We start from the raw sequence: 54,013 nt of genomic DNA, 5'->3' as shown, positions 1-54,013 counted from the left end.
ATCCGGCTGAGCAGGCTCGCGGAGAAGGCCCAGATGACCCCGCAGGCGATGGGGGCGCTGGTCGACGACCTGGAGGAGATGGGCCACCTGCGCCGGGTGCCCGACCCGGCCGACCGCCGGGCCAAGCTCATCGTGTTCACCGAGCGCGGCGACGAGGCGCTGAAGGCGGGCTACGACGCGATCGACGGCGTCGAGCGCCGCCTGGCGGCCCTGCTCGGCGAGGACGGTCTCGCCGAGCTGAACGCCACATTGAGCCGCGTCATCACCGACTTCTAGGAAGGCGCCTTGGCCATCGTCTCCCGCTCCTCCCGGGTCGCGATGAGCCCGGCGGGGGCGAGGATCTTCGACTCCTCGAACGGCGCCTCCGTGGTCGGCAGCGCCTCCCGCGTCCTGACGGCCTTCACCCAGACGCGCACCGCGTCGAGGATCACGATGATGATCAGGGCCGCGAAGAGCGCCGCCAGGATGCCGTCCACGGTGGAGTTGACCACGATCTGCTCCATCGCGCCCTGGGTCTTGGCCGGCGCGAGCAGCTTCCCCTGGTCCAGCGCCGCCTGATAGCGGTCACGCTGGGCGAAGAAGCCGAGCGTGGGGTCGGGGGAGAACACCTTCTGGTAGCTGGCCGTCAGCGTGACGGCGGCGTCCCAGGCCAGCGGCACCCCCGTCACCCAGGCCCATTTCAGCCGCCCGCTCTTGATCAGCAGCGTCGTGGCCACGGTGAGCGCCACCGCGGCGAGCAGCTGGTTGGCGATGCCGAACAGCGGGAAGAGCTGGTTGATGCCGCCCAGCGGGTCGTTGACGCCCACGTAGAGGAAGTAGCCCCAGGCCGCCACCACGACGGCGCTGGCCGCCACCAGCCCCGGCCACCAGCTCACCTTGGCGATCGGCTTCCACAGGTTGCCCAGCGTGTCCTGCAGCATGAACCGCCCCACCCGCGTCCCCGCGTCGACCGTGGTGAGGATGAACAGCGCCTCGAACATGATCGCGAAGTGGTACCAGAACGCCTGCAGCCCCGCTCCCCCGATGAACCCGGAGAAGATCTGCGAGATGCCCACCGCGAGCGTGGGCGCGCCGCCGGTGCGGGCGATCAGGGTCTGCTCCTGTACGGCCGCCGCCGCGGCCTGGAGCTGCTCGGGCGTGATCACGAACCCCATGTTCGCGACCGCCTGCGAGGCGCTCTGCACGGTGGCCCCGACGACCGCGGCCGGGGAGTTCATCGCCAAGTAGAGCCCGGGGGTCAGGACGCAGGCCGCGGTGATGGCCATGACGGCCACGAACGACTCCATGAGCATGGAGCCGTACCCGATCATCCGGACCTGGGTCTCCTTCTGGATCATCTTGGGGGTCGTGCCGGACGAGATCAGCGCGTGGAAGCCCGACAGCGCCCCGCAGGCGATGATGATGAACACGAACGGGAACAGCGAACCCGCGAACACCGGCCCCTTGCCGTTGAACGCGAAGTCCGTGAACGCCGTGGTCTTCAGCGACGGCATCGTGATGGCGATGCCGATCGCGATCAGCACGATGGTGCCGATCTTCATGAACGTCGAAAGGTAGTCGCGCGGCGCCAGCAGCATCCACACGGGCAGCACCGCGGCGACGAACCCGTACGCGATGAGCCAGAGCGCCAGCGCGGACGGGCTCAGCGTGAAGAACGGCGCCCAGCTCGACTCCTGCACCCAGCCGCCGGCCACGATCGACAGCAGCAGGAGCGCGACCCCGATCACGGTGGTCTCGACGACCTTCCCCGGGCGGAGCACCCGCAGGTAGAAGCCCATGAACAGGGCGATCGGGATGGTCATGGCGATGGAGAAGACGCCCCACGGCGACTTGGCCAGGGCGTTGACCACGACCAGCGCCAGCACGGCCAGCAGGATGATCATGATGGCGAAGACCGCGATGAGCGCCGCGGCCCCGCCGATAGGCCCGATCTCCTCACGGGCCATCTGGCCGAGGCTCCTGCCGTTGCGCCGCATGGAGAAGAACAGGATCACCATGTCCTGCACCGCCCCGGCGAAGATCACCCCGGCGACGATCCAGATGGTGCCGGGAAGGTAGCCCATCTGGGCCGCCAGCACGGGCCCGACCAGCGGACCCGCCCCGGCGATGGCGGCGAAGTGGTGACCGAACAGGATGCGCCGGTCGGTCGGCTGGTAGTCGATGCCGTTGTCGAGCCGCTCGGCCGGGGTGGCCCTGCGGTCGTCCGCGCCCAACACCTTGCGGACGATGAAACGGGCGTAGAAACGGTAGGCGATGGCGTACGAACCGAGTGCGGCGGCCAGCAGCCAGACCGCGTTGACGTTCTCTCCTCTGGACAGGGCGAGCACCGCCCACCCCGCGGCCCCGACGACGGCGACCACCGTCCAGATGATGATGGAACGCAGCTTCACCCGTTACCTCCCAGGAATGGGGCGGCCCAGGCAACAACGCAGCCCGGCGTCCGGCGGCAGATCGGTGGTGAAGTGCCGCCAGCGCCAGAGCGGACGGCAGTCGATCGTCACGGGAAGCTCGGCGAGATGCACCCAGGCGGCGGGATGGGCGTACACCAGATCGGTCCCGAGGCTGCGGGCCTGCCGGGGAAGACGGGAGCGACGCAGCGGCCTGACGGAGAACTCTCCCGCGTCCGCGCAGCAGAGGCCGGTCACGTGCCAGTCGAAGAACACCACTTCTTCGTCGCGCAGCGCTTCACGGGCGGCAGGCGTCAACGTGATTCGGGACATCTGGGGCTCCTGAGTATCAGGCAGCTCAGAAATCTACGTCGGCCTTACCCGCTGTAGTCGTTTTCGAAACGTTTGCCCGACGCAAGCTGGGCCTGCCGTCGCGCAAGGAGCTCCGGACCCTGGCCTCGGATGATCAGACCGACAAGTAGGAGTCACCGATTCTGACAGGGCTTCACCGGCGACCGGCCAGGCGGCAAACTGGTGCCTGCGGCCATCGCCCTGCTCTCCTTCGAACGTGAACCGTGGCTCTTCGGAGGGGCGCCACGCGGTGGCCGTCACCATGTGCGCCACGGCAGGAGCGCCGGCTGGAAAAATCCGCACCTGCTTCGGCGATCGATCGCCCCTGATCATGAACCGCTTGCCATCATGTCCACACGAAGTGGGGCCCCGGCCATCGCGCGACGGGGATCCCATCCGGCTATGGCGAAGGTAGAAGTGCGTGAACGTAGAGGCAGAGATCCTCGACCTGAAACGCCGAGTGGAAGCTCTCGAAACCATCCTGCGCTCCGGCAGCGACCCCGGCCGCTCTGACCTCGTCCCGGCACAGACCGGCCCGTACATGCCTGACTCGGAGACGTCCATCGGCCTCGCCGAACTGAAGGCCGAGATCGCGGACGTCCGCACGGAGACGAGCCAGGACTTCGAGGCTCTCATCGTGGAGATCGCCGGCTTCCGCGCGCAAACGAACGAGCACTTCAAATCCACTCAGTCCGAGATCATGGAGAAGTTCGACTCCCTCCGGTGCGAAATGATCGACCTCGCTCTCAGACTTGATCGCCTGCTGGAGATAAACGGCGCGTGAGGCGCTGACCTCCTGACCTGGCCGCCTGCCCTGGACCGGGAACGGCGGGCTACCCCTCGGCCCTGACAAGGCGCAGTGACCTGTCTGGGCTTAATGTCTAGCTTGTGATTGAGATGTCCCAGACGCAATCATCGGCGCATGAACGCTGACGTCATCGTCGTCGGGGCGGGCCTGGCAGGCCTGGTGGCGACCTGTGAACTCACGGCCAGGGGCAAGAAGGTCGCCGTGGTCGACCAGGAGAGCGCGGCCAACCTGGGCGGCCAGGCATTCTGGTCCTTCGGCGGCCTGTTCCTGGTCGACTCGCCGCAGCAGCGGCGGATGGGCGTGAAGGACTCCTTCGAGCTGGCCTGGAACGACTGGCAGGGCAGCGCCCAGTTCGACCGCCTGGAGGACGAGGACTCCTGGGCCGTACGGTGGGCGCGCGCCTACGTCGAGTTCGCGGCCGGGGAGAAGCGCGCCTGGCTCGACCGGCTCGGCATCAAGCTGCTGCCCACCGTCGGCTGGGCCGAGCGCGGCGACCTGCGCGCGGACGGACACGGCAACTCCGTACCGCGATTCCACGTCACCTGGGGCACGGGTCCGGGCGTGCTGAGGCCGTTCGTCGGCGGGGTCCGGCAGGCTGCCGAACGCGGGCTGGTCACCTTCTACCACCGCCACCGGGTCGACGAGCTGGTCATGAGCGGCGGCGCCGTACAAGGAGTGCGTGGCACGCTGCTCGCCGAGGACGACTCGCCGCGCGGGGTCGCCTCCAACCGCGACGAGGTCGGCGAGTTCGAGCTCGCCGCACCCGCAGTGATCATCACGAGCGGCGGCATCGGCGCCAACCACGACCTGGTGCGCCGCTACTGGCCCGAGCGGATGGGCAGCGCCCCGGAGAGCATGGTGACCGGCGTGCCCGCTTACGTCGACGGCCGGATGCTCGACATCAGTGCCGAGGCCGGAGTGCGCCTGGTCAACCGCGACCGCATGTGGCACTACACCGAGGGCCTGCGCAACTGGGACCCGATCTGGCCGGGCCACGGCATCCGGATCCTGCCCGGGCCCTCCTCGATGTGGTTCGACGCGCTGGGCCGGCGACTGCCGGACCCCTGCCTGCCCGGCTACGACACGCTGGGCACACTGCGCCACCTGCGCGGGACCGGCCACGACCACTCGTGGTTCGTGCTGACCCAGAAGATCATCGAGAAGGAGTTCGCGCTGTCGGGCTCCGAGCAGAACCCCGACATCACGAGCAACGACCGCAAGGCCTTCCTCCGTGAACGCCTGCTCGGCAAGGGCGCCCCCGCTCCGGTGGAGGCCTTCAAGCGCAACGGCGCGGACTTCGTCGTCGCCTCCACCTTGGAGGAGCTGGTTGGCAAGATGAACCAGCTCACGATCGAGCCGCTGCTCGACGCCGAGCTCGTGCGCCGCCAGGTCGAGGCCCGCGACCTGCAGCTCGCCAACCCGTACAGCAAGGACTCCCAGATCCAGGGCATCCGCAACGCCCGCCGCTACCTCGGCGACCGGCTGGGCCGCACCGCCACGCCGCACCGGATCCTCGATCCGGCCGCCGGGCCCCTGATCGGGGTCATGCTGCACGTACTCACCCGGAAGACGCTCGGCGGCATCCAGACCGACCTCGACTCGCGCGCCATCGGCCTGGACGGGCAGCCCATCGACGGGCTGTTCGCGGCCGGAGAGATCGCCGGGTTCGGCGGTGGCGGGGTTCACGGGTACAACGCTCTCGAGGGCACCTTCCTGGGCGGCTGCCTCTTCTCCGGCCGCCAAGCCGGCCGCGCCGCCGCCGGCTGATCTGACCCTGGGACGGGTTCGACAGCGACGGCACGCATCTCGTCCGCCTCCACCGTCGCATCTCAGCAGCCGCTTACGCCGAGCTTCGCATCCCATTAGCCGCTTACGCCGAGCCTGGCATCCACCCAGCCGCTTACCGCCCAGCGTCGCGACAATGATTCGCGGCGCCCCCGGCCTGCGTGCATGGGCCCTCCGGCGGCTGCAGCGCAGGGGCCATCGATGCTCTGGTCGCGTACCTGGAGTGGCGGCACGACGAGGTCGTCGCCGCGGTGGCGGGATTTCAGCCCTTGGAGTCCTACGCTTCCCTCAGCAGCCGGACCTCCAACTCGGGGTCGAGGCCGACGCTGGGGCGGTCCGGGCGCATCGGGGGCCGGCCGCCGATGCTCTCCAGCCACCTCCAAGTGTCCCTCACCGTCTCCTCCACCGGGCAGCATCGCAGACCCGCCGCCACCGCCTTGGACACGTCGGCCCCGTGGAGAAAGTCGTAGTCCTCGCCCACCAGCCAGATCGGCAGGTCGGTCCATGGTGACACGCCCGCCGCCAGGATCCGCTCGGCCTCCACCCACCGCAGCTCGGCGTCGGATCCGGTCACCTTCACGCAGGTCTCCAGGAGCTGCCCCATCGTCACGAACCCCGACGGGCTCACGACGTCGTACGCCCCGCCGAGCCCGAGCCGAGCCGCCTCCAAGCACCAGATGGCCAGGTCGCGGGCGTCAATGTACTGCAGAGCCAGGTCCGCCGGCGCCGGGGCGAGCACCGGGCCGCCGCGGGCGATCCTGGCCAGCCACCACGGCAGGCGTCCGATGTTCTCGTACGGGCCGAGGATGAGGCCCGCGCGTGCCAGCAGCGCCCGGTCCCCGAACGCCGCGACCGCCCCCAGCTCGGCTCCCGCCTTGTTCCTGGCGTAGTCGCCGTCTTCGTCATCCATGGACGCCGCCACGATCGGGGCACTCTCGTCCGCGCCGAACGGCACCGGCGGCGCGTAGACCGAGCGGCTGGAGACGTAGACGTAATGGCCTGCCCGGCCGGCCAGGAGCGACGCGGTGTCCCTGACCGCGACCGGCGCCCACGACCAGGTGTCGACCACCACGTCCCACTCTCCGCGCTCCAGCGCCGCCGACCCGCCGGGCACTGTCCGGTCGCCCCGCAACGCCGTCACACCCGCCGGCGGCTCATGGCTGCCGCGGTTGAACGTCGTCACCTCCCAGCCCAGCGCCAACGCCTCCTCGACGACCGCCCGACCCACGAACTCCGTGCCACCCAGGACCAACAGCCTCATGGCATCCACCTTGGCCCTCCGGCTTCCTACGCGGTAGGTGCGCACGCCATCAGCGGAATCGCCACGAGCGAAAGCCGGGATTGGCTGATCGCGCGCGTCGCACGACCGTTGGTGAGCACATGACGTGGCCGATGGCGCCGCGTGGCGGGGCCTATCGTGGGCGCGTCACATGGCAGGTGGTGGCCGCATCGCGTGGCCGATCGTGGCGGCGTCACATGGCAGGTGGTGGCCGCATCGCGTGGCCGATCGTGGCGCGTCGAGGTCACCTTGGCGCGGCCCAGTCCTGCCCACCAGCCTGCGCCGCCCGAGTTCGTGGGCCGCCGCCACCACATCGGCGCACATGTCATCGACGTCGGCTGCTTACCGTCGCTTGGACTCGCCGGACTGCCGGGTGGACGACGGCGGAGCGCCCAGGTTGTCGACCCCCACTGCGCCCGACGGCGCGGCGCCGTGCCGGGGCGGCACCGTGCCAGGGCGGGCCACCGGTGATGGCCGCTGTTCTCCGGGAGACCCGTCCGGGCCGCGTGACCTCCCATGGCGTCACACAAGGCCATATTGCGATCGCTGTCCGCCGGGTAAAAGTCACAGACAGTCACGCAGAGGGGGGATGGGATGGGATGGCGAGACGGCTCTTTCCGCGCTCGATCCGGGCACGCCTGACCGCGGTCGCGACCTTGATAGCGGCACTGGTCTTCACCGCCACGACCGCCATCACACTCACCACCGTGCCGGACAACCTCCGAGGCGTCGTACACGCCAGAGTCGAGGTGGCCGTGCGACGGGTCGCGAGCGAGGCACGTACGGGACAGCTGCCCCCGGTGCTGAGCACGCCGGCGCGCGGCCACCTGCTGCAGGTGGTCTCGGCGGACGGAAAGGTGATCGCGAAAAGCCCAGGCATCCCCGAGGGCCTGCGCTTGACGAGCGTCCGTCCGCCCAAGCCCGAGACCGTCTACACCGTCGAGCGCACTGTGTACCGGAGCCCGGACGAGCCCGAGGCCCACTACCTGATCATGGCACTCACGGCGCAGACACCCCACGGCCCCGTCACTGTGTGGGGGGCGGCCTCACTAACCGACGTCGACCGTGCCCTCATATGGATATATCTCCTGGTATTTCTCGGCACTCCGCTCGTCCTGGTGAGCGTCGCGGGCATCACCTGGGTCACCGTCGGGTCCGCCCTGCGTCCCGTCGAACGCATCCGCGCAGAGATGGCCGAGATCACCGGCCAGGACCTCAGCAGGCGCGTGCCCGTGCCCGACACCGGCGACGAGATCACCGACCTGGCCCGCACCACGAACGACACCCTCGACCGCCTCGAACGTTCGGCCGAGACCCAGCGCCGCTTCGTCGCCGACGCCTCGCACGAGCTGCGCAGCCCCATCTCCGCTCTGCGCGCCCAGCTGGAAGTGGCCAACGCCTACCCGGAGGAAACGGACTGGAAGCTCACGGGTGAGCGGGCGCTGGCCGCCGCCGACCGTCTCACCAGCATCATCAACGAGCTGCTCATGCTGGCCAGGCTGGACGCGGGTGCCGTCACGGAACGGCGCGTGGTGGACATGGCCCAGGTGGCGCAGGAGCAGATCCGCCGCCGCGAAGGCTCCAGGGCGCCCATCATCCCCGACCTGTCCGCCGCAGCCCCGGTCTTCGGCTCCCCCGTGCAGCTCGACCGCCTGCTCACGAACCTTCTCGACAACGCCACCAGGCACGCCGCCGCCAGGATCGACCTGATGGTGGCGGTGGAGGGCGTCAAGGTGGTCGTGACGGTGACCGACGACGGGGAGGGCATTCCGCCGCAGGACCGGGAGCGGGTCTTCGAACGCTTCACCCGCCTGGAGAGCGCCCGGGCCAAGGACAAGGGCGGCAGCGGCCTGGGCCTGCCGCTGTCCAGGGAGATCGCCGCCGCCCACGGCGGCAGCCTCACCATCGCCGACCACTTCCCCGGCGCCCGCTTCGTGGTCATCCTCCCGCTCTACGGACCCCCGTGACCGGCCCACGAGGCGCTCCTACACTCGCTGGCATGGATCTACGCCAGCTCGCCACCGAGATCGAATCCATTTCCAGCCAGTACGCGGAACGGCTCGGGATCGAGCGCGACGACACCTGGTTCCTGCTCAAGCTCCAGGAGGAGCTCGGTGAGCTGACGCAGGCGTTCCTCATGCGCACGGGCCGGGCCAGGACCAAGGGACGCACGCCGGAGGAGCTCGAGATCGACTTCCGCGCGGAGCTGGCCGACGTGCTGTGCCACGTGATCCTCATGGCCCACCACCACGGGGTGGACCTGGAGACGGAGGTCGCACGGAAGTGGCTGGCCTGGAAACCGAAGGACGCGGTGACCGAACAGGAAGGGCTCGGCTCGACAAGATAAGGCTCCGGGCCGCCGACCGGTGAACGTTTCGCCATTACGACGGAAGGTAAGGCGTCGGGCCGCCAGCCGGTGAACGTTTCGCCGTTGCGGCGGCCCGCCCCGTGCGGGTCAGCGAGCGTCACCCTGGAGGCCCTCAGCCACGTGCGGCGGTAGGCGCCACGTTGGCTTTGCCGTACAAGATGAAAACCCGAAGGAAGCCGAAGCGGCCGCAGGGCCCGACCGGGGAAAGAGGGCCGGACGGGCCCGGGAAAGCCGCGAGAAAGAATCAGTCAGTCGCGGTGATGCGGTTGGTGGCGGGCGGGGCGATGGGGTTGTTCTTGCCGAGGTGGTCGACGAAGGCGTCGATGTCCAGCGGCCCGCTCCACAGGTCGGTGCCGTCCTTGAACGCGAGGAACGCGTCGCCGCCGCCCACCAGGAAGTTGTTCGCCGCGACCCGGATCGACTGCGTGTCCGTCACCGGCACCCCGTCGATCTTCATGTCGGACACCTTGGAACCCCAGGCGGCGCTCCGGCTGTAGGTGTAGGTGAAGTTCGCCGAGGGCTGCAGGATCTTGGTGAACGCCTGGTTGTTGGGGCCGCCGGTGAACTGCTGCTCGAGCACCGTCTTGAGCTGGGCGCCCGTCAGCGTGACGACCTGCATGAGGTTGTTGAACGGCTGCACCTTGAAGGCCTCGCCGTACGTGACCACGCCGTCGCCCTCGTTGGCGGAGGACGAAGCGTACGTCAGGGAATCACGCACGCCGCCCGGGTTCATCAGGGCGATCTGGGCGTTACCGCCGGTCTTGGTGGCGGCGAGCTGGCCGTCGGCGATGAGGTCGCCGAGCGCGGACTCGCCGGAGGGCGCGGCCGCGTTCTTGATGTCGGTGGTGATCGTGCCGACGGGCTTGTTGGCGACGGGCGCGACGCGGTCATTCCACGTCTTGACGAACGCGGAAATTTCGGGATCCGGGGCCACGGTCCGAGTCACGATGTGGTTGTCCGCCACGACCGAAGCGCGGTCGATGTCGCGCGTCTTGACGTTCACGTTCAGGTCCACCTGCGTGATGACCCGGCCGAACGAGCCGCCCTGCGAGTAGACGCGGTCGTTGCCCGCCGGGTCCTTGACCTTGCACAGGTACGCCTGGTGCGAGTGCCCGCTGAGCACGATGTCGATCTCCGGGTCCACCTGCGTGGCGATGCGGTTGCCGGCACCGGGGATGGCGCTGCAGGCGTCGGGCGACTGGTTCGCGTTCACCTGGTCACCCTCGTGCACGAGCACGACCTGGGCCTTCACCCCGACCAGCTTCAGCAGCTTGGAGGCGACGTTCGCGGCCTTGACCTCGTCGACGAACTTGAGATCCTTGATCCCCTCGCTCGTGACGATGCTCGGCGTGGTCTGCGTGACCAGGCCGATGAAGCCGATCGGCACGCCGTTCATCCACTTGATGCTGACCGGCGGCAGCGCGGGCACGCCCCAGTCCGAGAGCACCTGCTTGACCTGTGCCGAATTCGAGCCGCCGAGCGCGGCGAGCGCGTCGGTCTTCTCGTTGGGGTTCTTGAACAGGACGTTCGCGCCGACGTAGTCGAACGCCGCACCCTTCCAGGGGCCGGCGGGCGAGCAGCCGTCCACCGGGTGGCAGCCGCCCTTCATGATCCGCCGCAGCTCGGTGTAGCCCTCGTCGAACTCGTGGTTGCCCACCGCGGCCACCTTGAGCCCCAGCTTGCCCATGAACTCGACCGACGGCTCGTCGTGGTAGGCCGCCGAGATCAGCGGCGACGCCCCGATGAGGTCGCCCTGGGCCACGGCGATGGTGTTCTTGTCGGCCAGGGCCTTCATGTGCGTGGCTATGTACGCGGCGCCACCGGCGTCGACGGTCTGGCCGTTCTCGTCCACCATGCGGCCGGAGGACCCGGTGGGAGGTTCGAGGTTGCCGTGGAAGTCGTTGAGCGCGAGCAGCCGGACGGGGACCGTCTTGGGGGCCTTGCTCGCGTCCGCCGGGAGGGTGGAGAGCATCACCGCACCCGAGGCGACGGCTCCGGCCAGCGCCAGCCGGAGGAATGAACGAGACGTCATGGACCAAGACGTTACGGCGCGAACCTATGCTGCCGATGTCGCAAAGGTAACGATTTCCCAGGTTGTCACATGGCGTTATTTGCCAGTGATACGCCTAGAGTTCCTTGTGTGAGTGCACACGTGAAGGTCAGGGAACGGCTCGATGACACCGAGATCGACGAGGTGCTCGGCCTGGTCGAGGCGGCGACGGAGACCGACGGCGTGCGCCCGCTCAACGAGCACGTGATGCTCCACCTCCGCTACGGCGGCGATCCGCAGGCCCGGTCCCTGCTACTTGAGGCCGGCGGCACGTTGGCGGGCTACGCCCACATCGATCCCACGGACGAGGTCGAGGGCCCGAGCGTGGAACTCGTCGTCCACCCCGAGCACCGCCGCCAGGGGCACGGCACGCGGCTGCTGCGCTCCGTCATGGAACTGACGGACGGCAGGCCGCGCCTGTGGGCGCACGGCGACCACGCGGGGGCCGGGGCGCTGGCGGCCAAGTTCGGCTTCGAGCGGGTGCGCTCACTCTGGCAGATGCGCCGTTCCCTCTTCGCCCCCATCGCGGCTTTCGCCCTGCCCGATGGGGTACGGCTGCGCACGTTCGTCCCCGGCCAGGACGAGGAGGCCTGGCTCAAGGTGAACTCCGCGGCCTTCGCCCACCACCCCGAGCAGGGCGCCTGGACGATGGACGACCTGCTCCGCCGCGAGCAGGAGCCGTGGTTCGACCCGGAGGGGTTCTTCCTGGCCTTCCGCGGCGACCGGCTCGCCGGCTTCCACTGGACGAAGATCCACGGCTCCTCCTCCCACGGCCACGAGCCCCTCGGCGAGGTGTACGTCGTGGGCATCGATCCCACGCAACAGGGCACGGGCCTGGGCAAGGTGCTCACCCTTGCCGGGCTGAGCCACCTGCGCTCGCGCGGCCTCGCCCAGGCGATGCTGTACGTGGACGAGGCCAACACGGCGGCGATCAGGCTTTATGAGTCCCTCGGCTTCAACCGCTGGGACGTGGACGTGATGTACGCCCCTACTCCACTATCCAGTGCAGGATGAAGTAGGAGAGAGCGGCCACCAGGGCGGCGGCCGGAATGGTCAGGATCCACGCGGTCACGATGTTCCCGGCGACCCCCCACCGCACGGCGCTGAGCCGCTTGGTGGCTCCCACCCCCATGATCGCCGAGGTGATCGTGTGCGTGGTGGAGATCGGCGCCCCGAACCCGATGGCGGCCGCGTACAGGACGGACGCCGCCGCCGTCTCCGCGGCGAAGCCCTGCGGCGGGTCCAGCGCGATGATGCGCCGCCCCAGCGTACGCATGATGCGCCAGCCACCCGCGTACGTACCGAGGGAAATCGCCCCGGCGGCGGACAGGATGACCCACTGCGGGATCGGATCGGACGGAGTGGCGAAGCCGCCGACGGTGAGCGCCAGGAAGATGACACCCATGGTCTTCTGCGCGTCCTGCAGCCCGTGCCCGAGCGCCATGGCGGCCGCCGAGACGGTCTGCGCGTAACGGAAGCCCCGGTTGGTCTTGCCGGGCTGGCTGTTGCGGAAGATCCAGTAGATTGCGATCATGACCAGGGCCGCCAGCGCGAACCCGATCAAGGGTGAAAGCACCATCGGGATGACGACCTTCTCGACGACGCCGTTCCAGTGCACCACGCTGGCCGAGGCCAGGGCGGAGCCCACCAGGCCGCCGATGAGCGCGTGGCTGGAGGAGGACGGCAGCCCGAAGTACCAGGTGATGAGGTTCCAGGCGATCGCTCCGATGAGCGACGAGGCCACGATGACCAGCCCGTGGGGGCCGTTGGGAGCATCGATGATCCCCTTGCCGACCGTCTGAGCGACCTGGGTTCCCAGATGGGCGCCGATGAAGTTCATGGCCGCGGCCATGAACAGCGCGGCCCTGGGGGTCAGAGCCCGGGTCGAGACGGAGGTAGCGATGGCGTTCGCCGCGTCATGGAACCCGTTGGTGTAGTCGAAGAGCAGTGAGATTGCGACCACGCCGATGACGAGGGCGAGCGTGAGGTCCACTGGGCCTGGCCTAGCTTTCCTTGACCGCGATCGACTCGACGGTGTTGGCCACGTGCTCGAAGGCGTCGGCCGCCTCTTCCAGGGCGTCGACGACCTCCTTCATCTTCATGACGGTGAGCGCGTCGTACTCCCCGCTGAACAGCTTGGCCAGCAGCCTGCGATAAACCTGGTCGCCCTGGTTCTCGAGGCGGTTGACCTCGATCCAGTACTCGTTGAGGTTCTTCATGGACCGCAGCCGCGGCATGGCCTCGGCCGTCAGCTCGGCGGCCCGCTCGAGCACCTCGACCTGCCTGACGACGTCCTTCGGCAGGTGGTCGAGCTGATACAGAACGATGAGGTCGGAAGCGGCCTCCATGGCGTCCATCACGTCGTCGAGGTTGGACGCGAGGCGGTAGATGTCCTCGCGGTCGAACGGAGTGATGAAGCTCTCGTTGAGCCGGTTCATGATCGCGTGGGTGCGCTCATCACCGGCGTGCTCACAAGCACGCATCTTCTCGGCCAGGGCCTCCCTGTCCGATCCCTCGCTAATGATCTCCACCAGCAAGCGTGATGCGGTGACCAGATTGTTCGCGGAGTCTGCGAACAGGTCGTAGTAGCTGTCCTCACGTGGCGTGAGACGCAGGCGCACGTCGTTCTCCAGATGTGCGGGGATGGTCCGTGTAGAGGGTACGGGCTACCAGGCGAAATGCGAACTTCATGTCCCCTTCTCCTCCTGGCTACCCCGCGTATGTTGTGCAACACCGGGACAGAGGCTACCTTTAGATCTTTTCTTCCTTCGCCAGGGGGAGCCCAATCAGACCTTGGTCCGGTGAAAGTCCTTGAACGACCGGGACGGCGTGGGCCCACGCTGCCCTTGGTACCGCGACCCGTACTTGGCCGACCCGTAGGGATGCTCCGCGGGCGAGCTGAGCCGGAACACGCACAACTGCCCGATCTTCATCCCCGGCCAGAGCTTGATCGGCAACGTGGCCACGTTCGACAACTCCAACGTGACATGCCCGCTGAACCCAGGATCGATGAACCCCGCCGTCGAATGCGTCAGCAACCCCAGCCGCCCGAGCGAGCTCTTCCCCTCCAACCTCGACGCGAGATCGTCCGGCAACGTGACGACCTCATAGGTGGAGGCCAGCACGAACTCACCCGGATGCAGGATGAACGGCTCGTCCCCATCAGGCTCGACCATCCGCGTAAGATCCGGCTGCTCCACGGACGGGTCGATGTGGGGGTAGCGATGGTTCTCGAACACCCGGAAGAACCGGTCAAGCCGTACGTCGATGCTGGAGGGCTGGATCATCTCCCGTTCGAAGGGATCGAGCGCAAGCCGCCCGGCGTCGAGCTCAGCAAGGATGTCACGGTCAGATAGCAGCACGGTGAGCAACCTACCGCCCGACCGGAAACTCTGTGGGGTCGGGATTGCTGTTGCACGCCAAGTTTCCGCTACAGTGGGGGACGCGACTTCGGGAGTCGAGGTCGTACGCGGGTGTAGTTCAATGGCAGAACATCAGCTTCCCAAGCTGACAGCGCGGGTTCGATTCCCGTCACCCGCTCTCATCGTGAAGGCCCAGGTAGGGACATGAATCCCGACCCGGGCCTTGATTGTTTCCGGACTGATTCGATCTTCGCGGGCCATTAACGGGCCATTAGCTCTTGATCACCCTGTGGAGACCAGTGCGCCCGCCGTGCCCTTGTCGTCATCGTCGCGCGTTTGGAGTTGCCGATCGATGGCGTTGGTGATCGCCTCATCGGCTCCCCTGACCGCGTGCTGGTAGATCATGGCCGCTCGGACGTTGTCGTGTCCCATGCGGGCCATGAGGTCCTTGAGCCCCGCGCCGGACTCCGCGGCCAGCATGTTGCCCGTGTGCCTCAGATCGTGGAAATGGAGCCCAGGCAGGCCCATCTCCGTGACGACATCCACCCAACGAGTGCGGGTGTTGAAGCCGCTACGGCGCATCGGGCCGCCCTTGGCCGCTGGGAACATGAGGGCGCCCGGCTCGTCCTGGACGTAGGTGTCCATGTGCTCCCGGAGGATGGGGACGATGCTCTGCGGGATGCCCACCGTGCGGCGTCCGGCCTTGGACTTGGGAGGCCCCAGCACCAGCCCACCCGCAGAGCGCTCGACGAAGGCGACCCGGACGCGGACCGTGCGCACCTCGAGATCGACATCCATCCGGCGTAGCGCGCTGACCTCACCCCAACGCAGGCTCGCGAACGTGGCCAGGAGCACCATCGCGCGGAACCGCCGGTCCTGGGTGGCGTCGGCCTTTCCCTCCATGGCCATCTTCCACAGCGCCCGCTCGGCCGCCGCTCGTGTGAGGAAGATCTCCGGATGGGTGCGCATCGCGCCGTGCCGCTGGAAGCGCAGCCGGTACGCACCATCCTTGATCTTGCGGACATTGCCGATAGGACGTAGCCCGACTCGGTCGGCCAGCTCGAACACCTGGGCGACAGTGAGCACGGGACGCTCTTGCGCGTGCTCGTCGCCGGCCCCTCGGATCCGGCACGGGTTCTGCGGGATGACGCGGTCGTCGGCGGCGGCCGTCAGTACGGCTCTTAGCAGCCGGTAAGCCTTGGCCGCCATGCTCACCGATACGCCGTTGCCGAGCAGATCGGCCCGCCACTGCGGAACAGTCGATGTGCTGATTTTGGCGATCTGGACATTGCCGAGATGCGGCGCGATGTGCTTCTTGAGCAGCCAGCGATAGAGATCGACAGTTCGAGGCCGTAGGCCGGGCCGTTGGGCGACCCAGATCTCGGCGTAGTCCCGTAGCTTGACCTTGCCACGTTCTGGATCGTTCCATTCACCCTTGATGATCTGTGCCTCGATGAGGGACAGCGCTCGCTCAGCGTCGGACTTGCGTTCGTAGGTCTCGGTGCCCGTGCGCATCCGGCCATCCGGTGCGGGATAGCGAATCTGGTAACGCCCGGACTCTCGCTTGCGGATGCTGCCGAAACGGCGGTGGTTGTCCTTGTTCGCCATCAGGCGGCCCTCCCGGTTGCGTCGAAGGTCGTCATGGGCGCGACTGTCCCGGCGACGACGAAGGCGATCAGTGCGGACTCTCGGATGCGGACGTGCCGCCCGACCTTCACGAACTCGATCCGGCGTTCGGCGATCAGTCGGCGGACGAAGCGAACCAAGGTGCTGAGCAGTTCGGCCGCTTCCGGAACGGTGAACAGTTGGTCCAAGATCTCCTCCTCTCAGGCTGCCTTTGGAGTTGCCGAAAGTTCTTCGAGCCGTCTCAGGTGAGCGCGCCATCGCTGGCGTTCGGCGATGGATCGAAGGAGCCGGACGCCGATAGGAGAGACATCGGGATCGCCCGGTCTGACCGGCTGCCAGACGTAGCGATGCGGATCGGTGGGCTCGTCGGCCTGGCCGAGCGCTTCCAGGACCCAGGTACGGCGGTCCTGCTTGTGTTCGGCGAGCGTCTTGTTGCTCCACTTGCGGGAGACGAGGACCCGGCGACCGGCGTAGCCGAGGTGTTCGGGCTTGTGGGCCTTGGACCTGCACTGGCCGGGGACCATGCCCGGCTTGGCGTTCTTGGGCTGCACGCCGTATCGCAGCCAGTTCGGGCAGGTCGGCGCGCACGGCTCGTAGCGCAGGGCGTCGACGAAGCGGGCCGCGTGCTCCCGCTGCGCCTGGCCGTCCAAGGTCTCGCCGAGGCTCTTCGTCAGGTACTTGGACAGGTACCGGATGCAGTGGTCAGCGTCCGGCGACCCGGCAAGCACGCCCTTGACGTCCACCTGATCGCCGAAGCGGATCACATGCATGGGCTCGTCACCGAGCTGGTCGAGAGCTTCGTCCCAGGTGGGCAGCACCTCGCCTGTGTCAGGGTCCACGTAGCCGACGCCGTCGTTCCAGACGGGCAGGTGGTCACCCTCGAAACGCGCTTCCTCGGCCTGGGGCCACCAGACCTGGTGATAGGTGGCCGCCGCGATCTGCTTCATCTCGGCGCGCGGCAAGGTGCCCCGTATGGCCATGTGCAGGTGCGGGGCGAGCCGCTTCTGAGACTCTACGGTCGCGAAGTACTGCACGTCATAGCCAGCCACCCTCCGTAGGTTCTGCACGAACCGGTCCACGAGTTTGGAGAAGTGCAGCGCGTCACGAGCTGCCCGCACTGCCGACCCATCTAGCGAACGTCGGCTTGTCGAGGACCGCCCATGCGCCCAGACCAGCGAGAGTAGGAGCGACGAGCAGGAGCGCGACGCTCCAGCCGTACACGAAACAGAGCGCGCCCGGAACGACGATCGCGGCCAGTGCCACGGGATGCCGCCATATGAGACGGAAAAGGCCGGCGACGAAGCGAGCGGCGAAGATGACCGGTGATGATGGCCGGGGTTCGCACCACGGCCGGTTTGAAGACCACCGCCGTGTCGGGGGTGGTGGAGACGATGCGGTGCGGCTCGTCGCCGGGCATCCTCTTGAACATTAGGGTGAAGTCCTTCCATGCATGTCGCGTATGTGAGGAAGACCGAGGGGCCGCCGGAAGTTGCCGCTTCCTGCGGCCCCGCTGAGCATCAGGCCACCTCGCCAGCAGTGGCCTTGGTGTACGGGCTGAGAGTCATCGACCCGCCACCCCCAAGCCGTTCGGGAGTCCGTGGAACATGCGCTCCACCGCACCCGCGAACATGGCGGCCTCGCACGCCAGGCTCTGAGCGAATTCGACGTCGTCGAGGGTGACATGATCGTTCGCAGATGTGGTGACGAGGACCTGAGTGCCGCCGAAGACCAGCCCCAGGACCGGCGACCTCTGCGGATACGGATGGGTACGCACATCAGCGCCCTGGCCGACCTTGAGATTGATCGTGCTGGCCGGGTAACTCTTGCGCCGCCTCATCACGCCGCGTCCTTAGCGGTCGCCTTGGCAGCGGGACGAGGAGCGCGCATCTCGCGAACCTTGATCGAGTACGCCAACCTTCCTGCCTGGTTGACGTACGGCGTGACGGTCATGTGGTCGAACTCGACCGGCGTGAACGGCAGTCCAGCCATGGGCGCCGGGGGAACCGGCTGAACCGGGTTGAGGATCTTCACGGACACGGTCTTCTGAGCGGCCTTGAGCGACGGATCGGCGTCCATGACGCTGACCTGCCAGACGAGCTCTCCGCTCTGCTTGTCGCGGGTCTGGACGAAGCGCCCGTTGGTCGAGGCATCGAAGTCCTTGACCGGCTCGACCTCGCCCACGATGTAGCAGCCGTGCGGGAAGACCATGTCGAACGTGACGGGGATGGGACCTTGCAGTGCCATGAGGCTTGCACCTAGATAGTCGTCTTGTCGCTAACTCGTCTTGTCGAGTTGCCATGAAGGCACCCCAGTTTCGAGCACTCGACAACACGAGTTAGCGAATCAATTTGAGAGCGTCAGCCGTTCGAGAAGGGCAAAACCGGAGATTGTCGTACAAGGTGACTACGGTTCGGGGCGTGACGTACCCCGAGGTCATCCCGATTTCATATGAGCCCGACTATCACACCGACCGCATCGGCCAGTGGCGCGACGGTCAGTTCCTTGGCGGGGTCGTAGCCGCCTTCCGGGAGGACTACTCAATGACCGAGGATTGGTTGTCCCATAAGCGGTGGTATGCCGTGCTTCACCGCTTCAGCCCTGATGGCAGCTACCTTGACTCGCGCATCGAGTGCACCGGAGCCGACGACAGGCACAGAGAGTCGGTAGATGCCGCGGCCCAGCGACTGAGCGAATGGCTCGCCGAACTCCCCGACGTCGAGTTCGGCGACATCGCCATTCGTCCATTTCGACAGGAGTTCGACGGCGTAGTGTTCGGCCTCGTCCTGGAAAATTACGAAGGCGACGAGTACGCAGAGCTCTATCCCGATAACATCGGCTTCTATCCACCCTGGGACGGCTCCTACGACACCTGAGCGTCCTACAGCGAGTACGAATCCTCAAGCTCGTGAAGATCGCCCGGCATCACCAGATCAACAACCATTACAGGTCGTCCGCCACCGTTGAACACGCTCGCCAACACCCCGAGAACCGGAGCGGTCTTGCGTAGCTCAAGGAGCTTGGCCTCATCAGCCGAAGGATGCCGGGCACTCAACCGCTCGACGACATGCTGGAGCTTGAGGCCCTTCCTCGCCCGGAGATGCTGCCTGAGGCCGGAAGTGAGCGGTGCCGCCTCGCCGAGCTGCGTGTCGTCGGCCTGATGGGCTGGACACCAGAGAGTGACCAGGTCAGTTGGCCGCTCAGCATCCCGGAACAGGACTCGCCGGCGAACCACGGGGGATCCCTTGGGCACATCGAGCAGCTTCGCCACAACCGCATCGGCAGCGAAAGGTCCCGCATCGACGACGGACCCGTTCTCATCGGCCTCCACCCGATCCAGGACGGCCCTTCCGGGTCGGGTGTTCTCTTCCGGTGATCCAGGCGGAGTCGCCTTCACGAAGGAGCCCTTGCCGTGCTCTCTCTCGATGACGCCACGAAGCTGGAGCACTTGGAGCGCCCGCACGACGGTCGGACGGCTTACCCGAAACTCACGGACAAGTTGCGTCTCCGAAGGCAGCAGGGAGCCGGGAGGATAGGTCCCGTCCGCGATCTTCTGCCTGATCGCCTGCACGATCTGGGCATACTTCGGCGGGGCGAACTCTTCAGACGACATGACGACCATCCAACAACTCGACTTGTCGTAAAGACAAGTTCGAGTCGGGCTGTCTGTCTCCCCTTCGGGGAGAGGAAGCGTGGCGGACTGGTGGGGGACTACCTGACTGCGCCACAGAAGCCCCCCACCGCCCCAAGGCGCGATGGCATGAATACCCGGTTGATCACACCGCCACGCCCGGCCTATCGGGCCTGCCCGCCCAGGAGTGCGCCCCAGACGCTGTACGCCTCCCCCAATCGCCACCGATACGTCTCGCGGAGCTCTGTCGCTCCGTTGATGAGCCGCCTCCTGCGGATATAGGCAAGACCGGCCGCGTGACGCAGCTCGTACACGGTGTCCTGGCACTCGCACGTCCAGGCGAACACGCGGACTCGCTCCTCACCCTTATAGGGCTCCCGCCAGACCAGACGCATGTGATCCGGCTGCGCGGGAGCGACATGAGGACTCAGGCAGCCTGTACGCACGATCATGACTGCGCTCCCACCGTGCCGGTCCCGTCGCACCGCCAGCAAGCGTCCTTACGTCGCTCGCCCGAGTCGGCGTCACGAGATGTCTGAGCCGCCACCATGGCCCGGCGGAGGCTCACGTACTTCCAGCCCCGCCCTGAGCAGGAGTCGCATTCCGCAGTCATGAAGCGAGGATTGCCCGGGGACCTGTCACGTCTCGATCGCCCGCCAGTACCGTCTGTGATCTTCTCGTTTCGCTTCGTCTCGTCTTTGTCTCGTCCGGGCTCGTCTCTGTCGCTAACCTGGGCTCATATGGCCCTCCAGCCCAAGGCACGGATCATGACTGACCAGCAGATCCTGTTGAAGAAGCTCCTCACGCAACGCCACTGGCAGACATACAGCACGTTCTGCAAGGAGTACGACAAGGCGGCCAAGAAGGTGGACCCTTCACTACAGGGCGGATGGCCGAGCCGCGCGCAGCTCCACCGTTGGCTGACCGGCGAACTCAAAGGCCTGCCCTATTCGGGCCACTGCCGCGTCTTGGAAGCGATGTTCCCCGGCCTGTCAGTTCAAGAGCTGTTCTCTACCGCAAACGCCGTCGAGGAGCACGAGCCAAAAACACAGCCAGCGCCAGCCAGAAGCGCCGGCCCCACAACCCAGATCAGCGCCCTGTCGCACATGGCGGATGTGACCGCCGTCTTCAGCAGCCGCTCCGCCTTCTCCTCGGCCTATCCCGCATCAGCCCTGCTCGACAGGGCCAAGGGGATCAATGCCGCGGGCCTGTCACTCAACATGCTCTGCCAGAACTACCCCGATTACCAGCTCAGGCGTCTACTCGAGTCGGGCACCCGAATCCGCTGCCTCTTCCTCGATCCGAACGGCCAAGCGATCCGTGCCCGCGAAGCAGAAGAGGGCCATATAGAGAACACGCTGACGACTCTTACCGCGCTCAACATCAGCGTGCTGACCAGACTGCGCGACCGGCTCGACCCTGCATCAGCCCAGCGCCTCGAACTCCACGTCTACGACGAGACGATCCGGTTCAACATCCTGATCGTGGACCGAGCGCTCTGCGTCGTGCAGCCTTACCTCCCGCAGGCCCGGGGAGTCGACTCCCCCACGCTCGTGATCAGAGACAACACCGCCGCAGAAGGCTTGTTCCCCGTCTTCGACCAGGTCTTCAGCGAGATGTGGGAGCGGAGCAAGCCCGTATGACCATTGAAGCCCGAACCCTCCTCCCCATCGCCGAACAAGCCGTCTCCATTGCCCGCGACATCATTCGCACGCAGGTCCCCGGTGCGATCACCGCCAAGGGCGACCGCGACATGGCCACCGAGGTGGATTACGCCGTTGAACACGCCGTACGCGAGTTCCTGACCCAAGAAACCCCCGAAATCGGATTCCTCGGCGAAGAGGAGGGCATCAGCCGTACCGGCGACGGCCTGATGTGGGCACTCGACCCGTTGGACGGGACGGCCAACTTCCTGCACGGCATCCCTCTCTGCGCCGTATCGCTAGGTCTGGTCAGCAACGACATGCCCACACTCGGAGTCATCGACCTACCATTCCTCGACATCCGCTACACAGCGGCCGAAGGAATCGGCGCCCAAGCCAACAGGTCCCCTATTCAGGTGAGCGACGCACGCGACCTGGAAACAACCATCGTGGCCATCGGCGACTACGCCGTGGGCGAGCACGCCCAAGAGCGCAACCGCCCCCGCCTCACCATCACCCAAGAGCTAGCCGCGCGTGTTCAGCGGATACGCATGTTCGGCTCAGCCGCGATCGACCTAGCCTGGGTAGCACAAGGCAGGATTGATGCCACCATCATGCTCAGCAACAACCCCTGGGACACCGCCGCTGGCGTCACCATCGCCCGCGAGGCCGGAGCCAGCGTGATCGACATCGACGGCAGCCCCCACAGCATGGCCGCCCAAGCAACCATTGCCGCAAGTCCCAAGCTCGTTGCCCCTCTGATCGAACTCATCGCCGAGGCCCACAAAGTCGCGAGACATAGCCCGAGCACTGCCGAATAGTTCTTGTAGGTATCAAGCGGCGGCGCTGCGCGCCGCCGACGGCCCTCCGCCGCCCGCCGCCCGGGCGTGCGGCCTGGGGGCCGGTCCCGGGCGGCAGCGGCCCGGGCCGTCGCTTAGGAGCCCCGCGCGTGGACGGCCGAATAACACGTGGGCCATACCCGCAAGCAGGTGCAGACTGGGCCGCATGCCTCCAGCCAACCTCAGCGAGACGGAGTACCTGCGTCACATCGAACTGCTCGCCCGCGATGTCGTACACGCCGCAAATGAAGAAGGATGGCTGACCCACGACCGTGTCGCGACACCCGCCACCGCACTCCACCGAGCCGTGAACGAACTGGCCCGCCAGATCCACCACTACCACTTCAGCGGAGACGGCTGCCTGGAAGACGATCCCCCGCCCATGCAGCTCGCAGGGATCGTCCTCCTCCGCCCAAAGACGATCCCCCCGGACATGGAGGGGACCTACGAAGAAATCTGCACCCGACTGGGGATACCTCCGGCAGCGGACGGCTGGGCCGTCTGGAATGCCTGGGCCAACGATCGGCAACCCATCTGCGTCATCCTGGCCGACACCGACAGAACCGAAGGCATCCTCACCAACTGGGCCCACGGCATCGAGATCTACCCACCCGCACCACTGCCAGCCCAAGTAGTCCTGACCCGGCAAGGATGGCTCACACCCATGACGCTCTCTCCCCTTAGCGTCCGAAAGCTCGGCATCACACGGCCTCCCTATTGGACACCCAGTGCCTCCGGCGGGGGCACTCCAACTCCGGGATGATCGCCGCTTCGCAGGGGCGGGACGTAAGTGGCTGAGGTGGAAGCCTGAATCATCCCGTCCACCATCGACCCGGGACAAGCCGAGCAGACCAGGGCCACGGGGCCAAGGTCGTTCCTCCAGTTGGGGGCTCCACCTTGTCCCCGTGGCCCTGGCCCGCTTCCCCTTCGGGCGGGCCGACGGCAGACGGGATGATCAGTCGGGCGGGGTACGCGCGTCGCGCGGCAGGATGAACCCATGCCGCAGCCCAACGAGGACGAGGCGATGCTCAGGGGAGCCTGGAGACTCCTGCGTGACGCTCTGGGACATCTGGCCTGGTCTGCCCCCGATCAGATCGCCTGGCTCGGATCCATGATGCACCCTGATGAGCTGGCCCTTGATTACGATCACGCGTACCGGGTGTCGTGGATGCCTGGGGAAGCCGGGTGGATCAGAAACGAACTGTCACGACTTCTCGCCGAGATCGACCGGCTCACGGCCGAGCTGACAGAGGAAGGCCCGGCGCCATGGAGCGCCGAGGGGCTGCAAAGCCATCCCACATGGCAGCGCCTGAGAGTTCTCGCCCGCCACGCTCTGGCACTTATGCCCCCAGCCCCCTGGGACAGCGACTCGGACTCCTGATCGCTGGACCATTAGCGGGCCATTAACAGGGATAATGAAGGGGCACTCACGGTCACTCAGGACCGGCTTTCCGCCCAGCTCAGCGCCCTCTTGAGCGACGATCGATGCAGTTCCCAAGCTGACAGCGCGGGTTCGATTCCCGTCACCCGCTCTCACAGGAAAGCCGGAGTGAAGGCTTGTGTTTGGGCTGAAATGGTCGAAGCCCTGAAGTGCTTGGCCGCAGGTTGATGTGCCCCTCAGGCGACTTTCCAGGTTCGGTCGCCGAGCGTAGCTACGAGATCCAAGCGACCCCCGAGCGCAGCGATGTACTCTCGCACGACGTCGATGCCGGATACTTCGCCGTGCTCGATCTTGGAGATGCGAGCTTGGCTGACTCCCAAGGTGTGGGCGAGTTCAGCCTGAGTGACACCGGCGGCCTGACGGATCTCGCCGAGCTGGAATCCGCGGACGTATGCTTCGCGGCGTTCACGCGCGACCCTGCTCGGGTTCGCCGGACCCAAGGTGGAAGCAGAGGAAATCAAACAGCGTCTGGCGCATTTCCTGCGTGACGATCTCAAGCTGGAACTGTCGCCGGACAAGACGCTCATCACGCACGCCAGTTCGCCGAAATGCTCGTCCACCGCCGCGGCGAGCAGGACCTGGAAGACTGGGCGGCGCGAGCGGAGGCCAGCCCCGCGCGGGAACTGCGCGACTTCACCGCCGGGCTGTGTCGAGATTGGGCGGCGGTCAAAGCTGGGCTCACTCTGCCCTACAGCTCCGGCGCGGTGGAAGGCAACGTGAACCGCATCATTATGTGGAATCTGTTTTGTCAAGCCATGCCGATCGGTCGCGGTCAGTTGGTGCCGGATCGCCGAGCAGCACGACCTTGCTGACAACGGGATCGAAGCCGAGGACCGGGTGTTCTTGGCTTCCGCCTTCCGGGGTCATTGGCACCGGCTTGCCGAGCGCGCTCCCGATCGCCCGCAGGAAGGCGCAGAGGGTGTCGACCCCTTCTTGACCTTGCAGTTCACGAAGGTCGACGTCGAAGTCGATCTCGGTCTCCGCCATGAGCCGGAAGATGGCGAGCACGCCCGGAGCGGGCCAGACGCGCAGCGACACCGTCTCAGCCCCGGGTGGACGCGCGAGCGCTTCGGCGGCGGTGGGCAGCGGCAGCACCGTGTCGCCTTGCGAGTACTGCCACGGCCATCCACGCGTTCTGATCAAGTCCAGGACGGTCTGCCAGTCCTCGACGGTGGCGTCCGGGACAAAGAGGTCCGGCAATGCGCCCATCAAGTCGGGATCGAAGAAGTCCCTGACCTCGTCCCATCGCAGATCCGTCATGCCGTCATGCTGCCTGGTCGCGGGGCCTGCCGCAGCTTGATTATGTCGGCTTCTGGTTGACGGCGATGATCGGAAGCAGCGTCGCCGGGGCCGGAACACCGATCTGCTGCGGGGTCGCACCGGACGGCGTGGGGACGTCGGCGAGACGTTCCAGAAGCTGGTCAAGGGCGGCTTGGCCGTCGTCGACCGCGGCCCGCTCGTCGTCGGTGAGCGGGACGGCGGCGATCATGCGCTGCAGGTTGTCCTTGGCTTCCAGCAGCAGAGCCTTGGAGGAGTCCTTCGGGTTGTAGAAGTCGCACTTGGCGCAGGCCATCCGGTGCGGGCACTGTTCGAAGAAGGTGTAGTTGCAGAACCCGTGGCCCAGGTCGTAGTACTGCCACGGCTCTCCGGAGGCCGCGGCCCCGCTCTCCACGGCGTCCCGGTCGATGAGCACCTCGATGGTGCGCACGTTGCGTTCGAAGTATCCGGCGTCGGTGTAGGCCCGCGTCAGCGTCGCCGGGGTGATCTTGGCGTAGTACTGGGTGGACTGCGGGGAGCGGTGCCGAGCCAGGCTTGCAGCTCGAACAGCGTCATCGGTTCCTTGGCGTTGTAGAGCTGGCTGGCGATGGTCGAGCGGGCCCGGTGGCTGGTGATGTTCCCGCGGACGTCAGTGGCCGGCACGCCGGCCTTGCGGCAGAGCATGGGGATGACGGTGTTGTTGATGTAGGAGGAGGAGATGCGGCGGGCCCGGAAGGCGAACAGCAGGTTCACCTGCTCGCCGGTGCGGCGGTCGACGAAGAGCGGCTGGCCGGGGCGGATGGCCTGCCAGACATCGATGGCCTGGCCGAGGATCGGATCGATGGGCTTGGTGAACGCGGTTCCGGTCTTGTGCGTGGGAACGTCCAGGAGGCAGACCGCGTCGCGGGCCAGGACCTGGTCGGAGTCGCCGGGAATCGGGGCGTCCTGGTGCTGCCAGCGGATGCATCCCAGGCGCAGCCGGGCGATCTCGTCACTGCGCAGCCCGCTGAACAACCAGGTCACGGTGATCGCGCGGACGAGCTCGATCGGATAGAAGTGCCCAGATCTGGTCTGCGGCAGGTCTTCCTGGTCGAGGTCCAGGCCCGCCCATAACAGCTTGGCCCAGATCTCGTCGGCGATCACGCGGGGGTTCGGGCCGAGCAGTGCGGCGATGCTGCGTGGGGTCGCCAGCGCGCGTTGCGGGTCGAAGCGGCGGGGCAGCCATTCCCATTCCTGGCAGTCGGTGAAGAACCGGCGCAGCGCGGCGAGCTGCCCCTCCTTGCTGCTGGCTTCCAGCGGCTTGCCGATGCGGTCCTTGAGGCCGACGGTGCGCTGGACGTAGTCACCGACGTTCATCCGGTCGAGCGCAGCGACCCAGGCCGCGCAGGTCTGCCGGGTCCAGTCGGCCGGGTCGGCAGCGTCGGGATCTTCGGCCTGGAGCCAGCGGCCGACTTTGAGCAGGTTGGAGCGGATGCCGCTGCGGGTGCGGGGTGTCAACGTCGAGGTGGCATGCCAGCGGTCGACCCACCGCTCCCAATCTGGTGCGCCGCCGGTGGCCCGGGCCGAGTGACGGCCGGTGCCCTGCTGGGGCGGATCGCAGAATCCCAGCGCGCTCACCGCCCGCTGCAGGGCGTGCAAGGTGTTCATCTGTGCGCCCGGGAGCAGACGCTCGCGCCGCACGCGATCGAACAACTCGGTGCTCAGCTCGTCAACGTGAGGGCTGCGGTTGAGCAGGAACAGCCGGCAGGCCACCATCGGCAGCAACGTGTCGTTGTCGCGGCCGAGCCGGTAACCCCACTCGGCCAGGACGTCTCGAACCTGAACAAGCTCCTCACTCAACCGGTCCCGTCCGAAGATCTGCCGGGCCGGGGTGAGGCGTTGGAAGCTGCCGAGGCGGTCGAAGCCGGTGAACGAGCCCAGCAGGTAAGCGTGCGCGGCCAGATAGGGGCGGACCTCGTCACCGGCCCAAGCGGGCGCGTTGCGATGAAATTCGCCTTGATCACGGCCAAGCAGGTGGACCCATTCTTCCTCGGTCCAGCCCCAGAAGGTCCGGCCCTCCTCGGCGCAGCGCAGCAGCAGGAGCGCGACGACATCCAGCATGGCGCGTCGCCGATGCTGCGTGACCGGGCCGTCCAGCCCGGCGTTGACGACCTCCAGCGGACGCAGCACCCGTCCGATCGTCGTCCAGCCGGGCGCGGACCGGTCGTGATACTGCAGCCGCCTCAGGTTGCGGACACCGAGTTCGACGATGCCCCGCGCCTCGTCAGCGCGAACCTCAACCGTTGTGTCGAAGCGGTGCCCAGCAAGGGGTGAGCACCAGCGGGGCGCAGGAGCCCCGGCGGCCCCGGGCAGCGCGGCGATCATCGCGATGTTCCGGTCGTCGTGGTCACAGCTGGGGTGTCGATACCGGTGAGCATCGCTATGCGCCACGCATGGATGTGTTCCATGCCGCGGCTGAGCTTGTCGGCCAGGTCTCGGCCGGACAGGTGGATGTACTGCAGGGTGGAGTCGGTATGGCGATGCCCGGCAAACGTCGCGATTGCGTGCAGCTCCCAGCCCATCCGGGCCAGGTCCGTCAGGCACAGATGCCGCGTGGTGTGGGTGGAGAACTGCGGAACCTCGGCGGCCAGCGCGATTCGGCGGACGACCTTCGACCAGGTCCACAAGCTCAACGGCTGGGCGTGATTGCGCCTCGACTCCGACAGGAACAATGGCCCGCGCGCCCTGCTGATCCTTGCCCGATGGGCCAGATACCTCGACAGCAGCACACCGGTCGCCGCCGAGTACGGCACCACACGTTCCAGCCGGTTCTTCGTGGTCTCCGCCCTGATCCGCAGGGTGCGGTGCGCCGGGTCGAGGTCGTCGGTGCGCAGCAAGCACAGCTCTTCGCGCCGCAACGCGGCGTCGTAGGCCAAGGCGAGCATGACGCGGTTGCGGATGGGTTCCTCGGCCGCGACCGCCAGGACGTTCCTCCATGCTGCTCGGTGGGGATCCACGGCAGCTTCGTCAACCGGGGCACCAGACCACGCTGATGCCCGCCCCAAGACCCGCCGCCGCGCCGGCCCGGTGTGAAGCGTCCTCTGCCGACCGGGTTGGAATCCCGCAGGCCCTCCTCCATGAGGTGGTCGTAGAACAGCCTGACCGGCACGATCCGCTGCTGGATGGTGGCGTTCGACAAGCCGGAGCCCGAATCGAGCGTGACAACGTTCGCGCCCCGATGGCTGGGACGCTCGGTCAACGCCCGCACGAACACGCCGATGTGCGCCCGGCTGGCCGTCACCGGGTCGATGCCCTCGCGCTCGCACACCTCCAGGTACTCGGCCAACCCGCGCGCGTAGGCATCGATCGTCCGCGGCGCCCTTCCCAGATCCACCCAGATCCGCAGCCACTCGGCCGCCCGCGCATGCCGGCCCAGCACCGGCCACGTCTCCTCCAGCACCACTGTGGCGCTCAAGCCATGTACGGGCGAGCCAACGCCGACCTTCTTCGCATCTATGTCCTACACGCCTACTGACCACGGAAAGTGGGCCAGAGCCCGAAAGTTCCCCGATCGCGGACTTGAGCCCTCCCCGGTTACGGACGGCGAACCTCCCCAGTCGCGGACATGTCGTCCCCATTGCGCTGGACTGCGATCGGACCCTCCGGACTCGGCGCATCGCGTCTGGCGGGCCAGCGGTCAACGCGTCGTTCGATCCTGACGAGTGTCCGGCGCAGGCCGGCACAACGCGTGCTCGGCGGTGTCGGCCAGGGTGGCGGTGACCGCGTCGGTGGACAGTTGTCGGCCGGTGAACAACAGGTCGAAGCTGTCGAAGCCGGTGAGCAGCCATAGCACGTGGGAGGCCTGGTCAGCGGTGACGCCGTCGCGCAGCGTGTGCTGTTCGTGGAGGCGTTGGGCGAGGCCGTTCATGCCTTCGGCGCGGCCTTGTTCCAGGCGTTGGACTGCCCCGCCGACTGCGGCAGCGTCGAGTTGGGCCATGGAGAACAGGGCGCGCAGGACGTCGCGGTGAACCGCGTACATGTGCACGTTGCCGCGGATGCCGTCGCGCAGGCCCTGCCGGGCGTCGGGCTGCAGGACCGCGTGGACCATGCCGGTGAAGCCGCCGCCGTGGAGTAGATCCATGCCGAGCGCGTCGAACAGGCCCGCACGAGACCCGAAGACCGTGTAAATGGTCGAGCGGGCCACCTCGGCGAGTTTGGCGACCTTGTCCAGGCTGACCGGTTCGGACGGCGCGTCGACGAGCTGCTGGTAGACCGCGTCGAGGATGCGGCGCTTAGTGTCCACGGCGGCCTGGGCGCGCAGCCGCTGCTCGTACTTCCGCGTGCGGGGCATGAACCCGACCCTAGCATTCATTTGACATAGCGTCTTATGAAAGACATGCTGTCTGACGAAATACAGGCCGTCCGATGAAAGTGGCCTGCCTAGCACAGCGAAAGGAGCCGGGCATGCGGGTGCTGATCCGCTACACGATCAAACCTGAGCACATCCACCGCAGCACCGAATTGCTGCGCGCGGTCTACGCGGACCTGGAACGCACCAGGCCGACGGGATTGCGCTACGAGACGTTCCAGGTGGAGGGCACCGGCCAGTTCCTGGCCGTTATCGAGTCCGACGGTGGCCCAGGCGACTCCGCGCACCACCGGCTCGCCTCGTTCCAGCGCTACCGCGCCGCGCTCGACGACATCTGCGTCGAACCGCCGACCGTCGCCCACCTGGAGACCGTCGGCGCCTACCGACCCTGATGATCCCACCCCATCATGACCGCAAGGAGATGCCAACCGTGATCCGCATCGCCGTCGTCGTCGGCAGCACCCGTCCCGGCCGCCGGGGCGAGTCCGTGGCCCGCTGGGTCGCCGACACCGCCGCAGCACACCCCGCCGTCATCGACGGCCGAGCCGCGGTCGAGGTCGTCGACCTGGCGGCCTTCGACCTGCCGCTGCTCGACGAGTCGGTCCCCGCCGCGTTCGCCAGCTACGCCCATGCCCACACCCGCCGCTGGGCGGACACCGTTGCAGGATTCGACGGGTTCGTGTTCGTCACCCCGGAGTACAACCACTCCTTCCCCGCGGCGCTGAAGAACGCGATCGACTTCCTCTACGCCGAGTGGCACGACAAGGCCGCCGGGTTCGTCGGCTACGGCATCCACGGCGGTACCCGCGCCGTCGAACAGCTGCGCCAGATCATGGCCGAGGTGAAGATCGCCGACGTGCACACCCAGGTGGCACTGTCGATGTTCGCCGACTTCACCTTTACCAACCCGGCCGACCCCACCGACCCGGGGACCTGCACGCCCGGCCCGCACCACGCCGACGCCCTGGCCGCCATGCTCGACGAGGTCATCGCGTGGTCGGCGGCACTAAAGCCGCTGCGCGCCCCCGCCGCCGAGCCGCTGTCCGTCTGACACCGACACGCGGTCGGGTGCCGTGGGCACAACAACGCGCCCGCCGCCCGGCCGCGCGTCCTGCCCGCGGACCGCCGCAGAACGAGGCAGTGCGCGATGACGAACCGGCATCCAAGAACCGTGCCGAAAACCGCTGATCCGCGTTTCAAGCGGCCTTTCCCCCACCGGCAACCACCGCCCACACGGCTTGCGAGCCGCACACGTGGTCATCCGTGAAGACGAACGAGGAGATCATGGAGATTTCTGGCCGCCTACGACCTGACCGGCAGCTACCGTAAGGCCGCCGAGCTGGCCGGCTGCGACCACCACACCGTCCGCCGCTACGTCCAGGTGCGCGGGATCGGCCAAGATCCGGCTACGCCGGCCTCGCGGGCGAAGATGATCGATGCGTTGTTCCGGCTGGTGATCCCGGTGCTGGACAAGACGATTCCGACGATCGCGGCCTGCCTGGACGCCTCCTTCCGCGCCTTCGGCGGGGTGCCGACATACTGCCTGACGGACAACGAGAAGACGGTGACCACCGGGCACATAGCCACGATCCCGGTACGCAACCCGGACATCTGCCGATCGGCCGGTTCTACGGAACCGTAGTACGCACCTGCGTTCCAGCCGACCCCGCCTCCAAAGGCGGGGCGGAGAACGCGGTCAAGCTCGCCAAGCGGGATCTGGTGCCCACATCGGTCAATCTGCGCGCGGCCTACACGTCGTTCGCCGAACTCGAGCAGGCATGCGCGGCGTTCACGGCCGAGATCAACGCACGCGTCCACCGTGAGACCCGCTCCGGCCGAGGTGGTCGCCGAGGAACGGTTCCGGCTGCACCGACTCCCCGACCACCCCTACACCGCGGCCTTCGGGCAGAGCCGCCAAGTCCACGACAAGGACTCCACGATCCGCGTCGACCAGGTCCGTTACTCGGTTCCCCACCGCTACGCCGGACGGCAGGTGTTCGTGCGCTGGCACGGCGACGAGCTGGTGGTGACCGGTATCAGCGACGGCGTCCCGTCCGAGATCGTCCGGCACCCCCGGTCCACGCCGGGCAGCCCGGTGAACCTGGATGAGCACTACCCAGCCTCGACGCGCGGACTGCGGGTCCCTAAGCCGACCAACGCAGCCGAGGAGGCGTTCCTCGCGATCGGCCCCGGCGCCTCGGACTTGCTGGAGGAAGCCGGCATTCGCCCGCATCACCCGTACCGACCTGGTCATCGTCGACGACATCGGCCTCCTCCCGGTCTCCGCCGACGCCGCCGAAGGCTTCTACCGCCTGGTCGATGCTGCATACGAACGGCGCAGTCTGGCGGTGAGTTCGAACCTCCACCCCTCGGGATTCGACGAGATCATGCCCCAAAACGCTGGCCACCGCGACCGTCGACCGGCTGCTGCACCACGCCCACGTCGTTGTCACCACCGGCGACAGCCACCGTTTGTCCGAGGCAACCAACGGCAACGGCGTCGTCGCCCTGGCCTGAATCCATCTCCCCGGGGAAGGCGATGTCTTCCCCGGGGAGAATCGCTGTCCGCGGAGCAAGAACCAGTAGCTATAGGGGAAATCCGCTGCGCCAGTGGCGGTTCTTCATGTCCGCGGATGGGGCAGTCCACACGACCGCTGACAATCATGTGTAGGCCTGTTCGATCTTCGCGGGCCATCAAAACCCGCCATTAGCTCTTGGATCACCCCGCCGGGACCAGTTCGATTGAGGCTTAATGCAGGTGCATGGGGATATCCGCCGTGGTTAGGCTTGCCGCTCGTGACTGATCAGACGACAGACGAGACGACCGGCGACCAGATGCCCTCGAATCGGAGCAGACTGACCTTCCACGGGCCGTTGTGTGAGGAGCGGGCCGCGGGGTTCCTCGCGCGCCTGGTTGCGACGGAACCGAAGAGTGTGCTGGACATCGGCTGCGGCTGGGGCGAGTTGAGCCTCCGGCTGCTTGCCGCCGCGCCTGGTGCCACGGGCATCGGCATCGACCTGCTCGCCCGGGATCTGGAGCGTGGCCGGACTCTCGCGGCCAGTCGCGGTCTGGCCGACCGGATGGAGTACCTGGAGGAGTCCGCCACTGGTACCCAGCGCGGTCCCGCCGACGTGGTGCTGTGCGTGGGCTCCGGGCAGGCGCTCAGCGACGCCCCGGCACCCGACCAGTTCGGTGAGGCGCTGAAGGAACTGCGCAGGCTGGTCAACCCCGGCGGCCGGGTGCTGTACGGCGAGGGCTTCTGGGAGCGCCGGCCGCAGCCGGAGGAACTGGCCAGGATGTGGCCAGGTGCCAAGCCCGACGACCACCTTGCGTTGGACGGCATGGTCGAGGCGGCAGTGAAGGCCGGGTTCAGGGTGGAGTGGTTGGAAGTCGCCTCCCAGGAAGAGTGGGACCAGTTCGAGGCGGGCTATCTTGCCGACATCGAAGTATGGCTGGCCGCCAACGCCGACCATCCCAAGGCCGCGGAGCTGCGCGCCGACACCGACCGGCAGCGCGCCTCGTACCTGACCGGCTACCGCGGGATCCTCGGGATCGTCTATCTGACGCTGGTCCCGGTGGCGTAACGGACACGCCCGGCCGGCCAGGTCATCCCCACGGGTGAGGACTGTCCGTACGCCAGCCGAGCAGATTTCCAGCCTGGCCGGAGGTGATGGGACCCCGTCAGCCCCACGTGCCCGTCGCGTGCCCGTTCCCGTAGCGACCAGCGGGGAGCCACGGGGGGACTCACGGTCACTCGCCCAGCGTATGCCCAGGTCAGCGTTTCCCCCGCTCAGGAACCATGATCTTGAGAGGCTTCCCAAGCTGACAGCGCGGGTTCGATTCCCGTCACCCGCTCCGCATATCAAGGCCCAGGTCAGAGGATGATTCCTGACACGGGCCTTGATCTTTCTCGGGGCTGTTACTGACTCGCGTGCCAGATCAGTAGATCTTGGCTTCAGTGAGGGGCGGATCATCGCCGTCGTCCTTTGCGTCGAGTCCCTGCTTGACCATCTCGCCGATGGCCTCAGCGATCGCACGATCCCTGTCCTTGGCGGCGTGCAAATAGACCGTGGCCGCTTTCGTGCTGGGAATGGCCCATGCGGGTCATCAGCTCCTCGAGAGTCGCGCCAGTCGCTGCCGCCAGCGTGTTACCCGTGTACCGAAGGTCATGGATTTGGATCTTCGGGAGTCCCGCCTTGGCCAGTGCTTTCGCCCAGACTTTGATGAAGTTGCCGCGCCGAAGCTGGGCGCTCTTCTCCCCTGCGAACACCAGACCATCGGGTGCCGACTCGCTGAACCCGTTGAAGGTGCCAGGCGAGATCACCGATGATCACCTCCGGAAGCGCGACCACCCGAGCACCGGCATCCGACTTGGGACATCCCGTGATCAGCGCTACGTCCTCATCTCAGGCACCGACGCCTCAACCTTGACCGTGCGCGCTTCCAGATCGAGGTTATGGCGGCGCAGGGCCGCTAGTTCGCCCCAACGCAGACTGCCGAACGTGGCGAGGAGGACCAGGGCGCGAAATCGGGGAGGCACCGCAGCAGCGAGTACGAACACCTCCGATACGGTGAGCACTGGCATCCGTCGGGCCGCTCAACACCTGCGTTCTTGAACTGACACGGATTCTTCTGAACGGGCCAAGGTGCCATACGCAGTTGTGGTGCACCTTTAGTCAAGTTTGCAGTCGTTTGCCAATGATCCGGCTTGTCCGCAAAGAGGCCATCTATTCCGTGCTTAACGGTGAACCTCTGCAGCCCTCACGGCGTCATTCTCTAGCAAGGATCGCGCGCGAGGCCAGGAATTGGATGTTGGCGACAAGTATTAAAGAAGTTCTTGAAAAGCTAGATATCTCTGCGACTGGCGAGAGCGACAATGGGAGGCGGAAACGGACTGGAGTCACGCCCTGACCGCCAGGGGTTCGCGCCGACTACCGTCCACCATTCCTTGACCTGACCGATCGGAGCACCACGATGAAACCGGATCCGCAACGACCTGCCGACACCACCATGATGGGCGTCGTCCACGACGCGTACCGCCGCGACTTCGAGCGCGCTCGCCACGCCTTAGCCACCCCGCCGTACCCGAACGGACCTCGCCGCGAAGCGATTGCCGAGCACGTGGCCTGGCTGATGCGGCTCCTTCATGACCACCACACCGGCGAGGACAACGGGCTGTGGCCGCTAGTACTCAGTCGTAATCCGGACTCCGCCGCAATCCTCGAGGCGATGGACGCCGACCACGCGCGCATCGCGCCCGCGATGGAGACGGTCACCGCGGCTGCCGCCGGGTATGCCGGTGACGACGCTGCGCCCGCCCGGACCGAACTGCTCGCCGCCTTGGACAACCTGTGCGAAGTGGTACTGCCGCATCTGCGTCGCGAGGAGGACGAGGCCATGCCGGTCGTGTCTGCCAGCATCACTGCCGCCGAGTGGGATGCCTGGGACCAGGAGCACAACATCAAGCCGAAGCCGCTCATGCAGCTCGGTGAGGAGGCGCACTGGGTGATCGACGGCATCGATCCCGTCCGGTATCAGGTCGTCATCCACCTGCTCCCAGCCATTCCACGGTTCATCGTGCTGCGTGGCTTTGCTCGCAAGTACCGGCGCCGAGCGACGACCGTCTGGGGTCCCGGCACGTATGGGCCGGCGACGACCCCGACTAACGCCTGAGCAACCTGAGCCACCCCGGGTTTGATGGAGGCTCGATCAGAAGGGAAGATCGAGCTCGCCGCTCTCCAGAACTGCGCGCCGGCCATTGTGTGAGCCGGCGAAGAGCAGTCGGTCGATCGTCCCAGTGAGAGTCGTCTCCTCGCGGAGTTCACGAACTGCCGCACTCTCTGACGACTCGCCATCCTCCACATGGCCCCCGGGAAGAACCGCGTAGTGGTGCCCGGGACACGGCGACCCGCGCCAGCCGGCGGCCTCGCACATGACGCAGGTGACGCCGGGGCTGCGCCGGAGGAACCGCTTGATGACCAGGACTCGGATACCGTCGACGACCACGGCAACCGCTCGGGGGATCGGCATGAAATGGATCATACGATTCAGCCCGGCGTAGTCGGATGAGTTCCGCCGGGCCGTCGATCAAAGACTGTGCGCCGAGATCTAACGAATGGGTAAGCGTCCTCAAGCTCGTGACTGTCCCCGGGAAGCACGGATTCGACCACGACCTATGGCTTGCCCGTTGCGTCACAGCCAACGGCGTAGACGGTCACAGCTCAGACTTTGATGACGGTGACGCGTCCGCCGCACAGGACAGCGAGGTCCTCGGGGTCGGAGGTGAGGACCGTGACGGGACCTGGGGCAGCGAGGGCGGTGGCGCTGAGCATGGCGTCGATGGCGTACTTGTGCCCGTGCAGGCCAACGTCGGACAGGAGCGTGGCGGCGTGGCGGGCGATTGGTTCCGTGACCGGCTCGACGACAAGGCGGGACAGCGTCCACTCCAGGGCCGGCCGGTTGGCGCGAGGATGGACCACCTCGACGAGGGTGGCAGCGGAGGTGATGACGCGGAGGTCGTCGGCACGAGCGAGAGCGAGCCATGCGGTGACCGTACGGTCGCGCAGGACGGCCTTGGCCAGTCCCTCGCTGTCGAGGACAAGGGTGCCGCCGGGAGTGGCAGGAGAACGGGTCACGCGGCATCCGCCCCACCGTTGGCCTGTCCCCGCCGGGCCTGGTGGAGTTGGTCGCGCAGTGCCTGGACCTCCTCGTCGGTGATGGGTCCATGCTCGGCCTCGGCGACTTGGATGAGCTCACTGAGGTTGTCGCGCTCGATCTGGCGGGCGACGGCGGCGGCGACGTAGGCGGACAGACCGGAAGGGCCGCTCCGGGACCGGGCGGCCTCGGCGATGTCACGCGGCATGGTGATCGAATATTTGCCAGTAGCCTCGCTCATGCCCTCTATCCTACCTCTCATCCTCCTGCTGCTTCGGGATCGCCTTGCTAGCGTCGGGAGGACCGCCGCCGGCGAGTTGCGCACCGCGAGAATCACCAGGTCGCGGGCTGACCACCGGGCCAATAAGAGGGGTGAACCACGGTCACTCAGGACCGACCTTCCGCCCAGCTCAGCGCCTCAGTGGGAGCGCGGTTCCGCACCGCGCGGCGAGCGGTACGCGGCCGCGCCGCCGGGAGCGGCGCCCCGGCGGCACGCGATGTGTGCCCGGCCGATCAAGATGCCTCGTCCTGACCCTTCAGGTGCTCGGGCAGGCCGGTATTCGGGATGCTGAACTTCTGCGCGTACTGATCGTTGAGCTCGGACCAGCCGAAGTCGACTGCCGCGGCGCCGCGGATCGGCGGGATCGGATGCCCTTCGAGCAGTTTCTCGGCCACGTCGAGACAGAGGTGCCAGCCGGCCGCGACCTTCGGGAGCCAGTCGCGGTCCTCGACGGTGTGCCGCAGTGTCAGGCGGACACCGGTGTCGGTGGCCACCAGTTCCCAGCGCAGCAGGTCGGTGCCGAGGGTGTACTCGAGCAGCGTCGGTGGTTGGGCGCGCACGACCTCGACTGCCATGTCCTGGGGCTTTTCATCGTCGATCATCGTGATTGTGGCGCCGCCCGCCTCGGAGAGATTGCGGTCAGCGGTGTAGGGCGCCCATGCGGCGAGTTGTTCGGGGTCGGTCAGCGCGGCCCACACTTTCTCGGGCGGGTGGCGCAGGTCGCGGGTGAAGACGAGGGTCCAGCGGTCTTCTGTCGCCTCGCAGTCGATCTGGGCCAGCGGGCTCGGGCGGTATGCGTTGGGGGTCATGACTACTCCAGGTTGTCGAGGTGGCGCTCGAGAGCGTCGAGATGCCGGTCCCACAGGGCGCGATACGGCTGAAGCCAGTCGTCGAGCGCCTGGAAGGGGCCTGCGTGAATGCGGTAGATCCGCCGCTGCGCCTCCGTACGGCAGGTGACGAAACCAGCCTCCCTGAGCACCTTCAGCTGCTTGGACACCGTGGGCTGGCTGACGTCGAGCGCCTCAACCAGTTCGTTCACGCTGCTCTCGGCCTCCAGGAGCCGGTCGAGAATCCGACGCCGGGTCGGCTCGGACAGCACGGAGAACGTATCGACGGACATGGCTTCTATATTCTCCCATCGGCATATGCCTGTCAAGGTATATGCGCGTCCAAAGCAAGCGGGCCAGCTCAGCGGGACATCCGTCAACCGGTCATGCGCGCGTTGACGACGCGAGACCACTGGACTGACGCTCTCCCGCCGTCGCCCAAGACAAGCTCGAGCAGACCAGAGGGCAGGGGACGACGGAGGACAGGTAGGGCGGCGGCACGGGGTGGTATCGCAGGAGCAGCCACCCTGCTGCGGCAGAGGTCACAGGCATGATCGCCGTGCAGTGGGCGAGGGCGATGAGGAGTCGATCACGGTCACTCGGGACCGGTTCTTCGTCCAGTCCAGAGACCTCACGTGCTGGTCGCGCCCGGACCGCAGCACGTTCGTCGGCGTCCGGCAGGCCCTAGACCTGCGGTTTGTCCGGATCGTTGAGGCCGTTGATCCTCGCCCGGAGCGCGTCCGCATCGCCGGGGGCCAGTTCGGCGATGAGATCGAGGGCGCGCCGCAGGGTGCATCTGCCCTCGTGAAGCCGGCCCGCGGCCAGTTGGGCCTCGCCCAGCCGCCGTAGGGTCCGGGCGCCGAGCGCGCGTTTCCCGCCCCAGCGCCAGGCCAGTGACTGACGGTAGTAGGCGATCGCCTCCTCGTGCTGACCGAGCAGGTGATGGATGTGACCCATGCTGTCGAGCGTGGCCGACTCACCGGGCATGTCGCCCAGTTCGCGGTGGATGGCCAGCGCCTCCTCGCAGCGGCGCAGCGCCTCCCCGTACGCCCCGAGCTGCGCGTGGAACCAGCCGATGTTGTTCAGGACCCTGCCTTCGCCCGCCCGGTCACCGGCCGCACGGTACAGCCGCAGCGCCTGCTCGCTCAGGTCCAGCCCTTCCGCGTACTGGCCGTGGCGGTCCTTCAGCACGCTGAGGTAGATGAGGCAGATCCCCTGTCCGACAGGGTCGTCGATCCCGCCGAACAGGCCGAGCGCCTCCCGCAGGTGGGACCCGCTCGCGCCGTCCTGGCCCAGCCGGATGAGGGCCTGGGCGAGCCCGACGCGGGCGTGGGCCTCCGCGGCCGGGTCGTTCAGCCGTACCGCCGCCTCCAGCGCGATGTGGTGCATGGCTGCCTGGTCGTCCGAGCGCCCCTCCTGGGACAGGAAGCCCCAGCAGGCGCCCGCCAGCTGCCAGGCATGCGCGTCGAACCCGGAGCGTGCGGCATGCCGAATCGCCGCCAGCAGCGTCCGGTGCTCGCGACCGAACCACGCCAGGCTCTGCGCGCGGTCGGTGAGGCGGGCCAGGACCACGCCGGGCCGCGGCGGCGCCAGGGCCAGCGGCACGCGATGGTACAGGTCCAGGAGCCGGTCGCCGAGGCGGGCGCTGTGCAGGTAGTGGTCGAGCAGCCGGTGCAGCGCCTCTCGGCGCTCGGTCTCCGAGTCGTGGAGGCGGGTCAGTTCCTCGGCGTACGCCCGGAGCAGGTCGTGCCAACCGTAACGCCCAGGGGAGCGCTCCGCCGCGAGATTGGCCCGCGTCAGCTCGGTCAGCAGGCGGTGGGCCTGCCGCACGGGTATCCCGGCCAGGCTGGCGGCCGCGGCGGTGGAGATCTCAGGCGCCGGTAACAGGCCGCGCAGCCGGAACAGCCGTGCGGCGTCTGAGCTGAGCGCGCGATAGGACCATGAGAACACCGTGCGCATGTTCGTCGCCGCGTCCCCGCCGTCGAAGACGTCGAGGCCGTCGACGCCGTCGAGTCCCGAGATGAGCGTGCCGAGCGGGAACGCCGGGCGGGCATGGGCCTGGGCGGCCACGATGGCCAGGGCCAGGGGTAGCCCGGCACACCGGGAGACGATGTCGTCGACCGCCTGCGGCTCGGCGCCCACCTTGTCCACGCCGAGCCGGCGCGTCAGGAGTTCACGGGAGTGCGCGGGAGAGAACAGCCCCAGCGGCAGCGTACGTGCGCCCTCCGCCGCGACGAGGCCCGTCAGCTCGGCGCGGCTGGTGACCAGCGCCAGACAGCCGGGCGCGTTGGGCAGCAGCGGCCGGACCTGGTCGCAGTCGAGGGCGTTGTCGAGCAGGATCAGCATGCGCCGCTCCGCCAGCAGGCTGCGGTAGAGCCCGACCTGCGCCTCCAGCGTGGCGGGTATCAGCTGCGACGGCACCTGCAGGGCGTCCAGGAACAGCCGCACCGCCTCGGCGGGCGGCCGGGCGATGTGGGTAGGGCCGAAACCCTGCAGGTTCACGTAGAGCTGACCGTCGGGGAAACGGTCGCGTACCCGGTGTGCCCAGTGCACGGCCAATGTGGTCTTGCCCACGCCGCCGGTGCCGGTGATGACACAGGGCGCCATCGCGTGCGCCGAACGCGATGAGCCGTCGGCCGGGAGCGTGAGCCGGTCCAGGGTGGCCAGCTCCTCCTCGCGGGCGGTGAACAGCTCGGTGTCCCGGGGGAGGTGCCGCGGCACGGCGAGGGCGGCCGTACCGGTCGCCCCGGCCGCCTCCTCCCGGCCGGAGAGGACCGCCTGGTGCAGTCGTTGCAGTTCCTCGCCGGGCTCGATGCCCAGATCCTCGGCGAAGCGGCGCCTGACGCGGCGGAAGACGGCCAGCGCCGCGGTCCTGCGGTCGCATCTCAGCAACGCCGTCATCAGCAGGGACACCAGCCGTTCCTGCAGCGGGTTCTCACCGACCAGGGCCGCCAGCTCCGCCGCCACCTCCTGATGCCGCCCCTGCCGCAGGTCGAGCGTGGCCCGCCGCTCCAGTGCCGTCAGCCGCTCCTCCTCGAGGCTCGGCACGACGACGTCGGGCAGCCACCGGCCCGCGACGTCCGCCAGGGGCGCGCCCTGCCACAGCGCCAGCCCCCCACGCAGCAGGTCGACGGCGCGCTCCGGCTCCGTCTCACCGGCGGCCTCGCGAACCAGGTCACGGAAGCGGTGCAGGTCGATACGGTCGCGCCCCACCGTCAGGCAGTAGCCGCGCGCCGAGGTCACCAGCGCCGCCTCGGTGAACGGGGTCAGCAGCCGGCGAAGCCTGGAGATGTGCCCTTGTACGGCGTTGCGGGAGAACTCGGGCGGTTCGGCGCCCCACAGCGCGGTCTCCAGTCGCCCCACGGGCACCGGCCGGCCCGTTTCGAGCAATAGCATCGCCAGCACGGTCCGCTGCTGCGCAGTGGACGGGCCCAGCCATCGCCCGGCGTCCCACACTCCCACCGGTCCCAGCAGACGGAACTCAACGCCCTCCACGGTCACTCGTCTCCGCCTCCAGCCACGTGAATGCCTCGGTGAGTGCCCGGTTGATCATTACTTGGCAGCCTAACTGCCGATTCAGCAGAAAATCAGCGGCATTTCAGCACCACGCAGCACGCTTTTCACATGCGGCACCTACGGCCGCGCAATCTCATGAGGAGGCACATCATGGAGATCAAGGTCAAGAAGGTCGAGTCCGTCAAGGCGACCCAGAACCCCGCCACGTGAGGCCCTGACACCGCCTGACGATTTTCTCCCGCGGGGAGGGAGACAAGACGCGCCTCTCGTGCGCGCCACGCCCCTCCCCGCGGGGTCCAACATGCGTACTGGCGCGGGAGACACGATGCGTGTGGCGTTGAAGGAAGTCGAGTGGGAGGCGACCGGCGAGGATCTGCTGGTTGTCTTCGACGCTCGCGAGGCGATGACCTTGAGCGATCCCGACGGGCAGGTGGCCGCGCTCCTGAGCGAGCTGCGCCGGGCCCCGCAGACCGCCGCCGAGCTGAGCGTCGCCCTCGGCAGGCACGGGTTCCACCTCTCCGAGGAGGACGTCAGCCGGGGCCTGAGCGGTCTTGACGCCCTGGGCCTGGTCGAGGACGCCGACGGCAGGACCCTCGGCGACCCGTACGAGGACGAACGGCACTTCTCCAACCTCAGCTTCTACGGCACCCATGCCGCCCTGGACCGCCACCGCGCCGGGTTTCTCCGGCCGATGCGCGAGGCCCACGTCCTGGTGCTTGGCGTCGGCGGAGGCGGCTCCTCCCTTGTGCAGTGCCTGGCCGGCCTCGGCGTCGGCGAGCTGACGCTGGTCGACCAGGACCGCGTCGAATCCCGTAACTTCGCCCGGCAGTTCCTCTACCGGCATGCGGACATCGGCCTGTCGAAGGCCGAGCGCGCGGCCGCGTGGGTGCGCGACTACGACCCGAGCATCAAGGTGCACGCCGTCGACCGCTGGATCTCCGCCCCCGAGGACCTCGCGGACCTGGTCCAGGGCATCGACCTGATCGCGGGCGGCCTCGACGGCCATCCGCACGCCAACCTCTGGGCGAACGAGGCCGCGGTTCGGGCCGGCGTCCCGTACGTCCTGGGGGGCGCCAACCGCAGCCAGCTGATGTACCTCTCCGTGGATCCGGGCCGGACCGCGTGCCTGGCCTGTGACTACGCGGACCGGCCCGCCGAGGACAGCTCGGAGGGCATCGCCTACCGGATCGTGGAGAACATGAAGCTGAGCAACCCGCTCACCGGACCGATGGCGATGCAGGTCGGCTCGCTGCTCGCCTTCGAGGCGCAGCGCTACCTCACCGGCTACGAACCTCCCCGCGCGGCCGGGTTCCGGGTCACCCTCGATATGCGCACGGGGTTGGTGCCCGAGTGGCAGCCCCTGCCGAAGAATCCGGAGTGCCCGGTCTGCCGCCTGGCGCCGCCGCGCGAGGGTGGGCGTCGGTGACCGTCCCCGGCTCCGCCACGGTCAGGCTCAGGCCGCTCAGCGTCGTTCCCGAGGGCGAGGACGAGGTTCTGGTCGGCGACCCGGCAACCGGCACCTTCGTGACGATTCCGGCGGTCGGCGGGGTGGTGATCGCCGCCCTCCAGCGGGGAGCGAGCCTCGACGAGGCGGCGGCCGAGGCCGAGGAGTTCGCCGGCCAGCCGGTCAATGTGCCGTCGTTCGTCGCCACCCTCGGGGAGCTCGGCTTCCTGGCCGAGGACGCGGGCGACGAGAATCCGGGGGACGGCGCCGCGGCGGAACCCGTACGCACCGCACCCATACAGGCCCGCCGCTGGATGACCGGCATCCGCCCGGAGATGGTACGCCCCTTCTTCGGCCCCGTGGCCTGGACCTGCTATGCCGCCTGCCTGCTCTTCGCTCTGGGCGTCTTCGCGCTCCGTCCCGGTCTGATTCCCGACCCGGCCGAGGACGCCTTCCCCTTCGACGACATCGGGCTGAGCGCGCTGGCCTGGCTACCCTTCGTGTGGTTCGCGGCGGCCAGCCACGAGTGCGGCCACTGGCTCGGCGCGCGGGCCCTCGGCATCCAGACCCGCTTCGGCGTCGACCGCCGCATGTGGATGCTCGTTTTCGAAACAGACCTCACCCAGCTGTGGACGCTCCCGCGCCGCCAGCGGTACGGCCCGCTGCTGGCGGGCCTGGCCGTGGACTCCGTGCTGCTCGCCGTCCTGCTCACCGGCCGGTTGCTGATCGACACCGGCCACTGGTCGGCCGCGGACCTGGTCGGGTCGCTGCTGGCCGCCTGGGTGTTCATCAAGGTCATGCAGATGCTCTGGCAGAGTCTGGTCTTCCTTCGCACCGATCTCTACGCGGTGCTGGTCAACGCCCTGGGCTGCCGCAACCTGTGGCGCGTGAAGTCGCTGATGCTGCGAGAGGCCTTCGGGAGGCTGACGGCAGAGGAAGCCGAGGAACTGGCGGACTCAACCGAAACCGACCTGCGCGTCGGACGCTGGTTCCGCTGGGTGTGGCTGGTGGGATTCCTCGGAGTGGCCGCCTGGTTCTGCGTCCTGCTGCTGCCGGTCTTCGCGGAGGTCCTGCGCTGGGCGGCCGACGGCCTGGCTGAGGGCCCTCTGGCGGCCGCGTTCTGGTACCGGCTGCTCTGCGCCGGCCTGCTGCTGGGCCCCGAGGCCCTGGCCCTGACGCTGGCCGTCAAGGAGTACGCAGGGCGGCTCGCCGCCCAGCGGGCTTGATCACTCCCAGGAATCCAGCGGAACCACGATGAGATCTTCGGGGCAAGGGAGCGGCGCGGGATCGTCTTCGGTGGCGTAGATCTCAACAAGGTGGCGGATCGGTACGCCGGACATGCGCGGGACTCACTCAGGACCGGTTCCCGCCCAGCTCAGCGCCCCGCCGAGCCATGATCGACGCAGTTCGCAAGCTGACAGCGCGGATTCGATTTCCGTCACCCGCTCTCGAGCTTCAGGGGCCCCGGTGAGGAGCCGAATCCTCGCCCGGGCCTCGATCGTTTTGCGAACTTGCCGAACCCCCGTCGCGAGCGTTCTCACAGGCAGCACATACTGGAGGCATGCCAGCAAAGGACACGCCCCGCCGCCACCTGTCCACAAGTCCGTTCAAACCTCCGCCTCCCGCCCCGCCTGTCGAGCGGTTCAGCGTGAACGACCAGGTGACCCATGATCGATTTGGTCTCGGCGTCGTCATCGGTGTGGAAGACGAAGTAGCCGTGTTCGTCGATTTCGGATCGCGGCAGGAACGACTCACGACACCTTTCAACAAGCTGTACAAACTTTGAGAGATCCAGGTCGTCCCCGGGTTCGTTCGCTCTCGGAGAGCCCTGCACGCCACCGGCCTCCTGCATCGCCTTCGCCGGACAGGCGCTCCGCGCCCAGGCAGCTCAGACCCCTGCCCTCCGGGAGTGACCGCGGCCTCTCGAACTCCCCGCCACACCGGTCCACCGGACCACATGGTTGCGGTCTGCTTTCGAGCCGGCGCACGTCCCCGTGTGGCTGCCAGGTTTGCTACTGATCTTCGGAGTCATGCGCCTGGACGTCCGGTTCATCCCTGGGTTGGGCAATGGGGTCGGTCACGAAGCGCTCATGATGCACCCGTTCGGTGGCCCGCGCCGCACTTCACCGCCCAGGGCGCGGTGCCCTTACTGTGCACGGCTTCGGTTCCCACGTCCACTTGGGCTCCGGTGTCCAGGAGCATCGTCAGTTGATAGCTCACACGGATTTGGATCACTTGCATGTCTCGGTAAGGCAGCACCCATCGATGGCTTCGGCGGGCGCGAGAGCGCCTGCGCCGAGTCTCGCCGGTGAAATGATTTGTCGGAGGAGTGGCGCGCGGCTAGCTTGGCCGTCTGTGCCTCCGACTCTGCGCACTGAGCGCTTGCTGCTGGAGCCGTACACCCCCGAAGACCAGGAAGACTTCGTCACCCTGTTCCAGGACCGGAGGGTTTCGCAGTGGATGGGCGACGGCCCTGCTACCGAGGCGGAGGACCGTGCCCTGTTCGGACGGATCTTCACAAAGGTCTATGCCCAGGATCTGTTCGATGTCTGGGCCGTTCGCCGGAACGGTCTCTTGATCGGACACGCTGAGATCAAGCCGACCGACGTGGCCGAGGGCTACGAGATCATCTACGCGCTGGCCCCTGATGTGTGGGGATCGGGCCTGGGAAGAGAACTGGCCGAGGCGATCGTCGCCTACGGCTTCGACACCCTGGGGCTCACGGAGGTGTACGCCACCGTGGCGGCGTCAAACAGTGCCTCGCTGGCCGTGCTGAACAGGATCGGCTTCGAGCACGTCCGGGACATAGCCGAAGGTGACGGCAGCACCACTCGCGTGCTGACGCGCCGTCGGGCCGTGCAGCCCACCCGGCAGGAGTGAATGGATTGCTGGACGGGATCCGGCCGACGCCGACCAGATCGTTTACGGCGTGGAGAACGGGCCGGGCGCCGGAGGCGAGGAGCCGCCGGCGGGGACCCCGTTCGTGACCCGCAGGAACTCCAACTTTTCCGCATCGACGGAACCCGCGGCCACCGTGTAGACGATGAGCCGGACGTCGCAGCCTGGGACGGTGAGCACGTCGCAGTCGCACGTCACCTCGCCGGCCTGGGGGTGCACGATGATCTTGCGAGCCGAGACGTGCCGACCGACCGCACCCTCGTCCCACAGCCGGGTGAACTCCGTACTGGTGGAGCGCAGGTCCGCGACAAGGTCGATCAGTCCACGGTCACGGGGGTAGTCGACGAGAGCCGTGCGCAGATCGGCGACGAGGGCGCGGTTCAGGGCGTCGCCGTCGTGGAGTACGGGCCAGGCCGCGAGCCCTCTGGGCCCTGTGGCGAAGACCGCCCGCACCAGGTTCCGTTCGGCATGCGTCCGCGCGCCGGGGTCGCCCAGCAGCACTGCCCATGCGGGAGTCCAGGACAGCAAGGTCCAGTCGGCGCTGAACACGCCCACAGGGAACTCCCCGAGGCGAGCCAGCACCCGTTGAACCCCCGCCGGAACATGCGTAGAGATCGTCCCCTCCTGTGGCGGGAGGAGGCCGGCCAGCCGGTAGAAGTAATCGCGCTCCGTGGGTTCCAGCTGCAGTGCCCTGGCCAGGCTCGCGACGACCTGCGCCGAAGGGCTCGTGGCGCGCCCCTGCTCCAGCCGGACCACATAGTCGACCGACAGCCCTGCGAGCTCGGCCAGTTCCTCGCGTCGCAACCCCGCCGCACGTCGTCCGGGCCGCGCAGTCCGCCCGATGTCGAGGGGAGAAAGCCGGTCGCGCCAGCGGCGCAATGCCGTCCCGAGGGTCTCGTCCACCCGACCATTGTGTCCGCTGGATCGCCGTTCTGCCTGGTACTGGCCGTCCCACCGTCGCAGAGGGCACTGGCTCTCCTCTCGTCACCGGCCGAGAGTGAACACATGACCACAACGTTCATAACAGGAGCCAACAGATCCCTCGGGTACGAGACCGCCCGCCGATTGATCGAGGCCGGCCACACCGTCCTCATCGGCGCTCGCGATCCGGAACGCGGCCAGGAAGCTGCAGACGCACTCGGTGCCCGATTCGTCCAGATCGACGTGACCGACGACGCGTCGGTGGCTGCGGCCGCCGCCGACGTCGAGGCTCACGAGGGGTTCGTCGACGTCCTCATCAACAACGCGGGTATCCACGGGACGCACAACCCCGCCGACCAGATCACGGCCGCTGACGCCAGCGCGGTGTTCGAGGTCAATGTCGTGGGGATCGTCCGGGTGACGCACGCGTTCCTGCCCCTACTGCGCAAGTCCGCGAACCCGGTCATCGTCAACGTGTCGAGCGGCATGGGGTCGTTCGCCGCAACCCACGACGCCGAGCGCGTCGAGTCGAGGGTTGTCACGCCGCTCTACACGTCGTCGAAGGCTGCCGTGACCATGCTGACGACGCAGTATGCGAAGGCCTGGCCGGACGTGAAAGTGAACGCGGCCGACCCGGGCTATACCGCGACCGACTTCAACGGGCACAGCGGCCCGCAGACAGTGACCGAGGGGACCGACGCGATCGTCGAACTCGCCACCATCGGGGCGGACGGACCGACCGGGACCTTCCGTGACCGTCAGGGCGCGATGGCCTGGTGATCCACCTCTGAATTCGGGGCGCGCCCCGTCGCTTCAGCCGCGCCGCGCCTACGGTGACTCAGTTCACACACCAGGGCTGTCACGGCATGGCCTGGGTGCTCCGTCCCGTTCGTGGAAATCATCCACATCCACTCAGGGGACAGAGCGACCATGAGCATGACCCGGCAGCCGACTTCAGCCGAGGCCGCGCAACAGCAGACCACCCGGCGGCGGCCAGGGCGACGGTGGTTGCGGCGCCTCCTGTACGGGCTGGCAGGCTTCCTCGCGCTGGTGGTCGCCGTGGCACTGCTGGTGGCCTATGTCTGGCAACCGTCGCAAGAAAGCAACTTCCGTTCGGCGGACCTGGCCGGCTCCGGCTACGTGGAGACCCCGGTGGCGCGCTTCCACTACGTCAAGGCCGGAAGCGGGTCTCCGGTCGTGCTCCTGCCGGGCGGTACGTTGTGGATCTACAGCTGGTCGGGCACTTCTGGAACGGCGCCGTCGCCCTCTACCTGGCCGAGCGCCATCCCGAGCGGGTCCAGCGGCTGGCCCTGCTGAACTCCGTCGGTCTGGACGTCCCCTCCAGCTGGGACTTCCGGCCGCTGGAGTTCCCCATCGTGGGAGAACTGATCGGCAAGCTCATGACCAAGTCCACCTACGGTGGCACTCTGGCCAGGTCGTTCGTCCATGTGGATGCTGCAACGTAACCTCGACTACACCCTCACCGAGCGGTGCCTGGTGATGTGAAGGCTCCGACGCTGATCCTTTGGGGTGGCAAGGATGCTTTCGACGAACCCTGGCAGGCCGCCGAACTCGGCCGCCGCATCACCGGCGCCACCGTCCGCATCATCCCTGACGCCGGCCACAACGTCCACGAGGACGCCCCCGCGCAGGCCAACCCCATCCTCGCCGCCTTTCTTGACTGAGCAACGATCCACTGTCGCGGTCGGTAACTCGGCTGTCAGCCCGGGCCGCGGACCAAGGCACTCACGAGCCGGAGGTAGCGCTCGACCCGGTCACGAACCGTGGCACACCCGGCTACCGCGTGAACGCCCAACGCGACGGACCTGCGGCTCTCCACCCTGGTCACGGTCACATCGCGGGACGTCCAGCGGGCCGCGCGCACGATGAAGCCACGCAGTCCCCCGCTACCCGAGGCCGAAGTGCTGGATGGCTCGCTCCGCGACCGCCGCCGCCGGCAACTCGGTGTTGTCGATCCGCAGGTACTCGGCCCGGCCATCGAACTCGCCATTCGAGTTGAGCCGGTATTTGGCGTCCAGTTCCAGGAGGTTTCGCCGCGACCAGTCGAGATCGCGTTTGGACGGCTTCTCGGCCAGGCGAAGCTCTCCTTTGTTCCGCTTCAGGCGCACCTCCTGGCTCGCGGACAGCTCCAGATAAAGGATCCGTCCGCCCCGGTCACGGAACGGGGCAGCGTAATGGTCCAGCTCAGCCTCGTCAGCCGGGACGTCGAACGCCCAGACGTACGTGAAGATCAGACCGGCCTGGCTGCCGGCCACCTCCTCGAAGATCCGCCGCCGGAACTCCCCGACGAGACGCGTGAACGGCTCGCTGCCGAACTCGAAGAACCGCAGCACCGGCTCGATCGCCAAGTGGTTGTGAAAGACCTTCATCCCGGTAAGTCGCGCGATCTCATATCCGACAGTCATTTTGCCGACCGCCGGCGGTCCGACTATGTAGAGGAGAGTAGGTTTGTTCGGCTCGGTAACCTCGCTCACCGGAGCAACCTAAACACCCGGACGGGGCTTCAGCAACAGCAGCGAGCCCGAGTACCGGACTCGACAAGCACACCGCGCTGATTACAGTGGCTGTGGTGCCGAACGTAAGACCCCCAGGTCGGGTCATCTTCCTCAACGGGACATCGAGCTCAGGCAAGACAACGCTGGCCCAAGCCATCCAGGACGAGAGCGACGCCCCGTTCCTCTACTGGGGAATCGACACCCTGTTCAGCCTCGTCCCCCCGAACTGGGGCGGCGGTCGCGACGGCCCGCTCAGCAGAGTCGGCTTCTGGTACGACCGCACCGCCCGCGACGAGGATGGCCACCCGCTGTTGACGGTCCGCTACGGCCCGGTCGGCCGCCGGATGCTGCATTCGGCCTGCACCGCAGCGGCCGCCTTCGCCCACGGTGGCGACAACCTCGTCATCGACGAGATGTTGTTGACCCCGGATCTGCTGTCCGTGTGGATGGACGCGCTGGCGGGCCTGGACGTGCTGCTGGTGGGGGTGATGTGTCCCTTGGCGGTGGCCGAGGAACGAGAGGTGGCGCGGGGCAACGAACCCGGGCTCGCACGTGGACACCTGCGCACGGTTCACGATCACGGCGTCGCGTACGACATGACGGTGGACACCAGCACCGGAACACCCGCCGAGCTGGCCAAAGCCGTCCTGCGGCGTCATCAGGGCAGGTTGCTCAGCCCTTGATGAGCCAGTCCAAGGGCTATGGCGCCGAAGCCGGCAGGGGCTCGGTGGTCCCGGGTTCGGAGGCGCCGAACACTCGCGCGGTCGGATCCGGCGCCCCGTCGTCTCTGAGGCGGTCGGTGAGGAGGAAGCCGGGCAGTTCGAACGCGTGATCTCGCTCGCTCAGGAAGAAGGTCCCGCCGACGAGGCCGGGATCCCAGCCATGCGTCAAGGCGTAGTCGATGACGTTCCGCACGTCCTGCGGGGTCGGATAGGAGCCATCGGTCGCGCAGCCCCACGGCAGGATCGCCTTTGACAACAGATCCGCCTCGAGCGCGTGGCTGTTCTTCCCGGCGCCCCAAACGCGCAGGCGGACACACCTGTGGCAGTCGCGGTCACCGGCCACGTGGTAGAGCCGGCCGCTCCATACGAACTCTCTCCCGCCCGCATACAGTTTGCGCAACCTCGCCCTCACGTTGCCTCCTCTCCCGCGCCGGCGAACACAGCCCCCAGAATGCCGCACGGCCATCGGCGGCGACGGGTGGGATCATGAGTCGATGGCAACGACTTGGGACGAGGCGTTCGCGAACGAATACGAGGAATGGTCGGCTCACATGGTGGCCGACGTCGCCTTCTACGTCGGCCTCGCGCGCGAGGCCGACGGACCGCTGGTCGAGCTCGCGATCGGGAACGGGCGCGTCGCGATCTCGGTCGCGAGGGAGACCGGCCGGCGGGTCATCGGGGTGGACGCCTCGGCGACGATGCTCGAACAAGCCCGCATCCGCGCGGCCCAAGACGGTGTGGAACTCGACCTTCGCGAGGGTGACATGCGCGACCTCACCCTGGACGAGCCGGCGGCGTTGATCTACTGCCCCTTCCGATCGCTCCAGCACCTGCCGACCTGGGCCGACCGCCGCCGTACTTTCGAGCGGGTTGCCGCCTCGCTGCTGCCGGAGGGGCGGTTCGCCTGGAACGCCATCGCCTTCGACCATCACATCGCCGCACGCCTCGACGGCGAGCGCGAGGAGAGGCCCGTACCCCACACCACCCGATTCGCCGTGGGTGACAACAGGATCGACATCGTCCTCGACGACGGCGCGACGAGCTCCTCCTGGTGGGCGACCAGGAACGAGTGGCTCGGGCTGATCGACGTCGCCGGCCTTGAGCTCGAAGCGCTTTACGGCGGATTCGGCCGCGAGCCGTTCACCGAAGACAGCCGTGAGTACGTTTTCATCGCCCGCAGGCCTGTCAAGTGAATCGAGAGGGCGTGCGGACGAGGTCGTAGGCGGCGGCTGACAGGGCGAGCAGGATGAAGAGCAGCACCACCATCAGGCCGTGGCGGAACGCCGCCGGCCAGCCCTCGTTCAGGGCGCCGAAGAACGTCGAGCCGATCGCGGCGATCCCGATGGCCGAGCCGAGGCGCTGGCCCGTTTGCAGGACTCCCGCCGCGCTGCCGCCGCCCGCGGGCGGGACCTCCGACAGGGTGATGGCCTGGTTGGGGGAGATGACGAGGCCGCTGCCCATGCCCGCCACCAGCAGGGGGAGCGCGGTGGCCAGACCCACGCCGCGTCCCGGGACCAGGGCGGTGGCGGCCATGGTCGCGGAGATGCCGATGATCACCGTGGCCAGGCCGAGGGCGACCAGGCGGCGGCCGACGCGGTGCACCAGTCGTCCGCCGACCACGCTGGCCGAGGCGGAGCCGAGGGGGAACGGGGTGATCGAGAGGCCGGCCTGCAGAGGGTTGTATCCCAGGCCGCTCTGCAGGTACAGGGTGAAGATGAAGAAGATCCCGGTGAAGCCGGCGAAGTAGAACAGGGCGATGGCCGAGCCCAGGCTGTACGAGCGCTTCCTGAAGAGTGCCAGGTCGACCAGTGGCTCACGGCGGTAGAACCGCTCCCACGTCACGAAACCGGCCAGTATCAGGAACGAGATGGGGATGAGCACCCACTTGGCGTTCCCCTCCCATTGGTGGCGCTGGATGAAGGGCAGGAGCAGGCCCGCCACTCCGACGCCGAGGAGCAGGACGCCGACCGGGTCCATGCTCTCCCGCCGCTCCGGCCGCGGCACGGCGGGGTCGGGGCTCGGCAGGACGCGCCAGGCCAGGGGCAGCAGGACCATCCCGATCGGCACGTTCACCAGGAACACCCATCGCCAGCCGTGATCGGCCCCGAAGACGGTGACCAGGACGCCGCCGATCAGCGGGCCCGCGGCCGTGGAGACGCCGATGGTGGCGCCGAGCGCGCCGAATGCCCGTCCTCGCTCGTACCCGCGGAACATGTGCTGGATCAGACCCGAGACCTGCGGGTTCGTCGTTCCGGCCGCCATGCCCTGCACCAGCCGGGCCACGATCAGCACCTTCGGGTCCCAGGCGAAACCGCACGCCGCGCTGGACAGCGTGAACAGCGCCACGCCCCATATGAAGAGCGTCCTGCGACTCCTGACGTCCCCCAGCCTCCCGGCCGGGACCAGCAGCAGGCCGAACGTCAGGGCGTAGCCGGACAGGGTCCACTGCAGGCCGTCCTCGGTCGCGTGCAGGCTCGCGCGGATCGATGGCAGCGCCACGTTGACGATGCTCACGTCCAGCCCGGTCATGAAAGCCGCCACCAGGCAAACGGCCAGCGCGCGTCTGCGCGTGTCCAACCCGGACGCCCTCATTCCAGGCATAGTGCCCTCGAAGTCATGAAATATCACCATGCGGGGGCACCCTCGCGAGCGAAGCCGCCATCCCGCCGCGCGCAAGGGTTCTTTTTCTACCCAAAAGACAGATAACGTCCGGTCATGGATTCGATGACCGTCGAGCAGAACGGCATCAACGCCGTTCCCGAAGCCGAGCGGCACGGCCTCCCGAGGGACCTGTTCTGGCCCTGGGCCGGCTCCAACCTCTCCCTGTTCGGCGTCGCCTTCGGGGTGTACATCGTCGGTCTCGGCCTGGGCGTGGTCCCGGCGATCATCACCGGCGCCATCGGGTACGTGCTGTCGTTCCTGCTGGTCGGCCTGGTCGCCGTCGGCGGGACACGGTCGGGCGTGCCGACGATGACCCTGGGACGGGCGCCGTTCGGCTACCAGGGGAACAAGCTGCCCGCGCTGTTCTCTTACATCTCGAACGTCGGCTGGGAGATCGTGCTCGTCACGCTCTCCGCGCAGAGCGGCGCGGCCATCCTCGCGCGGCTCGCACCCGGCATCCCCGCCACGACGGCGACCGCCGTGTGCTTCGCCGTCGCGGCCGTCGTGGTGATCGCGATCGGCGTGTACGGGCACGCCATGATCATGGCGGTGCAGCGGTACCTGACGTACGCGTTCGTCGTGCTGACCGTCATCTACATGATCCTCATGGTCCCGAGGCTCGGTGGGGCGCTGGAGACCACGGCGGGCCCCGGCGGATGGGTGGGCGGGGTCATCTTCGCCATGACGCTGCTGGGGCTGGGTTGGGTCAACTGCGGCGCCGACTACTCCCGGTACCTGCCCTCGGGCTCCCGGCCGAGGTCGGTGGCGCTGTGGACGACGCTGGGCGGCGCCCTGCCGCCCATGGTGCTGCTCGTGTTCGGCGTGCTGCTGGCGGGCGGCGATCCGAAGCTGGCGGGGGCCGCCGGGACCGATCCGGTGGCGGCGCTGGCCGGAGCGCTGCCGACGTGGTTCCTGCTGCCGTACCTGCTGACCGCCATCGGGGGCTTCCTGGCCGGGGCGATCATGGACATCTACTCGTCCGGGCTCTCGATGCTGGCCCTCGGCGTGCCCGTCAGGCGGCATTATGCGGTGCTGATCGACGGTGTCCTCATGGTGCTCGGCGGGTGCTACCTGCTGTTCGTGTCCACCAGCTTCTTCGGCACCTTCCAGGCGTTCCTGGCGATCATCGGGGTGGTGATGGCGGCCTGGGTGGCGATCTTCCTGGTGGACATGTGGCGGCTGCGGGCCGACGGCAGGTCATACGACGAGCGGCTGCTGCGGCCGGGCGCGCCCGCGCTCAACTGGGCGGGGCTGGTGTCGCTGGTCGTGGCGTCGGTGGTGGGGCTCGGGCTCATCGCCTCGGCCGATCCGTACATCGCCAAGGTCGTCGGCTTCCTCATGAGCGACGAGCTGAAGAAGAGCACGTTCGGGGCGGCCAACATCGGTGTGGTCATCGCTCTCGTGCTGGCCGGGGTCCTGTACTTCCTCATCACGACCTTCACCCGGCGGCCTCGGGGCACGTGACCTCGACCGTGTCCGTTGTTACTCTGTGTGAGCAATGATGGACGTTCCGTCGCGGTTGCTGCGGTGGGCGGTGCACGCCACCGCCTGCGGGCTTCTCGCGATCGCCGTGGTGAGCTCGTTGCGCGAGGACCGCGTTGCCGTGGCCGTCGCCGGCGTGCTGCTCGGCCTGGCCTATGCCGCCGGCTGCCTGCCGGCGGTCCAGGCGCGGGGCCCCGTGTGGCTCGTGCTGGTGACGGCCGGATGGCTCGTGCTGGCCGTGGCGGCCCCGCCGTTCGTCTGGCTGGCGTTCCCGCTGCTGTTCGCGTACCTGGACCTGCTGCCGCTGTGGGCGGCGATGTTCGGGGTGGCGGTGCTGACGTCGGCGGCGATCCTGGCGGCGGCGTGGCATGCCGGCGAGCTGACCGTGCCGCTCATCGTGGGCCCGGGTGTCGGGGCCGCCGTGGTGACGTTGCTGGTGCTGGCCTGCAGGGCGCTCGAAGTCGAGGGCCCGGACTGACGGATCAGGCCGTGACGATGGCGAAGTCGGGCGTCGGCCGGTCGAGCACGGCGACCAGCCGCTGCAGCGCCCCCGTGTCCCCCTCGCGCTCCACGCCACCGACGCCCTTGCCCGACAGCAGCCCCACGAGCTGGTCCTTCGTCAGCCGGAGCGTCAGGTCCGCGGTCTCGTCCACCGGCTCCCGCTGCTGGATGAGCGCGCCGTTGGACAGCGTCGTACGGTGCCGCTCCCCCAGGTCGGTCAGATGCCAGTCGATCGACAGCCGCTCGTTCCAGGCGCGCGGCCCGTTCACACGGATGGCGAGCGAGTCGAAGATCTGCTCCACGGTCAGCGGGGTGAGCAGGTCGGGCGAGGTGGTGTCCACGGTGGCCGGCACGATGCCCTCGGACAGCTCGAGGGCGCCCGTGAGGTAGAAGTTGCGCCACGTGGCGTTCTCGGCGC

Annotated in this window: 60 protein-coding genes, 1 tRNA gene and 2 pseudogenes (2 of these 63 only partly in view); 31 read left to right on the top strand and 32 right to left on the bottom strand. The window is 67.8% G+C overall.

Annotation, left to right across the window (positions count from 1 at the left end):
- Positions 1-276, top strand: the 3' portion of a protein-coding gene (locus ACQPWU_RS04285) for a MarR family winged helix-turn-helix transcriptional regulator (RefSeq protein ID WP_360685873.1). 150 nt of this gene lie to the left of the window's left edge; the window shows 276 of its 426 coding nt (coding positions 151-426); its start codon lies beyond the left edge, outside the window; its stop codon occupies positions 274-276.
- Here the strand turns inward: ACQPWU_RS04285 and ACQPWU_RS04280 are convergent.
- Positions 273-2,390, bottom strand: coding sequence for a carbon starvation CstA family protein (locus ACQPWU_RS04280; protein WP_433437024.1), 2,118 nt, complete (start codon positions 2,388-2,390; stop codon positions 273-275). The genes ACQPWU_RS04285 and ACQPWU_RS04280 overlap by 4 nt on opposite strands.
- A gap of 3 nt (positions 2,391-2,393) precedes the next feature.
- Positions 2,394-2,720: a hypothetical protein gene (locus ACQPWU_RS04275; protein ID WP_433437022.1), complete on the bottom strand. Its 327-nt coding sequence runs from the start codon at positions 2,718-2,720 to the stop codon at positions 2,394-2,396.
- A 439-nt stretch (positions 2,721-3,159) separates the two neighbouring features.
- On the opposite strand from ACQPWU_RS04275, the gene ACQPWU_RS04270 reads away from it, so the two are divergent.
- Positions 3,160-3,522 carry a hypothetical protein gene (locus ACQPWU_RS04270; protein WP_433437020.1) on the top strand — a complete coding sequence of 121 codons (363 nt, stop codon included), beginning with the start codon at positions 3,160-3,162 and terminating at the stop codon, positions 3,520-3,522.
- 138 nt (positions 3,523-3,660) lie between these two features.
- Positions 3,661-5,313, top strand: coding sequence for an FAD-binding dehydrogenase (locus tag ACQPWU_RS04265; protein WP_433437018.1), 1,653 nt, complete (start codon positions 3,661-3,663; stop codon positions 5,311-5,313).
- A gap of 295 nt (positions 5,314-5,608) precedes the next feature.
- On the opposite strand, the gene ACQPWU_RS04260 is transcribed toward ACQPWU_RS04265, so the two are convergent.
- Positions 5,609-6,592 carry a reductase gene (locus tag ACQPWU_RS04260; RefSeq protein ID WP_433437017.1) on the bottom strand — a complete coding sequence of 328 codons (984 nt, stop codon included), beginning with the start codon at positions 6,590-6,592 and terminating at the stop codon, positions 5,609-5,611.
- A 617-nt stretch (positions 6,593-7,209) separates the two neighbouring features.
- Here ACQPWU_RS04260 and ACQPWU_RS04255 point away from each other — a divergent pair.
- Together ACQPWU_RS04255 and ACQPWU_RS04250 are read left to right on the top strand one after the other, a co-directional pair.
- Positions 7,210-8,577 carry a sensor histidine kinase gene (locus ACQPWU_RS04255; RefSeq protein ID WP_433437016.1) on the top strand — a complete coding sequence of 456 codons (1,368 nt, stop codon included), beginning with the start codon at positions 7,210-7,212 and terminating at the stop codon, positions 8,575-8,577.
- Between the two features lie 32 nt (positions 8,578-8,609).
- Positions 8,610-8,957, top strand: coding sequence for a pyrophosphatase (locus tag ACQPWU_RS04250; RefSeq protein ID WP_433437014.1), 348 nt, complete (start codon positions 8,610-8,612; stop codon positions 8,955-8,957).
- Between the two features lie 265 nt (positions 8,958-9,222).
- Here ACQPWU_RS04250 and ACQPWU_RS04245 read toward each other — a convergent pair whose 3' ends face one another.
- Positions 9,223-11,010 carry a bifunctional metallophosphatase/5'-nucleotidase gene (locus ACQPWU_RS04245; protein WP_433437012.1) on the bottom strand — a complete coding sequence of 596 codons (1,788 nt, stop codon included), beginning with the start codon at positions 11,008-11,010 and terminating at the stop codon, positions 9,223-9,225.
- Positions 11,011-11,118: 108 nt separating this feature from the next.
- Here ACQPWU_RS04245 and mshD point away from each other — a divergent pair, with 108 nt between their 5' ends.
- The gene (mshD, locus tag ACQPWU_RS04240; protein ID WP_433437010.1) at positions 11,119-12,042 is read left to right on the top strand and encodes a mycothiol synthase; all 924 of its coding nucleotides are present in this window, start codon (positions 11,119-11,121) and stop codon (positions 12,040-12,042) included.
- Here mshD and ACQPWU_RS04235 read toward each other — a convergent pair.
- From ACQPWU_RS04235 to dcd, 3 genes are all read right to left on the bottom strand, one after another.
- Positions 12,017-13,021 (bottom strand): anion permease, encoded by a 1,005-nt coding sequence (locus ACQPWU_RS04235; protein WP_433437008.1) that lies wholly within the window; start codon positions 13,019-13,021, stop codon positions 12,017-12,019. The genes mshD and ACQPWU_RS04235 overlap by 26 nt on opposite strands.
- 10 nt (positions 13,022-13,031) lie before the next feature.
- On the bottom strand, positions 13,032-13,649 hold the full coding sequence (locus tag ACQPWU_RS04230) for a DUF47 domain-containing protein (RefSeq protein ID WP_127939425.1): 618 nt from the start codon (positions 13,647-13,649) through the stop codon (positions 13,032-13,034).
- Positions 13,650-13,814: 165 nt separating this feature from the next.
- A complete protein-coding gene (gene dcd, locus ACQPWU_RS04225) occupies positions 13,815-14,390 on the bottom strand; it encodes a dCTP deaminase (RefSeq protein ID WP_433437006.1) in 576 nt (191 codons plus the stop codon).
- A 107-nt stretch (positions 14,391-14,497) separates the two neighbouring features.
- Here dcd and ACQPWU_RS04220 point away from each other — a divergent pair.
- Positions 14,498-14,568 (top strand) — tRNA-Gly (locus ACQPWU_RS04220).
- Between the two features lie 104 nt (positions 14,569-14,672).
- Here the strand turns inward: ACQPWU_RS04220 and ACQPWU_RS04215 are convergent.
- The 5 genes from ACQPWU_RS04215 to ACQPWU_RS04195 form a co-directional block, all read right to left on the bottom strand.
- Positions 14,673-15,998 carry a tyrosine-type recombinase/integrase gene (locus ACQPWU_RS04215; RefSeq protein WP_433437004.1) on the bottom strand — a complete coding sequence of 442 codons (1,326 nt, stop codon included), beginning with the start codon at positions 15,996-15,998 and terminating at the stop codon, positions 14,673-14,675.
- Positions 15,998-16,204: an excisionase family DNA-binding protein gene (locus tag ACQPWU_RS04210; protein WP_433437002.1), complete on the bottom strand. Its 207-nt coding sequence runs from the start codon at positions 16,202-16,204 to the stop codon at positions 15,998-16,000. Before ACQPWU_RS04210 ends, ACQPWU_RS04215 begins: the two co-directional genes overlap by 1 nt.
- A 12-nt stretch (positions 16,205-16,216) precedes the next feature.
- Positions 16,217-17,464: a replication initiator gene (locus ACQPWU_RS04205; RefSeq protein ID WP_433437001.1), complete on the bottom strand. Its 1,248-nt coding sequence runs from the start codon at positions 17,462-17,464 to the stop codon at positions 16,217-16,219.
- Between the two features lie 113 nt (positions 17,465-17,577).
- Complete coding sequence (locus tag ACQPWU_RS04200) at positions 17,578-17,853, bottom strand: hypothetical protein (RefSeq protein ID WP_433436999.1); 276 nt, start codon at positions 17,851-17,853, stop codon at positions 17,578-17,580.
- A complete protein-coding gene (locus tag ACQPWU_RS04195) occupies positions 17,853-18,260 on the bottom strand; it encodes a plasmid replication, integration and excision activator (protein WP_433436998.1) in 408 nt (135 codons plus the stop codon). Before ACQPWU_RS04195 ends, ACQPWU_RS04200 begins: the two co-directional genes overlap by 1 nt.
- A 173-nt stretch (positions 18,261-18,433) precedes the next feature.
- On the opposite strand from ACQPWU_RS04195, the gene ACQPWU_RS04190 reads away from it, so the two are divergent.
- A complete protein-coding gene (locus ACQPWU_RS04190) occupies positions 18,434-18,889 on the top strand; it encodes a hypothetical protein (protein WP_433436997.1) in 456 nt (151 codons plus the stop codon).
- Between the two features lie 5 nt (positions 18,890-18,894).
- On the opposite strand, the gene ACQPWU_RS04185 is transcribed toward ACQPWU_RS04190, so the two are convergent.
- Entirely contained in the window at positions 18,895-19,626 is a 732-nt protein-coding gene (locus ACQPWU_RS04185) for a GntR family transcriptional regulator (RefSeq protein WP_433436996.1), read from the bottom strand.
- 182 nt (positions 19,627-19,808) lie between these two features.
- Complete coding sequence (locus tag ACQPWU_RS04180) at positions 19,809-20,096, bottom strand: hypothetical protein (RefSeq protein ID WP_433436995.1); 288 nt, start codon at positions 20,094-20,096, stop codon at positions 19,809-19,811.
- Positions 20,097-20,411: 315 nt separating this feature from the next.
- Between ACQPWU_RS04180 and ACQPWU_RS04175 the strand changes: the two genes are divergently transcribed.
- The 4 genes from ACQPWU_RS04175 to ACQPWU_RS04160 all read left to right on the top strand — a co-directional run bounded on the left by ACQPWU_RS04175 (position 20,412) and on the right by ACQPWU_RS04160 (position 23,507).
- Positions 20,412-21,287: a DUF5919 domain-containing protein gene (locus tag ACQPWU_RS04175; RefSeq protein WP_433436994.1), complete on the top strand. Its 876-nt coding sequence runs from the start codon at positions 20,412-20,414 to the stop codon at positions 21,285-21,287.
- Complete coding sequence (locus ACQPWU_RS04170) at positions 21,284-22,108, top strand: inositol monophosphatase family protein (protein WP_433436993.1); 825 nt, start codon at positions 21,284-21,286, stop codon at positions 22,106-22,108. The genes ACQPWU_RS04175 and ACQPWU_RS04170 overlap by 4 nt, the downstream gene beginning before the upstream one ends.
- Before the next feature lie 184 nt (positions 22,109-22,292).
- Positions 22,293-22,889 (top strand): hypothetical protein, encoded by a 597-nt coding sequence (locus ACQPWU_RS04165; protein WP_433436992.1) that lies wholly within the window; start codon positions 22,293-22,295, stop codon positions 22,887-22,889.
- A 234-nt stretch (positions 22,890-23,123) separates the two neighbouring features.
- Positions 23,124-23,507: a hypothetical protein gene (locus ACQPWU_RS04160; protein ID WP_433436991.1), complete on the top strand. Its 384-nt coding sequence runs from the start codon at positions 23,124-23,126 to the stop codon at positions 23,505-23,507.
- 236 nt (positions 23,508-23,743) lie between these two features.
- Here the strand turns inward: ACQPWU_RS04160 and ACQPWU_RS04155 are convergent, their stop codons facing one another.
- Genes ACQPWU_RS04155 through ACQPWU_RS04135 form a run of 5 tightly spaced genes read right to left on the bottom strand, consistent with a single transcriptional unit; the run spans position 23,744 to position 27,820 of the window.
- The gene (locus ACQPWU_RS04155; RefSeq protein WP_433436990.1) at positions 23,744-24,319 is read right to left on the bottom strand and encodes a helix-turn-helix domain-containing protein; all 576 of its coding nucleotides are present in this window, start codon (positions 24,317-24,319) and stop codon (positions 23,744-23,746) included.
- The gene (locus ACQPWU_RS04150) at positions 24,297-24,827 is read right to left on the bottom strand and encodes a hypothetical protein (RefSeq protein ID WP_433436989.1); all 531 of its coding nucleotides are present in this window, start codon (positions 24,825-24,827) and stop codon (positions 24,297-24,299) included. Before ACQPWU_RS04150 ends, ACQPWU_RS04155 begins: the two co-directional genes overlap by 23 nt.
- 40 nt (positions 24,828-24,867) lie before the next feature.
- The gene (locus ACQPWU_RS04145) at positions 24,868-25,275 is read right to left on the bottom strand and encodes a hypothetical protein (RefSeq protein WP_433436988.1); all 408 of its coding nucleotides are present in this window, start codon (positions 25,273-25,275) and stop codon (positions 24,868-24,870) included.
- Positions 25,276-25,313: 38 nt separating this feature from the next.
- Positions 25,314-27,188 (bottom strand): tyrosine-type recombinase/integrase, encoded by a 1,875-nt coding sequence (locus ACQPWU_RS04140; RefSeq protein ID WP_433436987.1) that lies wholly within the window; start codon positions 27,186-27,188, stop codon positions 25,314-25,316.
- Complete coding sequence (locus ACQPWU_RS04135) at positions 27,185-27,820, bottom strand: site-specific integrase (RefSeq protein WP_433436986.1); 636 nt, start codon at positions 27,818-27,820, stop codon at positions 27,185-27,187. Before ACQPWU_RS04135 ends, ACQPWU_RS04140 begins: the two co-directional genes overlap by 4 nt.
- 165 nt (positions 27,821-27,985) lie before the next feature.
- On the opposite strand from ACQPWU_RS04135, the gene ACQPWU_RS04130 reads away from it, so the two are divergent.
- Positions 27,986-28,162, top strand: coding sequence for a hypothetical protein (locus ACQPWU_RS04130; protein ID WP_433436985.1), 177 nt, complete (start codon positions 27,986-27,988; stop codon positions 28,160-28,162).
- A gap of 338 nt (positions 28,163-28,500) precedes the next feature.
- On the opposite strand, the gene ACQPWU_RS04125 is transcribed toward ACQPWU_RS04130, so the two are convergent.
- On the bottom strand, positions 28,501-29,154 hold the full coding sequence (locus tag ACQPWU_RS04125) for a TetR/AcrR family transcriptional regulator (RefSeq protein ID WP_433436984.1): 654 nt from the start codon (positions 29,152-29,154) through the stop codon (positions 28,501-28,503).
- Positions 29,155-29,267: 113 nt separating this feature from the next.
- On the opposite strand from ACQPWU_RS04125, the gene ACQPWU_RS04120 reads away from it, so the two are divergent.
- From ACQPWU_RS04120 to ACQPWU_RS04095, 6 genes and pseudogenes are all read left to right on the top strand, one after another.
- Entirely contained in the window at positions 29,268-29,564 is a 297-nt protein-coding gene (locus tag ACQPWU_RS04120; protein ID WP_433436983.1) for a hypothetical protein, read from the top strand.
- 29 nt (positions 29,565-29,593) lie between these two features.
- The gene (locus tag ACQPWU_RS04115) at positions 29,594-30,223 is read left to right on the top strand and encodes an NADPH-dependent FMN reductase (RefSeq protein WP_433436982.1); all 630 of its coding nucleotides are present in this window, start codon (positions 29,594-29,596) and stop codon (positions 30,221-30,223) included.
- Between the two features lie 378 nt (positions 30,224-30,601).
- Entirely contained in the window at positions 30,602-30,814 is a 213-nt protein-coding gene (locus ACQPWU_RS04110) for a hypothetical protein (RefSeq protein ID WP_433436981.1), read from the top strand.
- 177 nt (positions 30,815-30,991) lie between these two features.
- Positions 30,992-31,240 (top strand): annotated as a pseudogene (locus ACQPWU_RS04105) (Mu transposase domain-containing protein); the annotation flags it as partial.
- A gap of 151 nt (positions 31,241-31,391) precedes the next feature.
- Positions 31,392-31,689 (top strand): annotated as a pseudogene (locus ACQPWU_RS04100) (ATP-binding protein); the annotation flags it as partial.
- A gap of 279 nt (positions 31,690-31,968) precedes the next feature.
- A complete protein-coding gene (locus tag ACQPWU_RS04095; protein WP_433436980.1) occupies positions 31,969-32,757 on the top strand; it encodes an SAM-dependent methyltransferase in 789 nt (262 codons plus the stop codon).
- 440 nt (positions 32,758-33,197) lie between these two features.
- Here ACQPWU_RS04095 and ACQPWU_RS04090 read toward each other — a convergent pair whose 3' ends face one another.
- Positions 33,198-33,497: a hypothetical protein gene (locus ACQPWU_RS04090; protein ID WP_433436979.1), complete on the bottom strand. Its 300-nt coding sequence runs from the start codon at positions 33,495-33,497 to the stop codon at positions 33,198-33,200.
- Positions 33,498-34,147: 650 nt separating this feature from the next.
- Between ACQPWU_RS04090 and ACQPWU_RS04085 the strand changes: the two genes are divergently transcribed.
- A complete protein-coding gene (locus tag ACQPWU_RS04085; protein WP_433436978.1) occupies positions 34,148-34,846 on the top strand; it encodes a hemerythrin domain-containing protein in 699 nt (232 codons plus the stop codon).
- 36 nt (positions 34,847-34,882) lie between these two features.
- Here the strand turns inward: ACQPWU_RS04085 and ACQPWU_RS04080 are convergent, their stop codons facing one another.
- The 6 genes from ACQPWU_RS04080 to ACQPWU_RS04055 form a co-directional block, all read right to left on the bottom strand.
- A complete protein-coding gene (locus ACQPWU_RS04080) occupies positions 34,883-35,203 on the bottom strand; it encodes an NUDIX hydrolase (protein WP_433436977.1) in 321 nt (106 codons plus the stop codon).
- A 191-nt stretch (positions 35,204-35,394) separates the two neighbouring features.
- Positions 35,395-35,808 carry a type II toxin-antitoxin system VapC family toxin gene (locus tag ACQPWU_RS04075; RefSeq protein ID WP_433436976.1) on the bottom strand — a complete coding sequence of 138 codons (414 nt, stop codon included), beginning with the start codon at positions 35,806-35,808 and terminating at the stop codon, positions 35,395-35,397.
- On the bottom strand, positions 35,805-36,068 hold the full coding sequence (locus ACQPWU_RS04070) for a CopG family transcriptional regulator (protein WP_433436975.1): 264 nt from the start codon (positions 36,066-36,068) through the stop codon (positions 35,805-35,807). Before ACQPWU_RS04070 ends, ACQPWU_RS04075 begins: the two co-directional genes overlap by 4 nt.
- 272 nt (positions 36,069-36,340) lie before the next feature.
- Positions 36,341-36,916: an SRPBCC family protein gene (locus tag ACQPWU_RS04065; RefSeq protein ID WP_433436974.1), complete on the bottom strand. Its 576-nt coding sequence runs from the start codon at positions 36,914-36,916 to the stop codon at positions 36,341-36,343.
- A gap of 2 nt (positions 36,917-36,918) precedes the next feature.
- Positions 36,919-37,227: an ArsR/SmtB family transcription factor gene (locus ACQPWU_RS04060; RefSeq protein ID WP_433436973.1), complete on the bottom strand. Its 309-nt coding sequence runs from the start codon at positions 37,225-37,227 to the stop codon at positions 36,919-36,921.
- Positions 37,228-37,618: 391 nt separating this feature from the next.
- On the bottom strand, positions 37,619-40,429 hold the full coding sequence (locus tag ACQPWU_RS04055; protein WP_433436972.1) for a BTAD domain-containing putative transcriptional regulator: 2,811 nt from the start codon (positions 40,427-40,429) through the stop codon (positions 37,619-37,621).
- Positions 40,430-40,775: 346 nt separating this feature from the next.
- On the opposite strand from ACQPWU_RS04055, the gene ACQPWU_RS04050 reads away from it, so the two are divergent.
- The 4 genes from ACQPWU_RS04050 (at position 40,776) to ACQPWU_RS04035 (ending at position 44,774) form a co-directional block, all read left to right on the top strand.
- On the top strand, positions 40,776-41,876 hold the full coding sequence (locus ACQPWU_RS04050; RefSeq protein ID WP_433436971.1) for a HesA/MoeB/ThiF family protein: 1,101 nt from the start codon (positions 40,776-40,778) through the stop codon (positions 41,874-41,876).
- Positions 41,873-43,120, top strand: a complete 1,248-nt coding sequence (locus tag ACQPWU_RS04045) for a hypothetical protein (RefSeq protein WP_433436970.1) — start codon at positions 41,873-41,875, stop codon at positions 43,118-43,120. The genes ACQPWU_RS04050 and ACQPWU_RS04045 overlap by 4 nt, the downstream gene beginning before the upstream one ends.
- A 335-nt stretch (positions 43,121-43,455) precedes the next feature.
- Entirely contained in the window at positions 43,456-43,680 is a 225-nt protein-coding gene (locus tag ACQPWU_RS04040; RefSeq protein WP_433436969.1) for a hypothetical protein, read from the top strand.
- A 596-nt stretch (positions 43,681-44,276) separates the two neighbouring features.
- A complete protein-coding gene (locus tag ACQPWU_RS04035; RefSeq protein WP_433436968.1) occupies positions 44,277-44,774 on the top strand; it encodes a GNAT family N-acetyltransferase in 498 nt (165 codons plus the stop codon).
- Between the two features lie 42 nt (positions 44,775-44,816).
- On the opposite strand, the gene ACQPWU_RS04030 is transcribed toward ACQPWU_RS04035, so the two are convergent.
- Positions 44,817-45,695 (bottom strand): helix-turn-helix transcriptional regulator, encoded by an 879-nt coding sequence (locus tag ACQPWU_RS04030; RefSeq protein WP_433436967.1) that lies wholly within the window; start codon positions 45,693-45,695, stop codon positions 44,817-44,819.
- Positions 45,696-45,797: 102 nt separating this feature from the next.
- Between ACQPWU_RS04030 and ACQPWU_RS04025 the strand changes: the two genes are divergently transcribed.
- The 3 genes from ACQPWU_RS04025 (at position 45,798) to ACQPWU_RS04015 (ending at position 47,398) form a co-directional block, all read left to right on the top strand.
- Entirely contained in the window at positions 45,798-46,493 is a 696-nt protein-coding gene (locus ACQPWU_RS04025; RefSeq protein ID WP_433436966.1) for an SDR family NAD(P)-dependent oxidoreductase, read from the top strand.
- A gap of 440 nt (positions 46,494-46,933) precedes the next feature.
- Positions 46,934-47,179, top strand: coding sequence for a hypothetical protein (locus tag ACQPWU_RS04020; RefSeq protein ID WP_433436965.1), 246 nt, complete (start codon positions 46,934-46,936; stop codon positions 47,177-47,179).
- A gap of 36 nt (positions 47,180-47,215) precedes the next feature.
- Positions 47,216-47,398 (top strand): alpha/beta fold hydrolase, encoded by a 183-nt coding sequence (locus ACQPWU_RS04015; RefSeq protein WP_433436964.1) that lies wholly within the window; start codon positions 47,216-47,218, stop codon positions 47,396-47,398.
- A 222-nt stretch (positions 47,399-47,620) separates the two neighbouring features.
- On the opposite strand, the gene ACQPWU_RS04010 is transcribed toward ACQPWU_RS04015, so the two are convergent.
- On the bottom strand, positions 47,621-48,103 hold the full coding sequence (locus ACQPWU_RS04010; protein WP_433436963.1) for a hypothetical protein: 483 nt from the start codon (positions 48,101-48,103) through the stop codon (positions 47,621-47,623).
- Between the two features lie 200 nt (positions 48,104-48,303).
- Between ACQPWU_RS04010 and ACQPWU_RS04005 the strand changes: the two genes are divergently transcribed.
- On the top strand, positions 48,304-48,912 hold the full coding sequence (locus ACQPWU_RS04005) for a chloramphenicol phosphotransferase CPT family protein (protein ID WP_433436962.1): 609 nt from the start codon (positions 48,304-48,306) through the stop codon (positions 48,910-48,912).
- Between the two features lie 16 nt (positions 48,913-48,928).
- Here the strand turns inward: ACQPWU_RS04005 and ACQPWU_RS04000 are convergent, their stop codons facing one another.
- Positions 48,929-49,363, bottom strand: a complete 435-nt coding sequence (locus tag ACQPWU_RS04000; RefSeq protein WP_433436961.1) for a hypothetical protein — start codon at positions 49,361-49,363, stop codon at positions 48,929-48,931.
- Between the two features lie 82 nt (positions 49,364-49,445).
- Between ACQPWU_RS04000 and ACQPWU_RS03995 the strand changes: the two genes are divergently transcribed.
- A complete protein-coding gene (locus tag ACQPWU_RS03995; protein ID WP_433436960.1) occupies positions 49,446-50,144 on the top strand; it encodes a class I SAM-dependent methyltransferase in 699 nt (232 codons plus the stop codon).
- Here ACQPWU_RS03995 and ACQPWU_RS03990 read toward each other — a convergent pair.
- The gene (locus ACQPWU_RS03990; RefSeq protein WP_433436959.1) at positions 50,137-51,528 is read right to left on the bottom strand and encodes an MFS transporter; all 1,392 of its coding nucleotides are present in this window, start codon (positions 51,526-51,528) and stop codon (positions 50,137-50,139) included. The genes ACQPWU_RS03995 and ACQPWU_RS03990 overlap by 8 nt on opposite strands.
- A 138-nt stretch (positions 51,529-51,666) precedes the next feature.
- Between ACQPWU_RS03990 and ACQPWU_RS03985 the strand changes: the two genes are divergently transcribed.
- Positions 51,667-53,076, top strand: a complete 1,410-nt coding sequence (locus tag ACQPWU_RS03985; protein ID WP_433436958.1) for a purine-cytosine permease family protein — start codon at positions 51,667-51,669, stop codon at positions 53,074-53,076.
- A 34-nt stretch (positions 53,077-53,110) separates the two neighbouring features.
- Positions 53,111-53,572 carry a hypothetical protein gene (locus tag ACQPWU_RS03980; RefSeq protein WP_433436957.1) on the top strand — a complete coding sequence of 154 codons (462 nt, stop codon included), beginning with the start codon at positions 53,111-53,113 and terminating at the stop codon, positions 53,570-53,572.
- 4 nt (positions 53,573-53,576) lie between these two features.
- On the opposite strand, the gene ACQPWU_RS03975 is transcribed toward ACQPWU_RS03980, so the two are convergent.
- On the bottom strand, positions 53,577-54,013 hold the final stretch of the coding sequence (locus ACQPWU_RS03975) for an alkyl/aryl-sulfatase (RefSeq protein WP_433436956.1). Its footprint extends 1,363 nt past the window's final position; only the last 437 of its 1,800 coding nucleotides appear in the window; the start codon falls outside the window, past its right edge; it ends in the stop codon at positions 53,577-53,579.

Source organism: Nonomuraea sp. CA-141351, assembly GCF_050944675.1.
GTDB lineage: Bacteria > Actinomycetota > Actinomycetes > Streptosporangiales > Streptosporangiaceae > Nonomuraea.
Note: the sequence above shows the minus strand (reverse complement) of the source record. Positions and strands in the feature narration are given on the sequence as shown.

What these genes read in the sequence shown, in the direction of transcription:
- ACQPWU_RS04275 (WP_433437022.1), bottom strand. Translation starts at nt 2,720, where the DNA reads ATGTCCCGAATCACGTTGACGCCTGCCGCCCGTGAAGCGCTGCGCGAC.
- ACQPWU_RS04265 (WP_433437018.1), top strand. Translation starts at nt 3,661, where the DNA reads ATGAACGCTGACGTCATCGTCGTCGGGGCGGGCCTGGCAGGCCTGGTG.
- ACQPWU_RS04260 (WP_433437017.1), bottom strand. Translation starts at nt 6,592, where the DNA reads ATGAGGCTGTTGGTCCTGGGTGGCACGGAGTTCGTGGGTCGGGCGGTC.
- ACQPWU_RS04255 (WP_433437016.1), top strand. Translation starts at nt 7,210, where the DNA reads ATGGCGAGACGGCTCTTTCCGCGCTCGATCCGGGCACGCCTGACCGCG.
- ACQPWU_RS04250 (WP_433437014.1), top strand. Translation starts at nt 8,610, where the DNA reads ATGGATCTACGCCAGCTCGCCACCGAGATCGAATCCATTTCCAGCCAG.
- ACQPWU_RS04245 (WP_433437012.1), bottom strand. Translation starts at nt 11,010, where the DNA reads ATGACGTCTCGTTCATTCCTCCGGCTGGCGCTGGCCGGAGCCGTCGCC.
- ACQPWU_RS04215 (WP_433437004.1), bottom strand. Translation starts at nt 15,998, where the DNA reads ATGGCGAACAAGGACAACCACCGCCGTTTCGGCAGCATCCGCAAGCGA.
- ACQPWU_RS04205 (WP_433437001.1), bottom strand. Translation starts at nt 17,464, where the DNA reads ATGGAAGGACTTCACCCTAATGTTCAAGAGGATGCCCGGCGACGAGCC.
- ACQPWU_RS04200 (WP_433436999.1), bottom strand. Translation starts at nt 17,853, where the DNA reads ATGAGGCGGCGCAAGAGTTACCCGGCCAGCACGATCAATCTCAAGGTC.
- ACQPWU_RS04195 (WP_433436998.1), bottom strand. Translation starts at nt 18,260, where the DNA reads ATGGCACTGCAAGGTCCCATCCCCGTCACGTTCGACATGGTCTTCCCG.
- ACQPWU_RS04185 (WP_433436996.1), bottom strand. Translation starts at nt 19,626, where the DNA reads ATGTCGTCTGAAGAGTTCGCCCCGCCGAAGTATGCCCAGATCGTGCAG.
- ACQPWU_RS04180 (WP_433436995.1), bottom strand. Translation starts at nt 20,096, where the DNA reads ATGATCGTGCGTACAGGCTGCCTGAGTCCTCATGTCGCTCCCGCGCAG.
- ACQPWU_RS04175 (WP_433436994.1), top strand. Translation starts at nt 20,412, where the DNA reads ATGACTGACCAGCAGATCCTGTTGAAGAAGCTCCTCACGCAACGCCAC.
- ACQPWU_RS04170 (WP_433436993.1), top strand. Translation starts at nt 21,284, where the DNA reads ATGACCATTGAAGCCCGAACCCTCCTCCCCATCGCCGAACAAGCCGTC.
- ACQPWU_RS04165 (WP_433436992.1), top strand. Translation starts at nt 22,293, where the DNA reads ATGCCTCCAGCCAACCTCAGCGAGACGGAGTACCTGCGTCACATCGAA.
- ACQPWU_RS04160 (WP_433436991.1), top strand. Translation starts at nt 23,124, where the DNA reads ATGCCGCAGCCCAACGAGGACGAGGCGATGCTCAGGGGAGCCTGGAGA.
- ACQPWU_RS04150 (WP_433436989.1), bottom strand. Translation starts at nt 24,827, where the DNA reads ATGACGGATCTGCGATGGGACGAGGTCAGGGACTTCTTCGATCCCGAC.
- ACQPWU_RS04140 (WP_433436987.1), bottom strand. Translation starts at nt 27,188, where the DNA reads ATGATCGCCGCGCTGCCCGGGGCCGCCGGGGCTCCTGCGCCCCGCTGG.
- ACQPWU_RS04130 (WP_433436985.1), top strand. Translation starts at nt 27,986, where the DNA reads ATGGTGGCGTTCGACAAGCCGGAGCCCGAATCGAGCGTGACAACGTTC.
- ACQPWU_RS04125 (WP_433436984.1), bottom strand. Translation starts at nt 29,154, where the DNA reads ATGCCCCGCACGCGGAAGTACGAGCAGCGGCTGCGCGCCCAGGCCGCC.
- ACQPWU_RS04120 (WP_433436983.1), top strand. Translation starts at nt 29,268, where the DNA reads ATGCGGGTGCTGATCCGCTACACGATCAAACCTGAGCACATCCACCGC.
- ACQPWU_RS04115 (WP_433436982.1), top strand. Translation starts at nt 29,594, where the DNA reads ATGCCAACCGTGATCCGCATCGCCGTCGTCGTCGGCAGCACCCGTCCC.
- ACQPWU_RS04110 (WP_433436981.1), top strand. Translation starts at nt 30,602, where the DNA reads ATGATCGATGCGTTGTTCCGGCTGGTGATCCCGGTGCTGGACAAGACG.
- ACQPWU_RS04085 (WP_433436978.1), top strand. Translation starts at nt 34,148, where the DNA reads ATGAAACCGGATCCGCAACGACCTGCCGACACCACCATGATGGGCGTC.
- ACQPWU_RS04080 (WP_433436977.1), bottom strand. Translation starts at nt 35,203, where the DNA reads ATGCCGATCCCCCGAGCGGTTGCCGTGGTCGTCGACGGTATCCGAGTC.
- ACQPWU_RS04070 (WP_433436975.1), bottom strand. Translation starts at nt 36,068, where the DNA reads ATGAGCGAGGCTACTGGCAAATATTCGATCACCATGCCGCGTGACATC.
- ACQPWU_RS04065 (WP_433436974.1), bottom strand. Translation starts at nt 36,916, where the DNA reads ATGACCCCCAACGCATACCGCCCGAGCCCGCTGGCCCAGATCGACTGC.
- ACQPWU_RS04060 (WP_433436973.1), bottom strand. Translation starts at nt 37,227, where the DNA reads ATGTCCGTCGATACGTTCTCCGTGCTGTCCGAGCCGACCCGGCGTCGG.
- ACQPWU_RS04050 (WP_433436971.1), top strand. Translation starts at nt 40,776, where the DNA reads ATGCGTGTGGCGTTGAAGGAAGTCGAGTGGGAGGCGACCGGCGAGGAT.
- ACQPWU_RS04040 (WP_433436969.1), top strand. Translation starts at nt 43,456, where the DNA reads ATGCCAGCAAAGGACACGCCCCGCCGCCACCTGTCCACAAGTCCGTTC.
- ACQPWU_RS04025 (WP_433436966.1), top strand. Translation starts at nt 45,798, where the DNA reads ATGACCACAACGTTCATAACAGGAGCCAACAGATCCCTCGGGTACGAG.
- ACQPWU_RS04010 (WP_433436963.1), bottom strand. Translation starts at nt 48,103, where the DNA reads ATGAAGGTCTTTCACAACCACTTGGCGATCGAGCCGGTGCTGCGGTTC.
- ACQPWU_RS03995 (WP_433436960.1), top strand. Translation starts at nt 49,446, where the DNA reads ATGGCAACGACTTGGGACGAGGCGTTCGCGAACGAATACGAGGAATGG.
- ACQPWU_RS03985 (WP_433436958.1), top strand. Translation starts at nt 51,667, where the DNA reads ATGGATTCGATGACCGTCGAGCAGAACGGCATCAACGCCGTTCCCGAA.
- ACQPWU_RS03980 (WP_433436957.1), top strand. Translation starts at nt 53,111, where the DNA reads ATGATGGACGTTCCGTCGCGGTTGCTGCGGTGGGCGGTGCACGCCACC.